Genomic DNA, 57,671 nt, shown 5'->3' on the forward strand with positions numbered 1-57,671 from the left:
TTCCTATACAGGACAGTATTTAAAAGAAAAACTAAGTAAAAAAGGTTCCTAACGGAACCTTTTTTTTTATAATTTTAATCCAAACAATATGGATACACAACCGCTTTCGGATTGTAATTGAGCATCTTCCTTCCGAATAAAATCTAACGATATAATTAGTGTTTTAGCCTCGTCCAATTCAAAATCAAAGTAATCGCTGAAATTACTTTCCTCATTATCAAAAATCAAATTCAGATCTGAATCTGTAATTCGAAAATGAATGGTAGGCAGGTTATTTTCACCAGCAACGACGATTCTGTATTTTTGACCGCTAAAAAAAGCTTTGTGCAATTCAACCTCTTCCTCCTGATGAAGCACCACTCCATTGTAATTGCCATCGTGCAGATAGCCTGCCAATTTTGGTTTACATTGCTCTTTTGCAAAATCGCGGCACTGGGAGAACCCAAAGTTTAAGGAAAATAAAAGTGCGAAAAAGGGAAACAGTAAATAATACTTCATATTAGAAATGCTGAATGTTTAAGTCTTCAATTACTTTATACTAATTCACTAAATAATCTCTCATATCACCAATTTTTGCAACTAATTGTACAAAAACCAATTGATCAACAGAATCAATTAAGCCAGTACCATCTTGCATTTCAGAAGTTTCCATGCTCATTTCAAATAACTTTTCGAGTTGCAATATGTCTAAATAAATAGGTTTAACAATTGGGTCGGATTGATTTTCTCGTAAAACCATCTTAATACTTTCTAAAGACAATTTTTGATCTAAGATTTGCTTTATTAACTCCTGATGAGATTCCTCATTTGGATCAACACTTTGTGTTGCTAGATACATACTTTCCACCCATCCGCCAATTAACATCAATGCAGCCAATGAATACCTATCCTGCTCGCGCAATTGTTGGCTCGACTCCATATATATCTCCGAAATAATATCAATAATTAACTCCTTATTGGTTACATTACTTTCCAACAAACGAATTTTATCTTGTCCAACAGTTTTAAGCACCCCTAAAGATTCAGCCAGATTTCTTGATACATTCATGTATTCAATTGAGATTTGGAATTGCTCATTTAAACTGGCATAACTTAAATCGGCACAATATACACCTAGTGCGATCGCTCTTGATGGACTTGTTGAATACCCTGGTAAATTATCCTTTGCATTCATCAAATCTTCCCTGAAACGAACTCCTGAATTTTTTATCAACAATGAAATTTCGATTGGGCTAGGTAATACAAAGAATATTTTCTTCATTTTTTCCGAATTCTCTTGCATCAATTGGTGCTCCAACATTTCGGATTCGGATACCTGCTCCTTATTTTTAGATGAAAATAAATTGCATGAATTAAACAGTAGTAAAATACAAAAACTCCAAATTATTTTTCTCATTGAACCTAGTCTGTAGATTAACATCTTTTTTTCAACAAACTTAAATTACAATTTTTCAAGAATATAATAGCCTTTTTTCTTAATAATTTCACAACATTATGAACTAAAGAAAAAATATCATTTCCTATCGACACCATGCAATCCTCCTACACAGCCACTTACAACTAGTTGCAATACTCAGGTATCTTTTTATTTTCCCCCAATAAAAATTTACTTTCAATCATATAACTACCAGCCCTTTATTGATAAGTGACCATAGAATAGGAACTTGTGTTTTTTTAGCAAATAAGTCCAGAAAAGATTCTTGTCATTTCAACCATAACTATTAAAATCACAATTATTAAACGGTTGACTTTAATGAGGGAATTAAAACGAATAAAAATTATTAGTTTTGCAGGGAATAAATCAATATTTTAATGAGCAATATTAGTAAAAAAGATTTACGCAACTCCATAATTGCAGGACTTGGCTCTGTGGAGGATAAAGTGATACTCGATTCAATCAATCAATTGCGAGAAGAAGGTAAGCCTGAAGATGTAAACATTCTGCTGGATTTAATGGTCTCTACTACCTCGAATGAGATACAAACCACCATTCATCAATTTCTTGCAGACCTAAAAAGTCAGGAAGCTGAAAAATTTATAGTTGAAGCAATCCGGAACGACAAATACCTTGCAATAAGAAAGAATCTAGTTTCAGTTTGCTGGGAAAGCAGTGTTAATTTCTCCAATAGTATTTCCACTTTCGTTGATTTACTGATTGAAGCAGATTTTGAAACTTCTTTTGAAGCTTTTACGGTGATTGAGAATTTGAGTGAGAAGATTTCGGATGAAATAAAGCCCATTGAACAGGCAAAACTTAAGAATGCTATTGCGGCAGCATCTCTGGAAAAAAAGGGAATGCTTCATGAAGCAATTCATTTAATCGATCAGTTATAATAAGAAAAAAGCCGCTTAAAAAGCGGCTTTTATTTTCTATATTAAAACGTCCTTTTCATTACTCGAAAAGTACTTCATAAACTGAGCTCTTTCATACAAACCAGGATTTTGTATGCTGCCATAGTTAAGGCTACCACGGAATTCATCAACAGTTTTAAAATTCTTTCTGGTCATCCAACTACTTATATCTTCCAATATTTTAGTAATTTGATCGAATCCATGTTCGTATACAGTAGAACAAATCTGTACCGTTTTAGCACCTGCCAATAGTTGCTTTATTGCAGCCTCGCCATTATGAATTCCTGTTGAAGCAGAAATATCAAGCCCTTTAATTTTATCGGATAACATTCCAACAAAACGAAGAGATTTGCGAATATCACTAGCCGAGCTTAGAACTTCGGCACTAGTAATTTTCATTTTCTCAATATCAATATCTGGTTCATAAAATCTATTAAATAAGACCAAAGCATCTGCTCCATCGGCATTTAAACGATTTGCAACAGAAAATAGGTTGGTGAAATAAATTCCAACTTTCATAGAAATAGGGATATTCACTTCCTTTTTCACTGCATTAAATATGTTGTAATATAAATTTTCGTATTGAGACGAACTCATGTTTCTATCATTTGGAACGATAAACACATTTAGCTCAATAGCATCTGCACCAGCTTTTTCAATTTCTTTCGCAAAGGAGGTCCAATCTGATGAAGATGTGCAATTAATACTCGCAATAACTGGAATAGAAACAGCCGCTTTAGCCTCCTTGATTAGAGTCAAATAATTCGAAACGGAATTCCCTTTTATATAAGTCTGAATATAATCTTCGGCTTCAGGATAATTTACATTTGAAGTATCTTTGCCAATCAAATGTTTTGTTTCATTGCTTATTTGCTCTTCGAACAGAGATTTTAAAACAACTGCACCAGCACCTTTTTCCTCAATTATTTTAATTTTTCTTACCGAATTTGTAAGTCCGGAACTGCTAACAATTAAAGGATTCTTTAATTGCAAACCCATATAGGTAGTTTCAAGATTAATCATGCTACTTTGATTTTTAATATTTTCAATCGTTGTTGAACAAATATAGTAAATTCACCAGAGAAATCTGCATCCTCAGGTCTGTCTTAAATGATAAAACTATTCTAAAATTAATATCTCGAACCGAAGATATTACTTCCAACCCTTATCATGGTACTTCCCTCGTCTATTGCCAGCATATAATCGCCCGACATTCCCATTGATATTTCTTTAAATTCATCGTTATTTAGAAACTGATCTGCTTTTAACTTCGTAAAAACAGCCTTTAAATTACCGAACTCTTTTCGAATAATAGCTTCCTCATCAGTATAGGTAGCCATTCCCATAACGCCTACAATCTGAATTGATTTTAACGCTTTAAAATCTTCTGAATCGAGTAGTATTTTTGCCTCGGCTAAATTAAGTCCAAATTTGGTTTCTTCCGAAGCGATATGAAACTGCAACAAGCAATTAATTACTCTGCTATTCTTTTCTGCCTGTTTATTAATTTCTTTTAACAGCTTAAGGCTGTCAACAGCATGAATTAGCTGCACAAAGGGTGCAATATACTTTACTTTATTTGTTTGAAGATGACCAATAAAATGCCATTGGATATCCTTTGGAAGTTCATTATATTTTTGAGCTAGCTCCTGTGGTTTATTTTCCCCAAAAATACGATATCCGCCATTGTAGGCTTCCTGAATATCGCTCATTGGTTTGGTTTTAGAAACAGCTACTAATTGTACTTTCGCAGGAATTTTTTCGAGAATTGCATTTATATTTTGAGATATGCTCATACCAAATTGCAGATTTTAAATTTACGATTCAAAATTACAATTTTTATATATTTTCAGGTAGTATTTAGACTTTAATTATTTTCAGATAAAATAAAGCCTACGCCATGCACATTTTCAATTTTTATAGAAGTATCTAATTTTAAATGCTTTCTTAATTTAGTGATAAAAACATCCAGACTTCTTCCCATAAAATAATCATTCTCTCCCCAAACATTTACTAAGATATCTTCTCTTCGTAATACATTGTTTTTACTTTGCAGTAATAAGTACAAAACGTCACCTTCTTTTTGGGTGATACGAGTAATTTTCCCATTTAAGGTCAAAGTAAGATTTGCATGGTCGTAAACAAATTTACCAACATTAAATACTTGTTCTTTAGGTTCCGAATTTATAGTTACCCGTTTTAAAACTGCATTAATTCTTCGTACCAACTCATCTTCATCAAATGGTTTGGTAATGTAATCGTCTCCCCCTAAGTCAAAGCCTTTTAATTTATCTTCTTTCAAAGATTTTGCGGTTAAAAAGATAATGGGAATGTTTTGATTTATTTTTCGAATTTTCTTAGCCAGAGTAAAACCATCCATCTTAGGCATCATGCAATCCAATAAACAAAGGTCGAAGTTAGAATTAGAAAAGGTCTCAAATCCTTTTTCCCCATCGCGGGCCAAAGAAACTGAAAAACCCTCCATAACAAGAAACTCATTTAGAACCATTCCTAAATTAGAATCATCTTCAACAAGTAATATATTTTTTACACTCGACTTGGTCATAAAATAATTTTAAATTAATGGAAGAACAATAGTAAAGGTACTGCCAAACTTTCTTTTACTCAAAACATTTATGCTTCCCTTGTGAGCATCAATAATCATTTTTGAATACGACAAGCCGATTCCAAATCCTTTTACATCATGTAAATCACCTGTAGGAGCTCTATAATATCTGTCAAAAACATGTTTCTGCTCCTCTTTGGTCATGCCAATTCCCTTATCGGATATGGCTATATATAGTTGCCCGTTTGCATTTTTAGTCTCCACCCTTATATCCGGCTTAGATTCTGAATACTTAACGGCATTATCCAATAAGTTAAGCAATACATTTTGAAGTAAGTCTCTATCGCCACAAACCATATCATTCGCAGCTGATAAAGAATAGGTAATCTTCCCTTTTCTTTCGCTTAGTTGTACCGAAAGACAATCTGCACATTCTTCCAATAAACTATGAATAGGCAATTCATCTTCATTCAACTTTAACTCGCCCCTTTCCATACACGCCAATTTCAACAGCTGATCTACCTGACTCTTTAAACGATTATTCTCCGAGAAAATCATATTTGAATAATGCAGTATCTGTTCCGAATTGCCATGTACCTTCTCTCGCTTTAACATGCCGCTAGCTAAAGAAATAGTTGCCATTGGAGTTTTAAACTCATGAGCAATATTATTAATCAGATCGGTGGTTCTACCTAATATTTTTTTGTCGTTAATTAATGATAAAACAGTAATTCCGAAAAATGTACACAAAATTAAAATAAGAATTAAGGAGGTTATAAACATACTTCCCATACTATCCATCAGGTTTTTCTCCCTTTTTTGGAAATAGACATTTAGAATTGCTTTGTCGTGGCTCAATGCTTTACGAAGACTATAATAAAAACATTTGCTTTTAGGCTGTTCGTCGGCAGTACTTAATACCTCAATGGTGTATGGCGATTGTATTTGGTAATTTTTAAATTGCTGATGAATAATCGAATCCAGTTTGCTCACCTCCATCTTTAAACGTTCGCTATCTAAAGCATCATACTCCGATTTAGACATGAATTTCCGCATCTTTTCGCAACTCTCCTGATTTTTTGTAAATTCATCAACAGACTCGTGCAATGCCAAACCAACCCGATGGTTGAATTGTTCTTCATTTAAACTTCTTGCCCGATTGATCCATCGAATTTGAATCAGCAAAAGAAGTAGCAGAACAATTATCGAAATGGCAATAAATATCTGAATTCTATAGGGTTTTATTTTCTGTAATATTTTATTAATAGATAAATTCATGTACAAATGCTTTCTGTAACTTCTTTATTTCATGATGGTTTTGACAGCTCAAATTTAATTGAATTTTTAATTAATAAGAATGCTTTAACAATTCATTAACAAGAGACAAAAAGATCTTTTACGTTCTTTATATTCCAATTCAGAATTAAAGACTAAAACGAATTAATTAACATTTTAAATTTAAAAGCATGAAAAAGTTATTATTTGGACTTCTATTTGTATTTGCAATAAGCTTGGCAAGTGTTGCCAGCCAACCAACTACTCTACTTGTAGATAATGAAATTTCGATGACTCAGGATTTGCCACAAGATCAGGAGAAAAAAGTTGAGAAGAAAAAATGTGATAAAGACTGTACAAAAGAAGCTAAGGCAGACAAAAAAGCTTGTTGCACAAAAGAAGCTAAAGCAAAAAAAGATTGCAAAAAAGACTGTGAAAAAACTGCTTGTACTAAAGAAGCTAAAAAATGTGATGCGAATTGCAAAAAAGAATGTTGCAAAAAATCATAACTACAACATTACTATTTGTTAACCCTTCAATTTAATTGAAGGGTTTTTTTATGCAGTTTGGTACAATTTATGCTACTTTTATTCTGTAATTTACAAGAATTAAAACTGCATTGAGATGAAAAATTTACTTTTATTAGTGATTGGCCTTATTAGTTTTTCTGGAGTGTTTTCTCAGAATGTAGAACGATACATGCAATATCATGACAATGGAAGAAATCTAATTTTGCAAGGCGAATATGAAAAAGCTATTCTATACCTAGACACCGCTATTACTATAATGCCATACTATTCGACCATTTTTCAGGATCGTGGGTATGCAAAAATGCAACTAAAAAAATACGAGGAAGCAATTCTTGATTTTGAGCATGTGTTAGATAAAAAACCATACCTATCCGAAGTACACCTGCAAAGAGGAATGGCGCTTTACCATTTACATCGTTTAAACGAAGCTGAATACGACCTTTTAGAAGTCCTTAACAGCAATCCGAATAAAAGTAGAGAGGTAATTATTTATTTGGACAACATACAAAAAGAACGGGAAATAATTGCACAACAGAACTACAACGAAATGTTGCAATCTATTCGATACAGAGCAGAAAATGAACGAATAAATCGCGCCCGACATCGCGAAGAAGTGATTTGGAACACAGTTGTTCCATTAGCCTTTTGGACAACGGTTTTTTTAACCTGGTAAATCAGCCTTCTATTTTTAGTTGATTTTCTTTTGAATGAATGAGATCGATTTTCCCATAAAACGTGCTTTGTTATAACTTGGCAAATTGGCATTTTCCATTTTCAATCGAACTTTTTCGATACTATCCACCGAACCAACTAAGGTTAGTACATCTCCTAATCGAAGTCGTGTATATCCGGTAGAAATTAAGGTATTATCATTCCGTTTGGTAGCCAATATTATAACATCGGTTGGTATTTGAATATCCCGCAAGGAAGTACCGTGTAATTCTTCATTTTGCATTTCAACATCAACAGTATCCTGATCTTTTTCCAAACCAAGCAATAAAGTGGTAGCAATAGGCGATCGCACCAAATGCTCCATTAAACTAACCATTACCGTGGCAGGCTCAACAATTAAGGCTCCTAGTTCATGAAATTTGTTTACGTAACTTCTTTCATTTACCCGAACCACCATATCGCGTGTTCCAAAATGCTCATAAGCCAACTCACAAACCTTAAGGTTATCGTCATCTTGATTCATTAATACGATAGCATCCGCTTTATCCACTTCGAGCCTTTTTAATTCAGCAAGACTTAATTCTTTTGCAAGTACAACATCTACTCCTTGGTACAATAAACTTGCTCTTTCCTCACTCCGAGTTACCAATTTAACGATCCAATCGTGTTCGGTTAACTGCCGTGCCAAAGCTAGCGACTGACCTTCCAATCCGAAAATAACGGCCTTTTGTATTTTGCTTTCGTGAAGCAATTCCTTCTTTTTATGACTCTCGCCAACCATTAAAATAAACCATTTAAACAGTGGAGGACCACAAATCTCATTTAAAACAATAACTCCTATTAATATAGCACCAAACTGAGCTCCCCAATCGGGATATTTAGCCGCAACTACAGAAACCAGACCAATTGCAACCCCAGCTTGAGTAACATAGGGCATCCATGAAAACCGGTTCACTTTAAAAGGATCGCCACCTAAAGTACCACCAATAAATGCCCCAATTGCCATACTAATTAGTCTTATACTAAAAAACAGCAAGGCAATGCCCCATGTTTGAGCCAAAACATCTAAAGAAACAGATGCTCCGGTAAGTGTATAAAAAACAATATAGACAGTAGGGACAACCAATTCGATAATTTTAACGAATTCTCTTCGATAGCTTCCAAAATTGACCACAACAAAGCTTCCAATAATACAGATTAACAATGGTTCGATATAAACATGAAAACCAAGCAAAATTTGACTTTGTACATCAACAAAATGAGCCAGCAAATAAATACAATATCCCAAGGCAACTAAAAGAGTGGCTTTAAGCAAAGTAGGTATTCCACGTGCTAAAAGCCAATTCATGGTCTGCCCTAATACAAAACCAATTAAAAGAGAACAACACAATTCGCCAATTAGAATTACAACAAGCCAAATATTAAATGGCACTTTGGTAATTAAGGCGCCTGCAACAGCAAAACAAATTGTAAACAAAATAATTACTAAAACATCTTTTATTACAGTAACACCAATAGCCGTTTGGGTAAAAGGTCCTTTCGCCCTCATCTCATTAATTACCGCAATTGCCGATGCTGGTGACCGGGTAATAAAAATGGTTCCTATTAGTAAGGATATGGCGAGTTTTATTTGCCAGTCGAGCGCTGCCATAAACGATAATCGATTCGATAAAAAGTAGATGGCAACAACGCTTAAACCAAAGGTGAAGAAAAGCTGGCTAAAAGTCATCCATTTAATACTTCTCATTCTTCCTTTCAGTTCCTTAAGATAAAGTTCGGCTCCTGCAGAGAATGCAATAAAAGCTAGGCACATTTCATTAATGAAATTTAATTGTGTTATCGCTTTTCGCGGAATAAAGTTCAGAATAAATGGACCGGAAAGTATCCCTATAAAAAGAAGACCTGTAATTACAGGCAGTTTAAGCTTTGGAAAGTGCAAAGATATTCTATTTGCAGCAATGGCAACAATCACAAAACCAACAATTAAAGCTAATATTTCTAAATAGTAATTCATTCAGTCAGATTAAGATTTGTTTCAGAGGCACATTTACTTCTACATTCGCTTATTAATAGTAATAATAAAGTTTGGATAAAATTCATACTCAAGACCAACTTCGCATTATTTTTTTTATCCTAAGAATAAAGTAAAATATAGGTTTTAAGATAAGGAAATATATCTTTCGATACAACGAAGCTTGCTACTTAAGCCCTTATTTGTACAAGTAATTTCGCAGAAAACACCCTTCTAAAATTCCAATTAAAAATAATATTGCATTCGGATTCCGGTGCTTTCCAATTCCAATTTTAGTTGTTCATATCCGAACACAAACTGTCCGATTCCTAAGCCAATTAAGACTAGCTAAAAATAATAAAATTAAACTTACCCCCTAAATTACAACACCTTACAATTAATGGCACAAATACTGATATATTATCCTCGTAATTACTCTCTGAAATGCTAAAGATCATAATTTGAATATCATGTAAAACACCTTATAAATTCGTTTCCCATGAAAAAATATAGTTTTATATACCTCCTGCTATTTTTAAGCATGCCATTAATTTCTTGTTCGCTAAGCATGGCATCGCCCTATGAGCTTCCAGAAATAGAAGCAATTTTTATGGAAACCAAAGCCTTGTGCTCTGAAGATAATGGTATGTTATGGGGAAGAACTTTGGATGTTCCCATTCTTTTAGTAGATAAAGAAAATGGCATCATCTACTCCAACAGACCTAGCGAAAAACTAGGTTTAACCTCCTATCGTGAAATATACACAGGCATTCTTCCTGATTTTATAGCTGTAGTAAAAGGACCTGTAAAAATTGAAAATCAAATTTGGGCAGTAATTCCGCTTCCATTGCCTAGCGATAAAACAGAAAGACAATGCATTCTACTTCATGAAGCATTTCATTGCCTGCAACCCGAAATGGATTTAAAACCCGAACCTTATAGCAATCAGCATTTGGACGAAATGGAAGCCCGTTTTTGGTTAAAGTTAGAGTGGAAAGCCCTTGAGTTAGCATTAAAAAATGAAGGAGAAAACAAAAGACAGGCAATTACCGACGCCATTTGTTTTAGATTTTACCGAAGAGCTTTGTACAGCAAATGTACTGGATGCGAGAATCGCTTTGAAATTCATGAAGGATTGGCGGAATATACTGCGCAAAAAATATGCAGAACAGATAGTGATTTAAAATTATACCTTCAAGATAAATTACATGAAATTTGGCAAAGCACCTCTTTCGTGAACTGTTTCGCTTACTTTTCGGGACCGGTTTATGCGTACCTATTAGATGGCACGGAGACAAATTGGAGGTTAAATTTAGGCGCCAGTGATGATATTGCCATACTCGTGCAATCGGCTTATGATATTGCTTTGCCATTTGACATTTACATGGAAGCCGAAGAAAGATCGGTACTTTATAACGGGGCACAAATAATGGGGGAAGAATTAGACCGCGAAATGGCTTTCAACAAATAGCAGGAATTATAGTATCGAGAAACAGCAAATTGGATAGCGATTCGTGCTACCCAATTTGCTATTTACATTGGTTCCTGATTTACGTACCTTTAACTAGTAAAAAACTAGAGCTATGAATATATTACTAGAACAAGGTTGGAGCGAAATAGACAGTAGATTGGTGAAAAACTATGTTCTTCCCAATTTTATCGAAGCTGTAAATTTTATTAATTTAGTGGCCCTGGAGGCTGAAAATATAAATCACCACCCAGATATAAAACTGTACAACTATAAAAATGTACGGCTTATTTTAACCACAAAATCAAAAGGTAAAATCACCAAAAAAGACATTCTGCTTGCAAAAAGCATCGATAATGTGTTTGAATCGATGAAAGTATTTTAAGTGATTACAATACCAGTATTATAAGTTCCCAAAATCTGCATTCCTCTCGTGTAAGTTTCTATATTGTCGAGAGCATCGCGAAATTGTCGAGGGCCCTGAAACTCCAAATCGACATGAAAAAAGTATTGCCAATTGACACCAGGAATTGGCAATGATTGAATTTTTGAGAGGTTGATATTCTGCTTGGCGAAACATTCTAAAATATACGATAAGCTTCCTGGTTTATGACTCGTACTAAAATATAGCGAGGCCTTATTATATCCACCATTAGGAACTAAATCCTTCTTTCTTTTTAAAATAAAAAATCGGGTTTGATTGTCTTTAATGCTTTCAATTTCTTCTGCAAGAATTTCTAAGCCATACAATTCGGCAGGATAATCGCCGGCAATAGCCCCTACTCCCTTCAACTGATTATCTCTTACATTTTTTGCACTAAGAGCGGTATCCTCCATTTCTACTAATTTAATATGGGGATAATTCCGAAAGAAATCGCGACACTGATGAATTGCCATTGGATGAGAATGAACCTCTTTTAAATCTTCGATTTTTTGCCCCGGCAAAGCCATTAAATTTTGCTTAATTCTTAAGAATATTTCTCCCTCGATTACCAGCCCCGAATCCTGAAGGAGTCCGTAATTTTGCAGGATACTGCCCGCTATTGAGTTTTCAATCGCCATAATACCGCCATCGCTAACCGATTCATCTTGAATTAAGCCTACCAATGTGGCGAAATTGCCAGCAGGAATAATCTCAACATCTTCCCCATAATAGGCATTTGCAGCCAAATGGTGAAAGCATCCTTCCACTCCTTGAATTACAATTTTTCTTTTGTTCATGCTTATAGTTAGATTTTAAATCAAAAAAAAAGCCCGATTAAATAAGGACTCTTTATGAATAGTTTACGATTTTATTTCCTTAGAATCCTGCACTTCTCGTGGTTAAAGAAGAAAAAAATAAAAAACCAAATCGTAAAAAACACTGTTCTTATATAGTCAAAAAAAAAGAGCCCTTATAGAGGCTCATCATCATTTAATAGTACGTGAAAGTCCTCCTCTAACAACAGCTGCTAAAAAAGAAAAATCGCTCGATATGCATATTATTATCCATAGTTTTTGTACTAATTCTTTTCAAAGGTAAAAAAATATTCCATACTACCTTACAATTATCCAACTCATGCAAACACAAAGCCCAAACAGAAGGCTAACTACTTTCCAAAGCCATTTTTAAAAGTTTTTACCCCTCCTAATTTTATCCTACCTTTAATTTTAACAGATCAATAACAAAGCAACCTGCACTTTCTCCTTCAATAGTAGTATATTTAATACCTGAATGTCTTAATATCCAAAAAATGAAATTACCAATACGTCTTATTCTATTTGCATCGCTTCTTTTTTCGTCGCAATTAGCTGTTACACAGGAAATAAAAACTTACAATTTTGATGAGTTAGAACCAATCTTTCATTTCCAAAACGATACCACTTACGTGATTAATTTTTGGGCCATGTGGTGCAAACCTTGCGTTGAAGAGCTTCCCGAATTTGAAGATATCCGTAAAGATTACGCCAATAAAAAGGTGAAAGTAATATTGGTTAGTCTTGATTTTGGGAAAAATGTAAACGATCGATTAAACAGTTTTTTAGAACGAAAAGATATAAATGCGGAGGTAGTAATTCTCGACGATCCGGATGCTGACAAGTGGATTGGGAAGGTAGACGAAAAATGGGATGGTGCCTTACCGGCTACTATTATCTATAAAAAAGAAAAGAAAATAGTTTTTACCCGTCAGGTATCGTACGACGAACTTTCGGGTACCATAGATAAATTAAATAATCAAACGAATTAAAGTTTATAGTTATGAAGAAGATATTGATTTTAGGTCTTTTTGTATTGGCCACAATTGGAATTCAGGCGCAAGGCTACCAAGTTGGTGATGATGCGAAAGATTTCAAATTAAAAAATGTAGATGGAAAACTAGTTTCGCTTGCCGATTATAAGGATGCAAAAGGTTTTATTGTAATTTTTACTTGTAACCATTGTCCGTATTCGGTAGCCTACGAAGATCGGATTATCGAAATTGATAAAAAATACAAAACAAAAGGATATCCTGTAATAGCTATCAATCCAAATGATCCCGAATTATATGAAAGCGATTCTTTTGAGAATATGATTCAACGATCGAAAGAGAAAGGATTTACTTTTCCTTATTTAATAGACGAAACTCAGGACATTTATAAAGCATTCGGAGCAAGCAAAACGCCTCATGTTTTTATTTTAAGTAATGCAAAAGGAAAATATACGGTAGAATATATTGGAGCAATCGATAATAACTACAAAGATGCAAGCGCAGTTACCAGTACTTATGTTGAAACTGCTGTTGACGCTTTACTGGCGAATAAAAAACCAGCCGTAACAGCTACAAAAGCAATTGGATGCAGCATTAAATCCAAATAAGTAAAGTCTAAATAATAAGGAGTTACAAGGGGGTGTCCGAAAAGTTCAATTTTATTGTCATTCTGAGCTTGTCGAAGAATCTTTAACATTGAATAACAGATGTTTCGACTTCGCTCAACATGACGTCTCTAAGTAAAGCTTTACTTTTCGGACATCCTCTTCTTGTTTTCGGAAAGCTAAGGTTTCAACACTTATTGCTGATTTATCTGCGCAAGCAGTTTAAAAAACATTTCGCCCAGCCTTAAAAATAAACCTGGCATTCTCTATTTCATCTCCTCCCAATCGCCATCAAAAAGAATGGTATTTAAAGGCCGTCGCAGGCGCTTCCCCGATTCCATTTCTCGAATATTATCGGGCAATTGCGCAGGATCGCCCAAATAACCAACAGCAATCATCGTTACCACATCAAATTGATCTGGAATTTCGAACATTTCCCGTGCTTTTTCGACATGAAAGCCCGCCATTTGATGCAAGTACAAACCCATGCCAGTTGCTTGTGCCGACATATTACCAATGGCTAAACCCAAATCGTGACGAGCATGCCAATTTTCTTTTTGATTCTGTGCAAACTTTTTGGAAGCCAAGGTGAGAATAATCATGGGTGCAGTTTTTACCCACATTTTATTAAACTCTACCAAACAAGACAAAAGCTGTTCGTAGCGTTCAGGATACTCTTTTACAGCATAAATAAAACGCCAGGGTTGCTCATTAAAACAGGAAGCGGCGAAGGATGCTGCCTCGAATAAGCTCTGAACCTTTTCGGGCTCAATCTCTTTATTGGAAAAAGCTCGGGGACTCCATCGCTTATCGACTAACTCGTGAATTTTGTGGCTCATGTTATAGGTTGTTTTGTGAATATTAAGTGATATATAGTAACAAAACAGGAAGATACAATGCAAGCTAACTTGGCTATCTCTTCCTTTTTTTGCCTTGATACAGCAGAAGATTATTTTCTTTAAAGATACTTTTTGAAATTAAATTGGTCTTGCTTGTTTGGGAAGCTCAACGCTTTTGAAGGTAATACTATTTTAACAAAAATTAAGGACTTGCTTGTATTTTATTGTCTATATTTGAGCCTAATTTATAATCAATGAACCACTTATAAAATAATTATATGAAGGCAAGTGTCTATCTATTGATTCCTCTGTTACTATTTATGCTGCTTGTAGATATTTACACCTATCGTGGTATAAAACCTCTGATTGCCAAAATAAAATACAGCCTGGCAAAACAAGCATTAAGCATCGTATTTTGGGGGATTTCGGCCTTGGTTTTTGCTGGTTTTACCCTCTTTATGTTCGGAATTAAGCATGTGCAACAAGCCGAAACTTATATCTATGTTGGATATTTGGTTGCTGGGTTTTCCTTGTTCTACATTCCGAAATTTGTATTTATACTTTTCGTTCTATTAAAAGATATACTAGGGGCGATTGCAGGAATCATGAATTGGTTCGGGGAGAGAAAGAAAAAGAGTGTATCACAATTTAATTCAACGAAAAAAATGGAGAGATCCGAATTTTTATACCAAATGGGATTGGTGTTAGCAGCAATTCCGTTTGCATCTATCCTATATGGAGTTACCAAAGGAAAATTTAACTACCGGGTAATGCGGGAAAAGATCCATTTCGACCACCTTCCCCAATCGTTTAAAGGACTAAAAATTGTTCAAATATCGGACATTCACCTGGGAAGTTTCAATAAAAACTTTGAGCAAATTGCCAAAGCAGTAAATCTGATAAATGAACAAGAACCAGACTTGATTTTATTCACCGGCGATTTGGTAAATAACTTTGCGGAAGAAACAGAAGGCTGGGCTCCGGTACTATCCAAAATGAATGCCAAAATTGGAAAATACTCGATACTAGGAAACCACGATTATGGAGATTATTCGTATTGGAAATTTGCTGCCGACAAAGCTGAAAATTTGCAAGCAATTAAAAATTTTCATAATGAGATGGGCTTTCAGTTGCTTTTAAACGAATCGGAAACAATTACAATTAATGGAGAACAAATAGCCTTGGTTGGTGTCGAAAATTGGGGAAAACCACCATTTCCACAACATGGCGATTTACAAAAAGCAACAAAAGAATCGGCGAATATTCCCTTCAAAATTTTAATGAGTCACGACCCTTCGCATTGGGACGAGCAGGTTTTGAATACGGATATAGCTCTTACCTTTTCGGGACATACCCACGGCATGCAATTCGGCCTAGAGCGCGCAGGTATTAAATGGAGTCCGGTACAATACAAATACCCACGCTGGGGCGGATTGTACCAAGAAAAGAAGCAATACCTATACGTAAATCGTGGTTTTGGTTACATTGGTTTCCCAGGGCGAATTGGTATGCCACCGGAAATTACATTGGTAGAACTGGCTTAAAAAAAACCTCGGTTAAAACAATATACAATAAGGATGCGCGCTGGCGTGTCCTTTTTTTTTATTCGATACTGGTATTGCTGCAAATACAAGCTAAGAAGTCTCCTCCCCCCTAGGGCGTCTCTGTTGTTTAGAGGAAATATTTTCACCCTGCTTTCCCAAGCAAGAGTTTATTTATAAACCTAAGCCCCCTCTGTCCTTCGAACATTTCCCCTTAAAAAGGAAGAATTCTATACTTTCACTTTTGCATGTATTTTCAAATTGAATTTTTCCCTTGAAAGGGTACCCTTACACAGTGAAGATCGGGAACGCAATTTGAAATAATATTGTGAACAAAGTGCCGACAGACAAAAAGGTGTTAATTCATATTATTATTCATTGTATAGATCTTATTGCTCTTGATTTTTTTTTAAGCAACAAGATGTTTGTAAAGACTAGCTTGTGGTAAGGAGACGTGGACCTCAAATGTTTTTTCTACCCAAGGATACTTCGCGTCATTAAAATAGCGTGTGTATTTTGTGGTGCTATTGATATCCTCGAAAATATCTTTCGGTAAAACTGTCTGTAAGTAGAATAAGCTCTCGACAATATGCAAAGACATTTCTCAGCCTAAAATAAGTTTCCCTCAATAGAAAATGGTCATTTCGACTCTCGAATAATCGCCCAATAATTTGTAAAAGCCTATTTGACCGTAAAAATGATCTCTCGACGAAATGTAAAGCCATTTTTGATGCTCAAATTAACTCTCGACAATATGTAAAAGCATTTTTGGTTCTAGAATGACCTCTCGTGGCTTGAAAATTAACTTTTTGTTGCTCGAATAATCTCTCGACGAAATGCAAAGTCGTTTTTGGCGCTCGAATAAGCTCTCGACGAAATGTAAAGCCATTTTTGACGCTCAAATTAACTCTCGACAATATGTAAAAGCATTTTTGGTGCTAGAATGACCTCTCGCGGTTTGAAAATTAACTTTTTGTTGCTCGAATAAGCTCTCGACGAAATGTAATGGCATTTTTGGCACCAAAATAAGCTCTCGACAATATGTAATGCCGTTTTTGGCGCTCCAATAAGCTCTCGCCGAAATGTAATCCTCTATATTTATAGTAATACTACCCATGTAAAATAATCATCCTGATTCTTTTGATTGGATATTATTGTTTTGTAGATTCGTTCATTGAATATAATAAGTGTTCATTACTGCCCTATATGGGTCGGTAAACACACTTTTTTAAATAGTAAAAACGAAATAAAGCCCATAGCACTTACTAACTAGTTGTACAGCATTAAGGCAGACCGAATCCACAGAAATATGAGAATTTTAACGACCATATTATTATTAGGAATTTTTTTGACTACGAATGCTCAGAAAACGATTACCTATGAAAAGCTCCAAGATGAATTAATAAATTCTTCTGTACCTGATATCATTTCGATTTATTCATATCACTTGGAACAAAAAGCGGAATTATATTTGATTGATTTGGTTAAGGACAGCATATTGTCAGAACCTCCATTATATAACTCAGAGACTAAAAAGCAACTGACCGCTGAAATTGTAACGATTCCAGAAATAAGAAAACGGATTGTTGATTCTTTAAACTCAAATGGATTCTTGGACATTTTGTATTTAAGAACTGATACTGTTTATACTAATATTAGGACTCCAAATGATTATTTTGTAATTGACAAACCTTTGATTGTTGTTGAAATCTTGCATGGATATGATAGTGGGATTATGCAGTCATATATAAAAGTAGATGATAAGGAGCAAGTTGATAAATTACTTGCAATAATCAATGATATTTTGAGTAAGAAACAGCGGAAAGTATTTAAGCAATACCGTGAAAACATAAAAAATCTGGAAAATTGAAGATTGAAAGAAAACGATTAAAAATATCGGGATTAGTACTGATTATTATTTCAACAGGATTGCTAATTAGAGAATTGATACAGTATGACAAACTTCCTGGAATGGATGACCCAATTAGTCAGGTCGCAGATTTTTTTAAGTATAAGGAAAATGCCGTTACGAATGGAATCATATGGACTGGATTAATAATTTTAGGATTAATTATATATTTGAAAAATAGAAGGAAATAGAGAATAACGCTGTACAACAATGTATAAAAAACATAAGTGGCTCAGTGGTTTACGGAACTTTGGAGCATTTAATGAGCTCCGCCAAATCTGCGATTTGACGGTTTGTTTAAAAACTCTAAATTTGTGTCTAATCGCAAATTTGTCTAAGTGCAACTTGACAGGTAAGAGCTTCGAAATCACTTACGTTTCATATGCCAACGTTGTAAACCATATTTAGCACCAGCTACATTAACTAATGAATTTGTGAAAGAATGAAGTTTGAGAAAAACATATTTATCAAATTATTAAGTTGGTTTTGGGTTTTCATATTAATCCAAAGCTTAAATATGGCAGAATTAAGTGCTCAGACGAATATTGAACTAGAAATGAAAATTTACGGTGTAAACAAGGTTCAATTGAAACATATTGACTCGTATAAATTAATTGCATCTATCAAGAATAAAGGAACTAGACCGATTGAACTAAATAATACAATAATTAACTCTGGGTATTTCTTTGAAAATGGGGTCTGTTGGGAATTACAGAAGCAATAATGATATTTTTATTCCATACGATTCATTACATACCTTCAAGATAGTTGATGTAAATTATTTTGGTATTTCATTTGATCATGGTTCTACTATAGTAGATACTCTTCATCAATATGAGTTTCATCCTTTTGAAGTATATACACCAAATGAATCAGGAGTATTTAGAGTTCGGTTGATATACAAATGTTTAGATTCTCCTGATAAATATTCTAATTGGTTCTACATTTATGGTTATAAGAGGAAGAGGGAATGGAAAAATCAAGTAGACTCAATTAGTAGAAAAATACAGTTTACAACAACTAAGCGTTCGTGTGGCAGGAACTGCCCAATAGGTACGGGGCGTTGACGTAACCGATGACATTATTGCTACTTTATGGGGAATGGTGTAAGTGAAAACCTTTTTAGAAAGGGAATTTAATATGGAAAGATTTTTAAATGCAGTAATTTCAAAAAATAATATAAAGTTGTAGATCCGTCTATAGCTTTTTTTGTGTTTTAGATTTAGAATAGTTGACAATGGCACATAGCTATGGCGTTAGCTTGTGTAGGTTTTGAGTTCGAAATCTTAGATTCCTTAAAGGTGATACATATCGCCAACGCAATAGCCTCAGATTACAAATCTGAGGAAGCAAGCAACGCACATCTTCATTAAGAATAAACTAATCTTATTTGCATGAATTACTGCTAATAATAGATTTAAATCTGACTCAGATAAGAACTTGTTTTCTGTCTGGAAATTTTAAAAGCAATATCGATTTTTATGTATCCTTAAAACCGCTATATTTAACATTTAATTGAGCAGTTTGTTGATTTTTTAGACAAACTGCCGTTAGCGGTAAGTAACAAAAACTACACTGTAGTAAATTATAAGATTAATATCAATGAAGCAAAGAAGAATGAAGTTAGTAGTATTTATGTGTTGTATGTTAGGAGGATTTTTCCTTTCATGTTCACATAATAGTCAGAATAATTTAAGCTTAGATAAAGAATTAAATAAGTTATTAATTACTAAAGATTATTTTAACTTAAAGAATCGACTTGAAAAATCAGAAGGTAATTTATCGAAAGACAGATTCTTATATTATCAAGCTCATTGTCTTGATGTTTTTAATAATAGTGAGTTGTCTCAGGAAAGTATTAACCTATTGTTAAATGAGTATAAGAGTAGGCTTAATGATACTATAATGGCTGATTTATTAGAAATACAATCAAGGAATTATGGTCGAATGTTTCAATATAAAAAAGTGATTGAAGTTAGCCACAAACTATTAGACGAATATCCTGAATTATTAGATAGTGCGAAGACTAAAAACTATAAAGAAAATATAGAACTTTATGGTAAGGTTGCTGATATAGAACCAACAATTATTCATAAGGAAGGAAATGTGAAAATTAAATCATCACGAAATACAGCTTTAAATTATGTTACAGTACCTGTGAAAAGTGGTGGTATAAGTAAAGACTTCTTATTTGATACTGGTGCTGAAATGTCATGTGTTTCTATGTCAAAAGCTAAACAAATGGGAATGACTATTTATGAAACTGATATTACTGTTGAAACGTCATCATTTGAAGTTAAGGCCAACCTTGCCGTTGCGGATAGTTTATATATAGGCGATATTTTATTTGAGCGTGTTCTTCTTTTAGTAGTTCCAATTATGAATATTCCTGAGTTAGATTTTCTTATTAGTGGTATTATTGGCGTTCCTGAAATGCGCTTAATGGAGGAGGTTCATATTAAAAAAGATGGAAGTATATTTATTCCAAAAACAGAGCAAGAATTTACATCGCAAAATATGTTTTATGAGGGTCTGTCAGGGGAGTATCCTATTGTTAGGCTAAACTCGGGAACGGATACTTTAAATATGGCTTTGGATTACGGAGCTAATCAATCATATTTATCTCAAAAATATCTAAAGGAACACAAACAAGAAATCGAAAAAAAATGCGAATCTAATGAAACTTCAGATTATGGACTAGGAGGGAAAAAGAAATTAAGAAGTTATATAATAAAGGATTTACCATATGAAATTGGAAATAAGAAAAGTGTTTTATCAAGTATACTCGTTAAAGATTCCCCTACACATAAAGATGAATTTGACGGATTAATAGGACAAGATATATTCTTACCTTTTGAACAAATAAAAATTAATTTTAAAAGTATGTATTTGGTAGTCGAATAAATACCAGCCACTAACAACTAAGCCTTCGAGTAGCAACAACTGCCCAATAGGTACGGGGCGTTGACGTAACCGATGACAGAATTCTGACTCTTATGGGGAATGGTGTAAGTGAAAACCTTTTTAGAAAGGGAATTTAATATGGAAAGATTTTTAAATGCAGTAATTTCAAAGAATAATAGAAAGTTGTAGATCCGTCTACAGCTTTTTTTGTGTTTTAGATTTAGAATAGTTGACAATGGCACATAGCTATGGCAGTAGCTTGTGTAGGTTTTGAGTTCGAAATCTTAGATTCCTTAAAGGTGATACATATCGCCAACGCAATAGCCTCAGATTACAAATCTGAGGAAGCAACCAACGTACATTTTCATTAAGAACAAACTAATCTTATTTGCATGAATTACTGCTAATAATAGAGTTAAATCTGACTCAGATAAGAACTTATTTTCGGTCAGAAAATAAACATACTTTCAATTTTTATGTATCCTAAAAACCGCTATATTTAACATTTAATTGAGCAGTTTGTTGAGTTTTTAGACAAACTGCCGTTAGCGGCAACCCTTAATAACAATATATAAAGAAAGAAATATGTATAAAACTATTTTATTTTTTATTATTCTAATGACTTCAATCCAACTTTCAGCTCAAAATAGTAAAGTAGAAGTCACAACAAGACATGGCAAAGTATGCCTAATAGTTAAATCTGTTGTTCTCTCTACTCAAGGAGACGTTTTAAATATCATATCGCCAAATTATATAGATAGTAAAAATGTTATCAACATAATCCAGACTGTTAATGAATGTAGAAGTATTCAAGAAAATTCATCAAGCTCAAGGAGTACCCATCAGGGAATCGAAAACATAGAATCAGGAGAGTATTCTTATGACATACGTGGTAGAGTTGTTAGAATGGGTTCTTATGATATTTCATATGACATACATGATAGAATTGATAGAGTTGGCTCTTATGATATTTCATACGATATAAATGGTAAAATTGATAGAGTAGGTAATTTAGATATTTCATATGACATACGTGACCGGATAGATAAAATAGGTTCTACTGATATCTCATATGATATTCACGGTAGAATTGATGAAGTAGGCTCAATTGATATTACATATGACATATATGAACGAATAGACAAAATAGGTTCTACTGATATCTCATATGATATTCACAATAGAGTAGATGAAGTAGGCTCAATTGATATTTCATATGACACACATGACCGAATAGATAAAATAGGTTCTACTGATATTTCATATGATATACACGATAGAGTTGAAAGAGTAGGTAATTTAGGTATTTCATATGACATACATGGTAGAATAAAAGAGATTAAATAAATTTTGAACATTTCTAAATAAAATACCAAATAAATGGGAAAATATGGCAAGTTAGTTGGGATATAAAACCTGAAAAAAACAAGATTATGCCTTTAAACAATTCTTCTCTCGTTGAGAAACAAAATATAGACGACAATAGGTTCCCTCTCTATCCAACACAAAATATGTGGAATTTCTTACTTCTTGATAAAATAAACGGCAACATTTGGCAAGTTCGTTGGTCAACAAAATCAGAAGAAGGAGAAATTATATCAATTCGGGAAGTAATTTAGTTTATGAAAAAAAACGAACGCACAATGCGTGGTCATAAAACATTGGGGCTTATGTGGTTATTCAAACATTCTACCACGCATCAAGTTCGGTGTAACTGGACAGGTAAGTAGCCCGCAATCCCCAACAATTCATACCGCCGAACGTTATTGGCAATTAAAATAATGACAACTGCTTTATAAAATACAAAAATGAAAATTGGAATAGTACAATTAGAACCAGCAAAAGGAAATATTGAAAGAAATATTGAGATACATATAGATTGGATAAAAAAAGGGATTAATCATCATACAGCCTTGATTGTTTTTCCTGAGTTATCCTTGACTGGATATGAACCAGAATTAGCTAGCTCTCTTGCTACTAACCAAAACGATAAGAGGCTAGATTGTTTTCAAAAGTTAAGCGACGAAAATAACATTGCTATTGGAGTTGGATTACCAACAAGAAATTTGGATGAGTTAAATATTAGTATGATAATATTTCAACCTTTGAAAGATAGAATAACATACTCGAAACAGTATTTATATCCAACGGAAGTGTCAATTTTTACAGCCAGATTTAATCCAATAGTTCTTGAGTGTGAAACTGAAATTGTTGCACCTGCTATATGCTACGAGTTATCAAATAAGGAACATTATGAATTTGCAGCCGAAAATAATGCTACTGTATATATGGCAAGCGTTTTGAATTCTGTAAACGGTGTAGATTCAGACTTAAAAAAATTGAGTGACATTGCTAGAAATTATAAAATGGTGACTTTTATGGCTAATTTCATTGGAGAATCAGGTGGATACAAATGTGCTGGAAAGTCAACGATTTGGAATGATAACGGGGAAATGATTAAACAATTAGGGGACAAAGAAGAAGGATTAATTATTTATGATACAAAAACTAGAGAAGTATTAACTACCACTAGTCGAGTAGACAGATGACAGTCTATTGACCGCCGCTCTGCCTTTCACACCACCAGATACTTCGCAGGCGCCGCATAAACCAAGCGGGTCTTCCCGATAAAAATCGGGAAAGGCTGTATACGATCCCGAATGATCGGGATTAAGTTATGGGAATTGAAAATCGACGCAGTCAAATAAAGAAACACGTCTAACAGGCGTGATTTGTTTGTAAATGTCGAGCATCGATTCATAACCTCGTTTCTTCAACCTTTCAAGTGTAATGGTCGTTCTCAAAATTGGACTTTATTCACAAACACAACATTTCTGGCGTTCATGAAGGCTTCGCCGTAAAGCAATTGCTCCGCCTCCCCTGTCATAAAATATCAAATAGTAGCCTAAACGTTTTCACTATCGCAATCTCCATCTTTTATTTGCTGACAGTTACTGCCAAACATGATATAATAAATTTGTTGCGTATCCCAAGGTCAATATTTTGAGAAGGAATTAGAACAAAACAGGAAACAAACTCAACAAACACTTGTAAAGAGATATTATTCGATAATATCTATATTAGCAGTCGCAAATTTACAATTTCACTAAAAACTTGCATAATAACTTCAATTTAGGAATTAAATACTATTACATTAATGAACAAACGGCAAATCGAGGCAACGGCATACCAATACTCTTTAATAGTAATTCTTTTAATAGCAATAGCTTACCGAGGCGGCAGAGATTTTATATTTCAGAAAAATGAGGTGGAAGTTACTGTAGGCATAGAAGATCTGCAAAAAATTTACCCCAACGCTTCCTATTATACTGAAAAAGGACATGGTGCCTATGATATTTATGGTAAAAATAAAATAGGAATAGCACTTCTCTCCTCCGATTACTCTCAACAATTTGGTTACGGTGGTATCGTTCCGCTATTAATAGGTGTTAATGATAGCTTGACGATTACCAAAATTATTTTAATGCCGAATAAGGAGACCGGTGATTACATTGAAGCCATATATGGTAAGGATTTTATTGGCAAGTGGCAGGGAGTAAAACTCGAAGATGCGATGCAGTTTGATGTTGATGTTGTTTCGGGAGCTACTCTTACTAGTAAGGCTGTAATTGCCGGCGTTAAGCATACTGCATCAATAGTAATGGGATCTGATGCTTCGCTTATTAAAGAAAGTAGCCTTTGGACAAGAGTTAAGGACATTCTATTTTTGAGTATCATGGTGCTATCGCTAGTGATGGCTTTCAAAAAAGGAACTGCAAAGTACCGTACTATTTATCTGTTATTGGTTTTGGTTATTATGGGATTAATCCTTAACAATGCAATCTCTGTTAGATCGCTAAGCGGATGGTTGCAGGATGGTTTTGTGTGGCGAGCCAATTGGCAAAGTAGCGTGGTATTTATTTTGGCAGTAAGCATCTCTTTTATTGGCAAGCGCAAACTTTACTGCAACTACCTCTGCCCTATGGGAGCTTTGCAAGAGCTAACAAACCGTTTCACCCCGTTCAAAAAAAGAAATTTACCAACAACACTAAAGGGGATAACTGCAAAAGAGATGTATCTAACACTTATTGCGGGTGCTTTGCTATTAGGTTTCACTCCCGAACTATCCTACCTAGAGCCTTTTGCATTTTTCTCGTTTCGAATAGCAGGCATCGGACTTATCCTCTTTGGCTTAGTAGTGGTTCTGCTATCACTATTTTTTAACAAGCCTTGGTGTTCGGTCTGTCCTACAGGATGTTTAATGGATACTATATCCTATAAAAAAGCTAAAGATATTGACTTTTAAAACTATAAATTTATGCAAAAGAGTAAATTTTTAAACCTTGTTCTTGCCCTTGCCGTATTGGTGCTTACAATTCTTTTAACCACCAAAGAAAACGGTTCCAACAAGCACAAAACAACGCCAGCCGTTAAAATAGAGAACGCTCAGTTGGCAGTATTAGATTCTGCATGGTTTCCCTTCAATAAAAAGTCATTGGGCGTTCGAAAAGAATTGTACCCCCAACCCGCTTTGGTAATAGGAACCTATGATAAAGAAGGAAAACCTAATATGATGACTGCTGCGTGGGTAGGTGTGTGCAACTCAGATCCATTTAGCATATCGGTTTCTATGCGTCCGGCTACCTATTCGTATGGTAATGTGATGGAATCAAAATCGTTCACTGTAAATATTCCCTCTTCTAAATTGGCTAAGTATGTAGATTATGTAGGCCGTTTTTCTGGAAAAGATGTAGATAAATTTAAAGAGACTGGACTAACTCCTGTTAAAGGCGAGTTTGTAAATGCCCCTTTCGTAAAAGAGTTTCCTATTGTAATAGAATGTGAACTTACCGAATATCACGATCTTGGTTCGCACCGACAGTTTATTGGGAAAGTGATAGATGTAAAAGCGGATGAGGCAATTTTAGATGCTGAAGGTCATGTAAATGAAAAATTACTGAACCCTCTGATTTACGCAGGAGGGAATTATTATGAAACCGGACGTTTAATAGCGAAAACTGGCGAGGCTTTGAAAGATATTGATGGCGAACCATTTGTTGCTAATTATAGCGAGAGATATGAGAATGAAACATTGGAGGTAATCCACAATCGCAAGAGTGTACGCCACTTTACGAATCGGCCTGTTTCAAAAGAACAGATTGAAACCTTGCTTAAAGCAGGTATGGCCGCTCCGACAGCCGTTAACCGACAGCCTTGGGTATTCTATGTTGTTACCAAACGTGAAACCCTTGATGCGCTGAGCGAACAGTTGCCTTATGCTAAGATGTTGTCTCAAACACAAGTAGCCATTGTGGTGTGTGGCGATATGGAGAAGGCTGGAAATTTAAAAGATGAAGGCTATTGGGTACATGATTGTGCTGCCGCCACAGAGAATATACTTCTTGCTGCTGAAAGTATTGGCTTAGGTGCCGTATGGACTGCCTCCTACCCTTACGACGACAGAACAAAAGCGGTGAAAAAGGAGTTAAACCTGCCAGAGAAACATATCCCATTAAACGTTATCCCAGTAGGATATCCTACGGGCGAAGACGTGCCCAAAAACAAGTGGAAAGCAGAAAATGTAATTTGGCAATAAAAAAAGTAACGCTTGTGGCTAGATGTATAAAGTATTAATTAATGGCAAATAGAGAGTTTGTGCAAGAGGCTTGTATTAAGTTTTTTACTGACAATAAAATACGGTATTACATACGTATTTGGTACAATTTTAAAATCTTAATCCCTCATAACAATCAAACAACTAAGACAATACGCCTATTTAATACTCTAAAATAAGCACATAATGATATTCTCCGTTTTTTGTTTGGTGCTTAGCTCGAAAAATTAAAAATATTCTTAAATAAAAAAGCAGTAAAAAGTAAATTGAATCTACTTATACTGCTTTTTTAATTTAAGTTGTAGTTAACCCGATTCAAAAGAATTTATCGAATATTTCAACTCATCTTTATAACGGGAACCTCTAATAGTCTCTCCTCAAAAATACAATTATTCATTTTTAAGAAGCAATATTTAATATTCTGTATCAATAACTTACAAAATATGTCCAGTGGCAGCATCAATAACGATACTTAAACCATCTTCAGAAATAAATTCATATGCCGGAACCAAAGAACTGGTACCTGAATTTAATTTATAACCCAAACATTCTTCCACTTGTGTAATTTTCAATACATCACCTTTGTAAGAAGAAGCCATTGCATCTGCAGCTACATTTATTGCTTCATTTGCACTTAAAACATTAACAGCACTTTTTACTGATGATTTTGTAATTGTTGACCAATGATATTGAGTAGTGGCAATGTTATTATCTGTAACTAATAAAGATATGTAATCTGTTAGCTCATTACCTCTCACTGACAGTGAATTAACAACTCGTTTAAAACGTACTTGATATCCAATTACCGCTTCGTCTGCAGATAAACGAACTACTTCATCAAATTCTACTTGACTGAATCCACTTTGAGAAGAAACCCAGTTCTGAGCTTTTTCTACCGCATTTTGTTGAGAAATACTACAGCCTTCTAATTCACCAAATTCTTTCGACACCTCTGAAACCATTTGATCTGTAGAAGCACTATAGGTATAATTAACTGGTAAACTTGAGCTTTTAGTAATTTTACTAATTGCATTCGAAACCAACACTTTACCATTCGCTAAAGAATAAAAGCTACTACCTGTTTTTGGAGAATTGCCTGATACTGCAGAATACTCTATAATATTACTTCCTGAACGGGAATAACAACACCATCTGTCACTAAGATTACTTTGAGTATTGTTTGATTCATACCAAGCCTGTAAGTAAGTCTTTCCATTACCCAACTTAGCTGTAAAGTCCTTAGCAACTTCATTATCGATATTGTCATACGAATAGTTAGTATACCCCATAATGTTTTCAGTTCTACCTGAAAATTTATTTTTCCAAGCTTTGTCTTTCATTGTTAAACAAGTTGCAACAATAAGATTTTCTACCGAAACAGAAGTTAAACTACTAACACTTAATCCATTATCAGAAGTAGCAATATAGCCTGAATTTCCATGACCTGTATGGTATAATGTCTTAATACTTCTACCCATATAGTCTTTAAGTTGACTTGTAGATACATTTACATTCTTAAGTACCTGAGTGTAATTTAAACGAGTCAATCCACTTGCAAAATCATCCATATCAGACTGGTCCAAACCATCATTAACAGCTGTCAGGATAAAGTCTTTAGTTCCAGTACTACTCCCTGTTTGCGCAGTGTAAGTGTAGTCATACTTTTCGCTCCAACTATTATTGATATTTAACCAAAGTCGCACATATACCGTTCCACTTTGAGGAATGTTTTTAATTGTATGACTTTTTGCAGAGATATTACCACTACTGTAAATATCCTCTTGACCTGCAGTAGTTCCAACATATAGGCGGTAAGAATCTGCAGCATGAGTCCAACTAAACAAAACTGAACTTTCTGATAAAGTAGAACCATTTGCTGGAGTAATTTCGTTTGATGCTCCCCCCACGTTCATGGTGTATGTATAATCATTATACGCCCAACGATAATTGTAGTAATACCATAAACGAAGATAGACAACACCATTACTTGGTAAATTATCAACAGTATATTTTTTTGTCTGAAAATAATTCGAATTTGTAAAAATATCATCACCTCCAGCAGTTGTTCCTAAATCAATCCAATAATAACCACCTGGATGATTCCAAGAAAAAGTTACAGAACTTGATGTTAAAGTGGAACCACTTGCAGGAGAAATTGAGGCCTTTAAATTACCTGATTCCGCATCGGCAGTTCGAGCTGGAATCTCAATACTGTCTTTGTCCTGTAAATCATCCTTTTCACAACTCACAATTGTGCTAATTACAAATAAACCTAGTAATAGGTTTACAATGTTTCTTGTTAATAAATTCTTCATTTGCTTTATTTTTTAAGTTAATATTAATTCGCTTTAAAATTGAGTTAATACACATTAACATCTATTTAAAACGAGTTCCAACTATTGGAATTACAATACTACGAAAGTTTTTCACTATAATCTAATTTTTAATTAGATAGAGACTATTATATAAACATATCAATTATTATATATGACATATTTATTTCACAGAAAAACAGAATGTTAGCAAATTAAAACTGCCTCTTATTTTATCTATATAATACTTAGTGTTTACTACAAATGATTCATTAAACAAACACTGCATTCGATTTCATAAAAGCACATGCATTCTTACTGTTCGATCAGAAATAGATATTCGAACTGCAAATATTTCAGTTAGGCTGATACTACTTGCTTCAGTTGAGCTATATTTTACAATATTTTCATTTAAAAGTGCTTGAAGACTGATTTAATATTCTAAAAAAATGTTAAATCATCTATTTACAAAAAAAAACGTATTGTACTCTATTGTATTGTGTATCAACATTAAAAATTATACACCTATAATCATAACTACTTGTTTGACAGGATGTTTAATTAAAATTAAACTTCATATATTTGTTAAGTAACACTTGAACAAATATTACTATCTAAATATTAAAATTCATTTATATTATTATCATTCCCAGTTAAAAATTGAAAACCTTACAGAATAAGAAGAACTCTGATAGAACTACAAAAAACCACAATAAATGCTACGTGAACTACATTCTTGCATGCGTTAAGATTTCGATACCGTTTATGACCTATAATTTTCCCGAATAATGAGCTTTCATCGGGCATAAATACCGCTAATAGCAAATAATTAAGTTGATAACAGACTGCATATGAAAATACAAGTGATAGTCTAAGGACTGAGAATAACAAATTTCAGAATTACCATCCTCGTATTAAAGCAACTATCAATAAGTAGAAAAGAACTAATCCCAAATTACATCAAAATAAATTGGTGTTTAAATAAGAAACTGTAACAAAAATTAATTTATCGAAACCAAAACTCTAATTCTCTCCTATTATATTAGTTTATTGAAAGACATAAGCATCTCGATATTAATGAATAACAAAAAGCCATAAAAAGAAGAAAACCTTCCTTTTTATGGCTTTTGTAATTTAAAAGACTTTTTTAGCAGCCTCGAGCTTTGCCTTATAATTTCTAAATTACAAGACTTATATAACGAAGAGTCTTTGCTATTAAGTAAAATTTCGTTCCCATCTTAAAAAGAACTCAAATTAAAAGAAATCAAGAAATCGGCAAACATATTTTCTGTTTGATCCTCATAACCAACCCGAATTCCCAAATTAAAAGGTGCCGAAAAACGAAGTAGGTGTAAATCGGTACTTAACTCCGCTCCCACTGAAGTGTAGTCATCCTTATAGTTATTAAAATTATTATTCTTATCCATAAACCTTCCTTTTTGATAGCCAAAATCCACAAAAGCATTCAACTTTACCCGCTTAAAATAAGCCAATGGTCCTATATTCCAATCCGGATAAAACAATGGCAATGCATAATCAAGTCCGGTGGTAATAATATCTTCCCCATAAATATCCGACATCCCTCGTGGACTCTTAATCATATTAGAGAATCGTGAATTGTAACTGGAACGGTTTTGGTAGCCACCATACAATTTAATGCCATGATGCTTCACCAATCCGGGAAAATATAGATGCCCTTCGGTCGACCAGGTTTCACCCAATTTAGAATCGCCAAAAGGAGTATGACGATAGTTGAACTCTAACACCTGTGCCCATTGATATTGAACATCGCGAGGTGCTGATTTCGCAATATTATAAGCAAAAAGCTGATACTCCATAATTTCTTGCGTAAAATCGGTCACTCCAAAATCATACTCTCCCAGTCCCAGAGGATTTGTTTGAGTCGTTGCAAGAGCTGTGTATTTCATATCGGCAAGCTTAATTAAACTGTAGGTTAGTTTGGGAGTTATGCGCGTAGAATATTTCCCACTCGAAATATCAAAAGGAAATTTGACACTGTTCTCCCACTCCCACTGATTTAGGGAACGATGAACTAAAATTGTATCGACTTGAACCGGAGCAATTCGATCGGCAAGACTTGCAAACTGCGTTTCCTTTTTCCCTACCGTTAGCTTCGAGTCGAAGATAGGAAACATTCCCTGATAGGAAAGATTCACATAAAACTGTCCGTTTTCATATCCTTCCTCTTTTTTATATCCAACTGTAGTCAGCAAGGTACTTAGTTTGTTTTGCGAGGCCACAGAAATTCCGACATCGAATTCCTGTTCCAATCCATCTATAAATGCGGGAGCCCAGGAATGAAAATTAAACAAATGAGCCAATTTTGAGTACTTCTTTACCTGAAAACGATCCAAATTTGTAGTGTCGGGAACCATTTTTTCGTCCAATTGCTCCGATAAACTTTCCGCTAATGGGAATACCGTGTAATTGCCATCCCATTCTTTCCAATTATCAGCTTGACTGATAGTTTTTACCGGAACATATCCATCGGATGTGTAATTGGAATAATAAAGTTGATTTCCATTCACATGCGCATCGCGTGCTCCAAACCTCGACGAAGTAACCTGATAGATTTTTTTGTTTGATTTATCAAAAGCAAACACATTATCGATTCCTGTGAAACTTGCTGTGAAAAAGATATACGACTTGCTTAGCTCGATTTGCGACAGTTCGTTTTTTCCAAAAGCAAACAAAGACGTTCTTTTTTCGGAATTCAAATCGATGGAAACCAAATGTTTTCCCTTTCTATTTAATAAGATGTAAACAATCGTGTTCTTACTATCCCATTTTGGAGATAAGGCAAACTCTTCTTTCCCCAAAGAAATTCGCTGCACCACTTTCTTAGTTTCTCTATTAATTATCACCAGTTTGTTGTCGCCAACATTATCGGTTTCAACAGCCACAATCTGCTTTCCATCGTCCGAAAAAGCTGGTGCAAATAAGGCATTATCATTCTTAATTCTACTTCTTTGTTTCGTATTGGTATCGTAAATCACCAACACACTTTTATCGGCTTTTTCCCAACGCAAATGCTCCTTTCGTTCGCTCCAAATTAGCATGCCATTTTGATAATCGAAACCTGTATTAAAATCATATCCGGGCACGAAAATTTTCTCTTCTTTCCCCTCTTTACTGATTAATTCAAAATAAGCCGCATCGGCTAAGCCTTCTTTTAATACAATTACTTCGCCCGATTCGTTGAGGTGAGGAAAACGCTTATTGGTATATATTTTCTCGCGATTTGCCAGCGGTTCAAAATTGGTAAGCTTCAATTCTGCATCTTGAACGCTCCACTCCCACTGCAATTGTTTCATGGTATCGTAATACAACATTAGCTTGCCATCGGCTCGGGTATTTTTCTCTTTTACCTCTGTCCAATTAATAGGCTCTACTTTTACACCTTTTGCAAGTATTTCTTTTTGCTTTTCGGATAATGAATTAAATACGGCATCGCGATTCTCCTTCATTCCCTTATTGAGTCCTTTGCTAAAAGGGCTAATTCCTAATGGATTTCTCGCCACCTGATTTAAGGTATTATTCCACAGCAGATCGCCATAATTTACTCTTCCCTTTCCTACCAAATAATAACCTAATTTGTAACGATCGGTGGCATAATCCTGATACGATCCATTAATGGCCTTATCGTAAGAATAGTTGCCTTTTTCTACTAATTGAGCTCTTAATTCCTGCTCGAAAAATGGCAATCGTCCACGCCCCGATTCACTTAATGCTGTTTCGGAACAAACCGCATCTCCCTCTAAGAACCAAGCAGGTAAATACAATCCCACCGACACTGCCGTGGCTTGCTGTCCGAATACATAGTTCAAGAAACGAGTAAATCCCTGCTCTAACTTATCGAGTTGCAATACGTGGCGATATTCGTGCATAACCACCTGATCGATCCATAGTTGCGCATCATTATCGGGCGATGATGTGTTATAAATTTCCACCCGTTTGGGTGCCCAAGCCACCATGCCATTACTTGTAGCGCTTTGGGTATGCACAACTACTGAAAATTTCTTAGGTTTATGATTGAGATCTTTTCCACTTTTTTGAAGTAAATCCTGAAAAATAGCGGCCATGTATTTGGCCTTTTCTTCGTAATCGGCAGGAAATATAATTTGAAATTCGTTGGTGTTAATTTGTTTCCATCTAATGGAAGCCGGATCTTGTCCATCACTAAAGTATTGTGCATTAGCGAACTTGTAAGTCGTTATCAGAAAGAAGAAAACAAAACATATTCTAACAAATCTCATCATATCAAAAGCGTAATAATATTAATTGTATCTTTAAAATAGTAAGCAAAAAATTTTATAATATTGGAGCCATAAGTTTACTATTTTCAACCAATCATCAAAACCATAACGATTCGATAAAATACGGTTAAAACAATGCCAGTGCACAAATGAATCTGGAATAAATAATAATTTTCTGAATCACTAAAATTACTTATTTTTAATTAAATATAAACTTTCCTATGAATATCGATCAATACAAAATCTCAAAGAAAATAAATTTAGCACAAACAACTACTTTCAAGGAAATTGAAGATGCGAAAGAAAAACTAAAGCAGGTTCGCAGAAAAATCAGCGAATTGCAGGATACAATGTATGCACATGGCAAATACAATATGCTTATTTGTTTGCAAGGTATGGACACCTCTGGTAAGGATAGTTTGGTAAGGGAAGTTTTTAAAGACGTAAACGCTCGAGGCGTAGTTGTGCACAGTTTTAAGGCGCCTACCTCGGCCGAATTAAAACATGATTTTTTGTGGAGACATTATGTAGCTCTTCCTATGCGAGGAAAAATTTGTGTTTTTAACCGTACTCATTACGAAAATGTTTTAGTTACCAGAGTACATCCCGAGTATATTTTGGGTGAAAATATTCCTTCGGTAACTGGTCTAGACGATTTAGACGATGCTTTTTATCACAAACGTATGGAACGCATTGTTAATTTCGAGGAGCATATTGCTGAAAGTGGTACTATCATTTTAAAATTCTTCCTGCATCTATCGAAAGATGAACAAAAGAGAAGATTGCTTAGAAGACTTCGTAAGAAAAATAAGAACTGGAAATTTTCTAAAGATGATTTAAACGAACGCAAATCGTGGGATGCCTATCAAGAATGTTACGAGGATGCAATTAATCGCACATCGAACGATTTTGCACCTTGGTACATTGTTCCTGCCGACGACAAAGCCACTTCGAGATTAATTGTTGCAGAAAGCATTCTTCAAAGCTTGAAAAAGTACAAAGATATGGTGGAACCAACTCTCGACGAAGAAACTCTATCGCATTTAGACGAATTTGAAAGACAACTAAAAAACGATTAAAAAAAGCTCTCGATGAATCTCTCCGGATTCATCGAGATTTTTTATTTTGTATTCTTCCTCCAACAAAAATTCCACTTCGAAAAGCTTGTCCTCTATAATAAATGAAAATGCCTCACTCCTTACAATTGATATTCAGCTTACTTCCATCGTTTTCGAAGCATTTTTCTTTGTCATTACCTGCATGAATAGCCTTATTTGATTTGCATAATTCAAATTCTATGCAGACCTTTGCCATTCTAAATATGCAGAACTATTAGGTTGTTGCAAACACAAAGTTATGAGTGAAATAATTATTAAAACTCCGGAGCAAATTGAAGGAATTCGAAAAAGTGCTCAATTAGCCGGGAATACCCTAAAATACATTAGCGATTTCGTTAAAGAAGGAGTTAGTACAGAATATTTAAACCAACTAATTGAAGAATACATCCGAAATAATGGCGCCATTCCTGCTCCTTTAAATTACCATGGTTTTCCTAAAGCCTGTTGTATTTCTTTAAATAATGTTATCTGTCACGGTATTCCTGATGACAATACCATTCTTAAAAATGGCGATATTTTGAATGTGGATGTAACCACTATTTTGGATGGTTACTATGGAGACACCAGTACTATGTTTACTATTGGTGAAGTTTCGAACGAAGCAGCTAAATTGGTTGAAGACACCGAGGATGCCTTATATTTGGGAATTGAACAGGTGAAACCAGGCAATTACTTTGGCAATATTGGATTCATGATTGGAAGATTTGCAAAAGGAAAAAAATATAGTGTTGTTTATGAATTTTGCGGTCATGGTGTTGGCATTGACTTTCACGAAGCTCCGCAAGTAGAACATATTTCTCCTCGAAATTCAGGTCCAAAGATGAAAGCAGGCATGATTTTCACCATCGAACCAATGATTAATCTTGGTAAACCAAGAGCAATTGTTGATGAAAAAGATGGTTGGACAGCCCGCACTATTGATAAAAAATTGTCGGCTCAATTCGAACATACTATTTTGGTAACCGAAGATGGTTACGAAATTCTTTCGGATGTTGGAGAATACGATATTTTTAAATAGATTTTAAAAAATTAACCTATAGTTCGCAAAGAACTCTTAAAAAAAATAAACCGCTTCACTTTGGAGCGGTTCTTTTTTTGCTTTTTAAACCGCCGAATAAATTGTAATTTCGATCCATTATTTTAAATCATACCAATGAAAAATGTAGCTGTAATATTAGCCGGAGGAAGCGGAAAACGAATGGGTGGATCGGTACCTAAACAATTCCTAATTCTGGGCAAGAAACCAATTATTCAGCTTTCTATCGAAGCGTTTGAAAATCATTCTGAAATAGATGAAATATGCATTATTATTCATGCCGATTTTATACCGGAACTTGAAGGTATTGTAAAAGAAAATGGCTTTAGAAAAGTAAGACATATTTTAACTGGTGGTAAAGAGAGAAGCGATTCGAGTATAGCAGCAATTCGTGCCTACCAAAAAGAACCAAATGTAAACTTAATCTTCCACGATGCGGTTCGCCCATTTGTGAGCAAGGATATTATTTCAAATGTAATTTCTCATCTTGAAAAAGGGAAATCGGTTGCCGTAGCAATTCCAACCGTCGATACGATTTTTCAAATTGATGAAAATGACCGAATTGTATCTGTTCCTCAAAGAAACCTATTAAGAAGAGCACAAACACCACAAGCTTTTTCATACAAAGTGATTAAAAAAGCCTACGACATTGCCCTAAAAGATCCTAATTTTGTTGCTACCGATGATTGTGGTGTGGTATTAAAATATCTTCCCACTGAAGCCATATTCACCGTAGAAGGAGAAGAAACCAATATCAAAATTACTTTCGAGGGAGATTTAGTTTTGGGGGAGGAGATTTTGAAAGGGAAATAGATATAGCACCCATCTCTACTCCTCCTTTAAAAATCCTCGAATGTGACAAATAAATAATATTCTTAACACTCTTACTTGTAATTTATTATTTTTAAAATCTTCACTATTCCATAGGCATAGCTTACTTTTGCGCTAAATATTATCTTTAACTGATACCTTTACCACCTTTCCAGTTCTCATTTCACAAACCTATATCTATAATTAGGTACAAAAAATTATAATCGAAACTCCCAAGCAGCAAAATTAACGAGCCCCAATATCTCGCTCAAATTTGGTACCAATTTAATAGATCGGTCCTATTTCTATTCATTATTCGCAACAATATGTTACAAAAAACAAATTTTTGAAACAAATTTTTCACCAAAACGCTTTATTGTATTTCTTCAGAAATAAGAACTAGTGGTCTTGCAGATGTTATCAGCAGAATTTAGTAGAGACCAAGATATTTAAATGATAAAAAATGCAATCTACATTACTTATAGAGATGATTCAAATAATAAAATTACTTTTGAACAGAATTTGGTTTACAGACATAATTTCGAGTTCCAAAAATTTCCAACTCTTAAATAGAATATTACCTTAAAAAATTAAAAATGAAAATACTATTCGATGTTTTAAACATTTATTATATTCCACAATATTACCCTATCTGGTTAGAATTACAAAAGAGAGGACATGAATGTTCTTTTGTAGTCTATTCCAAAAAAAATGATGAAACACAATTAAAAGAAATGCTTTCTCAATTAAGTATTGATTTTACCTGGGTATTTGATCAAGACGCAGCAAAAGATTACTATCTAATACAAAAACCAGACTGGATATTTTTTGGCAATGAATTCCCATATCTGAACGAAATACATCAAGCTTCAAAAACGGTACAATTAGGACATGGAATTGGCCCTAAACCAAGCTATTACAACAAATCAAACACTCCTATGACTGTTCGATTTGTAGAAGGCGATTTGCGAATTAAGAAACTAAAAGAAATGTATCCAAATGATACATTTATTCAAACTGGATTTAGCAAATTGGATCCAATTTTTAATAATATGGAAAAAGGGTTAAATCTAGAAGAATTAGGCTTGGATCCTAAAAAGAAAACCATACTTTACGCTCCAACTTTTAACCCCACATCTATAGGTTGTTTTCCCAATAATTGGCCTAAAGAGTTCTCTGAATATAATATTTTAGTTAAAGTTCACTCGTTAACATTATCACGAGAAAGGTATAAAAAAGACCAAGATAGAATTACTGCTTGGGCGAAATATTCCAACGTATATGTTGCTGCTATTAAAGAATTTTCACTAGTACCATTTTTAAAAACTGCTGATATTTTGGTTAGTGAAGCATCCTCCACTTTATTTGAATTTGCCGCACTAAATAAACCCGTTGTCATCTGTGATTTCTACGACTTAAAGTGGTCCTACAAAGGATTATTCAAATATCGATTTAAAAAACGTTTTGGAGAATCGGTAATTTATGACCAATTGGGGGCTCATGCATCTAAATTTAAAGACCTAAAAAATATTATAAAACAAGAGCTTCATTTCCCCTCGAAATATGAAAATAGCAGGCACGAATACAATAGAGACCATGTTGGACCAACCGATGGGAATGCATCACAAAGGATTGCCGACTATTTAGAAAAAGAACTTTAAAAAGATGAGGCTGTTTAAATAAACAGCCTCATCTTTTTTTATTTCTTTATTAATTTTAATGTATCCTTTAATATGGTTGAGCTTACACTCTCGGTGTAACTAAAATATTCCATTTCACATGTTACTGGTGGATATTTCCCCCGCCAATCATCTCCAACCGAAATAGCATCAATACTATGCTCATCCACCACTTTTTGCTTATCCTTATCGTTCTGAGGAATAACTTCATCAACATATTTAATCGATGAAATTATTTTAGCTCTCTCCTCATAAGGAATAACCGGCTTTTGTCCTTTCGTTTTAAGAATCAACTCATCTGTTGAAACCCCAACGATTAAATAATCACACAGTTCTTTCGACTTTTGCAATATGTTCAGATGCCCGTAATGGAAAAGATCAAAACAACCAGAAGTATACATTCTTCGGTACTTTTTCTCCCTTCCAAAATCATCCAATACATTTTTAATTTCATCTCTAATAGTATTGAACAAACCAGCCTCAACCTTATTACAATTAACAGTTATATCTACTGGCTTAGGCCAGGATTTATCTGTAAACACTTGTGAGTTATAATTAACAGCATTCTCATATCGTGGGATAACATGAAAATGAACCTCTGGATCAACCATCATTAACATTAAATAGTTAATCTTCTGATTCCCAAAAGTTCTATTAATTCCAATCTCAATTTCCTTTGTTACAACAGATAATTCAAGCATTGCTTCCGAAGAAATTGAATGAAAACTAGTTTCCTCTTCTTTACAAATTAAAACCATGGCCCCTAAGGTTACCTGTTCGGTCCTCAATAACAATAACCAATGTTTGTATTCTTTTATTAAAGATTGAGGGTAAGAAAATCTTGTCAAAGTATCTTTAAGCATTTTTTAATCTCCTTCTATTTTTCTTTTAGTCTTAACACAGTAAGTTCCACAAAATGAAACTAATGAATAGTTCGTTTCAATAAACCTGATTTAGATATCCTAATAAAAAAACCAAGTTTATCCTTCAATAATTCTCCCTCATCAAGCGCACAAGCTAGATCTATGTTAAAAGGAATTTTCTTTGCTGGTATTCTAACCTCTACTAATCCCGAAAACTGACTTAAACTAGTAGAATATGGATTACTATAAGTTCCAAAATTATTACTGAAGGTAAGATAAGTTTTATAGGGTATTTCTCCAATAAAACCAGCCACACCAAAATGCACTGCTTTAAAACGGTTATTCTCAACTCCCGCCAGCTCTTTATCTTCTCCATTAGTAAATAATGGCGAACCTATCGATCTCCCATAATGCGTCCATCCAGATCGATACTCCCCGTGATTAAAATAATTATCTACACCTCTATAATGAACCCCATCAATATCGCCATGTAAAGCACCAGACTGATCGGTTGTATGATAAAATTCAACAATTGCAGCTTGAAATAATGATTTGTCCTTATTTTTTCTCTCATAATATAATCCAAACAAACCATCCGGTGAATTTTCTGATTTTCGTCCTGAACCATCTTCAAAAATGGTCTGATAAAATGAATTCAAACTAAAACTCTTCGCATTGAAATAAACATCGAAACGATAACTGCCTATATGGTTTCCTATTCGATAGGCATCATTTTCGTAGGCACCATCATCATCTCCTGTACCTCTAAACACCTTAAAATATTTATGCAACGAACCCGAAATATCCCCATTTACAGGATGCGTACCAGACCACAAAGCATAATGTTCTATTCCACCACTTACACTAATTTTGGAATCTTTAAATAACCTTACATATAAATTTTTGTGATGAATTCTTGTATTATCGATATATCGATCATCAGTAGTTATTCCATCAGACAATAAACCTTTAATAGCGATATATCCGTTTGTATAAGGTACATTCGTATAATCTGGTACACTTAATTCATACTGAGGATATGCCCTAGAATTATTAGAATATAACAAATCACCATTGGTTGATGACAAACCATCGTATTTTTGACCGTGACTTTTTTGCCCTAAATAAAAATTGATGAATTTCCAACGAATACCAGCATATAATTGATTCACAATCAATTTTGATTCATTTCCGACATAACCAAGCCCAGAAGCTTTCCACATAAAATCAAATGATTCATTTTGATCTTCTTCTATATCCATACCTAGTGAGAGATCTGTCATTACAAATCCATGCTCTGGAATGATACCGTTTTTATTAGAGTGAAGCCAGAATGGAAGGCTATTATTCGCTCCAACAGCTGAAGAAACACCAACTTCGTAATTTGTTTTCTTCTGAGAAAAAACAATTCCACTTATAAACATTAGAACGATTAAAAGACTTCCTCTTATTTTCATTATTCCAAAAAATTAAAATTTCAAGTGGACAAAGATAGGGATTATAATTTGTGCAATTCATAAAAATATGCGATTTATCAGTTGTTTCAAATGATAAAACTTCCGTTAGAATAGACTGAGTTCTCAATAAAATTCTCATCCCAATTTTTATGAAAAACGGATTAATTATTGACAAAAAAAGATAGCTTTGTGATTGAAATTAACCTTATCTTATAAAAAAGTTTTTTTATTTTTTTTTAAAAAGCGTAAACAATAACCAACAAACAAGGAAAAAGCAACTTCTTGTATTGTTTTAAATAATCAACACATGAAACTTAGTGCAGTTCTACCATTATGTATTCGAGGTAGCTATAATATTGATGACCTTGGTCGCACAGAAATTCTTTTCAAAAGCCTCTCTGCTTTCGCAGAACCAAATCTTTTTAACGAATTTTTGATTGTATGTCCAGATAACGAAGTAGAAATTATTAAGGAAAAATGCCTAAAATGGGAAAAACTTAATATCCGCGTAGTCTCTGAAGAGGAATTGATACCCGAATTAAAAGCATATCCACACGTTCGTGGATGGAGAAAGCAACAAATGGTTAAGTTAGCAGCACCCCGAATGCTTGATTGTGATTTCTTTGTAACTTTTGATGCAGATATTATTTGTTTAAAACCTATTACAAAAGATATGCTATTACCTAATGGTAAAGCATTACTGCAATATGAAATGCGCTCCCGACATCCTAAATGGTGGAGATCTTCTTCCAAAATACTTAATACTAATGCTAAGTTTGGTGATACTAAAAAAGGAATGTCTGTAACACCTGCGATACTTTCAAGTAAACTTTGTAATTTAACTGGTGAAGAGATTGAAAAGGGATGGAAAAACAATGGAACCTGGGTTGATCGACTATGTCAGTTACACAATCCTAACTTACTTTCAAATTGGACTCCTTATAGATTTCTTCGCTCCAGATGGACAGAATATTCACTTTACTATCTTTCCTCTCAAAAAAATGGACAACTTGATAACTATCATATAACGTGTGGAACATCAGAACACCCTCAGATGTTATTCTCTCATAGTACTAATCCTATTGAAGAATGGGATATCAAATTAAGCTTCTCTCAAAATGATCCGGGACTATTTTGTGTTGTTGGAAGTAAAAGACGACTAGAAAATGAAATGGTTTGGGATCTTGTCAGTCCTTTTATTCCATACAAATAGCAAACAAAAACATCGCGAAATACCTATATGTTAAAAGGATGTGTAAATTAATTTACACATCCTTTTAACATACTTTTCAAATTAAATATTTGATTTAAATACTTTAGCTTAGCATCAGCAACACAATTATTGAAATTCTATTTCCTAAGTTTTTTCTTCAATGCTAATTTTCTATTAATTTTTATTTTGTGTTCTTGGTCAAGCCGAATCAGTAAATGAACAGCCTCATCTTCATCTTGTTGATTTAATCTGGCATACTCTCTAGCTACTATTTCCAATTCATCCTCTCCGGCCCAAATCTGAGAAAAATTCTTTAAGCCCTTTAGGTAATCCATTTTCTCAAATTTTAGACGATTAATATCCACAATTGAGAAATCATAGTTCCCATCTTCTTTTTTTGAGATTAGAATATTACCCCGTGAATAATCTAAATGATGAATTCCATTTCTGTGCAATTTCTCAAAAGTAAAAACGGCAAACTGTTTAAGGATATTTTCTTTATCGGGAAAATCAAATCCAATTAAATCTCGAATGGTAAAATCATACTCATGATGAATTGACACATAATAGCTTCTATTAAACAATCCATTCTTTATAACTTCAACAACTGCAACAGGTTCTGGCGTATTTGCTCCTCTGTGCAATATTTCCAGTCCATATTCGTAAGAATGCTTAGCCTTTGATCCACGAAGCCATGCATAAGCTATTTTATTAATCAAATGAGGAATTTTAAAGGATTTTACATTCAATTTAACCCCCTCTATTTCGATTACTTTTATCTCATTTCGCCCCTTATAAACAGATATCCCAATTTCTTCAAATTGATCTGGCAATTCATTCAAAAAGCCTTTTAACTTCTTATACTTAGGATTAATAAATATTCTCATTCAAACAATTTTTTACAAATGCCATTACTATTTTTCGCATCGAATCTGCTCCTATTTCATTAAATGGAACTTTTTCCGGCTTATAAAATTCAAATCCGGAGATATCATCCTTAGCATCAATACCTATAAACGAATTTATTTTACAGATGTAGGCTAAATCAAGAGTGAAAACAGAGAGTCCGCCAAAAATATATTCGTTCGGCGAAGACATAAAGTAGGTCATTTCATCGACTTCTAAATTTAGCTCCTCTTTTAGCTCTCTGCAAAGTGCCTGTTCTGCTGTTTCCATCACATCTACAAATCCTCCTGGCAAATCGAGCATACCTTTTTGAGGCTGAAAAGCCCTTCGGGTAAGAAGCAGTTCTCCCTTTTCATTAACAATGAGAGCGGCAACTGCTGCCGAAGCATTAATGTATAAGTGAAATTCGCAGTTTGCACATAAAAATGAATTGTCGGACTCAAATTTAAATGCAGAACTTCCACATTTCGGACAGTACTTTATCACTTTTTGTGGAATTGTAGGGCTCATTTTTATTTTTTTTTAATGAACAGCAAATCTACTTGAATGAAAATTGTCTCGCAATATTCAAACGCATTTTTTATAGGAATATTAGCATTGCACTTATTTGGACTGACAAAAAATAAGCTGGCGAATATTCATTAACTGTTTGATATATTTAAAAAGTTACTACTTTTAAAACCAAGCAATTTACAAATGGGACGAGCCAACCTCGTTTTCTATAATTACATTTTATATTGGGGTTTATCTTTTTCTTGTTTCAATAAGTCGCTATTACTGATTAAAAAAGATATTCAGGCCGCCCATTTTTTCAGTTGCTTTTAAATCAAAAATGAATTTCTAACCCAACAACCATATCACCAAAAAGGCAAATTTCACTTAAAATTTGCCTTTTTATTAATAACCAGCTACTCGACTATCGGCATGTCTTTCCGTATCGGCAATTCCAATATACGCTCCCGATTCCGAAACAAATATATTCGCCATCATCCCAATTTTGCTCTGAATTTTAATAACATGACCTACCTCTTCGAGTTTACCTTTTACTTCTGGAGAAAGAGCCTTGCTTTCTGCGTAAACCTCATCGGGTAACCATTGCGAATGAACACGAGGAGCATCAACGCTTTGCTGTGGATTCATCTCAAAATCTATTCTATTAATAATATTTTGGAATACCGAAGTTATAATTGTAGAACCTCCCGGAGATCCAAGCACCATAAAAAGAGTACCATTTTTCTCTACAATTGTTGGAGTCATGCTACTCAGCATTCTTTTTTTAGGTTTGATTGCATTCGCCTCGCCACCAACCAGTCCGAATTGATTTGGGACACCTGGTTTACAGCTAAAATCATCCATTTCATTGTTGAGAAAAAATCCACCTCCTTCCACCACCACTTTACTTCCGTAATTGCCATTTAATGTGGTCGTAATTGCAACGGCATTTCCCTCCTGATCAGCAATAGAGAAATGAGTGGTTTCAAAACTTTCAATTACTGCCACACTTCCGGCCTTAACATCCTGCGAATTCGATTTTTCATCCATTTCAATAGTGGCAAATCGATTCTCTAAGTATTCCCCATCTACCAATCGATCAACAGGAATCGGATAAAAATCTGGATCACCAAGCCATGTAGCCCTATCGGCATAAACTCTTCTCTCCAACTCTACCATTAAATGGATATGCTCAAAAGATCCGAAGCTCCATTCATTCATTTTATGCATCTCGGCCCCTTTTAATAGCTGTAACAATGCAATTCCTCCGCTTGATGGTGGTGGCATGGAAACAATTTTGTGTTCACGATATTCGCCTATTAGTGGCTTCCGCCAGATAGCTTGATAATCTTGTAAATCTTTCGCATTGATAATTCCACCATATTTTTCCATTTCCGAAACAATCAAATTCGCTGTTTCGCCTTCGTAAAATCCATTTCGCCCCTTCGTTTTTATTGCCAATAAGCTTCGTGCTAAAGCTAAATTACTCAACGTATCTCCTTCGCGAAAAGGACGTTCTCTTACATATGGATTGTTACTTTTATTCTTGTTTTGCGCACTAATTTGATCGCGATAATCGTTTAGTTTATTCGCTTCTAACTCACTTAATACAACTCCATTTCTAGCCAATTTTATGGCAGGTACTAACAATGCTTCCCACTTCATACTTCCATATTTCTCATGAAGTTTTACCATTCCATCTACCGTACCTGGAACGCCAACCGCCAAATGCCCTTTCTGACTCCAATCAGAATTTACATTCCCTTCCCTGTCGCAATACATCTGCTCAAATGCCGCGCGGGGAGCTACTTCTCTAAAATCAAGCGAATTGTACTCCCCTTTTGAAGTTCGAATAAGAGCAAAACCTCCTCCAGCAATATTTCCGGCTCGTGGATAAACTACTGCCAAAGCAAACTGAACAGCAACTGCCGCATCGAAAGCATTTCCTCCTTTTTGTAATATTTCATTCCCAACTTCGGAAGCTAAATAATGAGCGCTTACCACCACTCCATTTTTATAGGATTTCGATTGATCCGAAATAGCACATGAAAATACGAGAAGAAATAGGACGAAAAAGACGGCGATTTTTTTTATTATTTGCATGTTATGTTTCCTTTATGGTTCAGATCTCTAAAGATAAATCGGATTTAAACATTCTCAGCCATTTACTACAAAAAAAAAAGGTGTTGCAATTACAACACCTCACCTTCTATTCGTTCCAAATTTTACTTTCGTGATCGATATACCATGTCCTCCCAGTCTTTCCTTTTGCGTACATTAAGAATTGTAGTTTGGTTACTTCTATCTGAACCGAAACATTTGAATTTAATTCCTTTCGATAAGCTCCTTTTTCATTATAACTCTGCTTCTGTTGCTTATATAATCTAATCAACTCCATTTTCAAAGCATAATCCTCATCCTTAACAAACGCATCAACTCCAAATCCAGCAGTTTTAGTTGAAAACTGAACATATCCCCAAGTTTCGGGCTGATGCATAGCAACTTCCCCTTGTGGAGACCATACCCAATTATGTTCTGGATAAGTCTTGCCTGTTTCAGGATTGATACATTTTGAATACTTCCCTTTCTCAGCAATCACATCCCAGTTTACACGAGAAAAATTAACTCGCCACTGCTCTCCATTTTTAGGTTTACGTTGCTCTGGCGCACATTCCCTTAAAACATCCCAAGGAAAAGCAATTTCCAAGGTCCATTTGTCATCCTTATCCGAGGCATCGTTTAGGGTTCCATATATGGCTACTGCCGATTTTAAACCTTTTATGTCCCATGCATTTATAGCAGGTGCACCATCGCGATACGGTCTTGCAATCATCAAATCCCAAATGGTATTTAAGGCATTCATTTCAAACTCATAATACCTATGATTATCTCCCTGAGGATCAATAAACACCTCAAAATCATTATCGTAAAAGATAACTGTATCTCTTTGCTTTAATTTTCCCCAAATATGAGGCTCTATAAGCTCAGCCGCCACATAAAAATACTCCTCATCCCAAGCCATTTTTACACGTGTATTATAGGTAGGCAAGGGCTTTTTATCTCCTTCTATATCCACAAAATAATCAGACCACTTAACTCCTCCCCACTCTGCGTCGTCTATTACTCCATCAATATGAACGGAATTTGACGTTTTATAGCACACATAGGCTTTTGGATGCTCTTGGGCTTTCCCAAACGAAAAAATAGACAGCAACAAAATTGAAAGTAATATCGTTCTCATGAAATTGAATTTATTAAGGTTTGTCTTAAAAAATGGCTCCTGGTTAGAACTCAAATCTAAGGATAATTTTCATGATTAGAATTCGAACTTTGTAACATTTACGGGAGTTTAAAATGAAATACTTCTACACTATCAATACTAATCTGGTTTAGTAGCATGAAAAAAAAATCATTTATTCCTACTTTTGAATAAAGCTAAAAACACGACTCATGTTAGAATTATTTTACAAACGACGAAGTATTCGTAAATTTACGGATACACCAATTGAAGCTGAAAAATTAGAACGCATATTGCAAGCTGCCTTATTGGCTCCTTCCTCAAAAAGCGTTTATCCTTGTGAATTTATACTGGTTGACAAGAAAGAAATTAACGAAAAGCTTTCGACTTGCAAACCTCACGGAGCTAGTTTTCTTAGAAATACTGCTTATTCGATAATTGTTGCAGGCGATACCAATAAAAGTGATGTTTGGATAGAAGATTGTGCCATTGCTGCCACTTTTATTCAGTTGCAAGCAGAACAAGAAGGCTTGGGAACCTGTTGGATTCAAATAAGGAAACGAGAATACAATGAGGAACAATCCGCAACATCCTACATTCGCAAAATTTTAAAAATGCCAACAAATCTGCAGGTATTAGCGATAATTGCAGTAGGTTATAAAGATGGAGAAAAGACAGGGAGAGACGAAACTCATCTCAAAAAAGAAAAAATTCACCGAAACCAATTCTAAAACACTACTAATGAGGATCGGACTGATCCTCATTTTTATTATGCTTTCGATTATTCCTATTACATTTTAAAAAAAATACCTTATATTCCCTATTGAAACATTCAAACAATAGCCTTTCAACTATGCAGTCATGTTTCCAACCAAAATAAACCACATGAAGTTGAGTAAATATATATTTCTCTTAATCGTCGGACTTATCTTTACCATCCCTTCGTGCACACACGAAAAGGAAGATATTCTTACCCAAAAAGAAAGAATGTGGTTGAAGGCGCATCCGAATATTCGCGTGGCAGTAAGTACCACGTTTCCTCCCTTTCAATTTACTGATGTGGAAAATAATTCGACTGGTGTTTCGGTTGATATTTTAAGCCTATTAGAACAAAATATAGATTATAAATTCAAGAAAGTATATTACGATAACTGGAAAAAAATACTGGATGCAGGAAAAGCGAAAGAAATTGATGTACTTATAGAGATTCAAGAAACTGTTGAGAGAAGAGAATATTTTAATTTCACCAAAGCATTTATCAGTATTCCTCATGTAATTATCATGAGAAAAAATGGGCCCGACCAAATATCTATCGACGAGTTGGAAAACCTAAAGATTGGGATTGTAGATAACTATGCCGTTCACGAACACCTAAAAAACCTATATCCCGAGCTAAACCTTTACCCACTTCCCAACGATAGAGCCTGCCTAATATCCTTATCGAACCAAAAAATAGATGCAGTAATAACGCAACAAGCTTATGCGATTTATGAAATCCATAAGGAAATGATCTCTAACCTTCAAATTGTTGGAGATATTGAATATGACAATGAATTGGGCTTTGCAATCAGAAAAGATTGGACGATATTATCTCGAATAATCGACAAGGGACTTTCTCGAATAACTACTAAAGAACAAGATAAAATTCTTAATAAATGGGTTCCTATTCAAGCAAGTCCATTTTGGCAATCAAAAATATTTATAAGCATCTTAATTCTTGTATTTCTTAGTTTTATTCTGGTTTTAGTAATTATCTACTTTTGGAACAAATCGTTAAGAAAAAGTGTAGCTACAAAAACCCTGCAACTAAGGAGGGCAAAAGAACAGGCAGAGAAAAGCAATCTCTTAAAGTCCTCTTTTTTAGCTAACATGTCGCACGAAATAAGAACACCTTTAAATGCTATTCAAGGATTTACAGAACTACTCACCAATGAAAATCTAAACAGTCAGCAGAAGGAAAAATATGCCAACATAATCAACACCAACTGTAAATCGCTCACCAATTTAATCGATGAGATTCTCGATTTATCTAAAATAGAATCGGGACTTGCTACTATTAAAAATCAAGATTTCGAGCTTATAAGTTGCATACAAGACGTAATTGATGCCAATTCTACAAGTATTTTGGAAAAGCCAAATCTTAAAATTGAATTCTCCAATCAGCTAAATGTCAAGAATTTAACTATTCATACCGATCCATTTCGTTTAAAACAGATTTTAAACAATCTATTAAGCAACGCAATTAAATTCTCTACTCATGGTAAAATCACCATTAAAGTAAGCTACAAAAACAGCTCTCAATTATTATTTTCCGTTCAAGATGATGGAATTGGAATTGATAAACTTGCAATTCCTTTAATTTTTGATCGATTTACGAAAATTGAGAAAGATTCTACAATCTTGTATCGAGGTTCGGGATTAGGACTAAGCATCTGCAAAAAGCTGCTCCAATTAATGAATGGAGAAATTTGGGTAAAATCAACCATTGGTGTTGGATCAAGCTTCTATTTCACCCTTCCCGTTTCGCAACAGACTGTACTTGATAAATAATTCTACGCGCATTCAAAAACGCATTTATTTTTCACTACTCTATCGGTACTAAAAGTCACCAGCAGCTAATTATTGATTTTCTGAAATTCTAAAAATCAATAATTCACCACTAATAACTTTACTTAAGTCTGATGCTTATTTCAAAACCCGGCTTTAACTTCCACTTATTTACTATGTCGTTCTACCAATAAACTCACCACCTCTTCTAACTTGTAATCTTTTGCTGCCAAAAGTACCAGATAGTGAAACATCAAATCAGCAGCCTCTCCCATAAACAATTCCTTGTTATCATCCTTAGCCTCAATCACTAATTCAACAGCCTCTTCGCCCACTTTCTGAGCAATTTTATTAATTCCCTTTTGAAATAAACTAGCTGTATATGATTTTTCCGACAAATTCTTTTTTCTTTCAGCAATTACTTGTTGCAACTGTAGCAAGAAATCGATAGAAGATGCTTTGTTCTCTTCTGCCCAACAGGTATCGGTTCCTTTATGACAAACCGGACCCGCTGGAGCCACTTTCACCAATAACGTATCATTATCACAATCTAAACTTAAATCTTTAAGCTCCAGAAAATTCCCACTTTCTTCTCCTTTGGTCCAAAGTCTTTGCTTACTGCGACTAAAAAAAGTCACCTTTCCAGTCGCTATTGTTTTCTCGTATGATTCCTTATTCATATATCCCAGCATCAACACTTTTTGTGTTTTTACATCCTGAATAATTGCAGGCACAAGCCCCTCTCCTTTTTCGAAATCAATTTGGTTTGTTAGATCTTTAAAATTCATCTTATTCTAATATAATTCGTTAAATTCTTACTGGTATATTTTTACTTTTTAAATAGTTCTTCAAACTAGGAATTTCTATCTCCTTAAAATGAAAAACACTGGCCGCTAAAGCCGCATCCGCCTTTCCTTCGATAAATGTATCTGCAAAATGTTCCCTATTTCCCGCTCCTCCCGAAGCTATTATGGGAATATTTACCATTTCGGATAGCTTCGCCAATGTCTCGTTCGCAAATCCATTCTTAGTGCCATCATGATTCATCGAGGTAAATAATATTTCACCTGCACCCAATCTTTCTGCCTCTAAAATCCAATCGAATAGATCGATTCCCGTTGCAAGTCTTCCGCCATTTAAATAGACTTCCCATTTGCCAGCCGCAAAACGGGCATCTACTGCAACAACAACACACTGACTTCCAAAACGAGAAGCCAGTTCGGATATTAAATTTGGATTTCGAACGGCAGACGAATTTATAGACACCTTATCAGCACCCGCATTCAGCAATACGCCAACATCTTCGGGAGTAGAAATTCCTCCTCCTACCGTAAAAGGTATATTTAGCTCTTTTGCTACTTTCTGCACCAATTCAACAAGCGTTTTCCTTTTTTCATGCGTAGCGGTAATATCCAGAAAAACTAATTCGTCGGCTCCTTGCTCTGCGTAATATGCAGCTAACTCAACCGCATCACCCGCATCTCTTAAATCGACAAAATTTACTCCTTTCACCGTCCTTCCGTCCTTTACATCCAAGCATGGTATTATTCGTTTCGACAGCATACTTTAAAGAATAAATTCGTTTACTAATTCGTTCATATCAATTCGTTTTTCGTATATCGCTTTACCGATAATCACTCCCCAACAACCAATTTCATTTAAAATGCGGACGTCTTCAATATTACCTACGCCACCACTTGCAACCAAATTTAAGTTCGGAAACTCTTTCATTACCTTCTGATACAGCTCAACTGCCGGCCCTTGTAGCATTCCATCTTTCGAAATATCCGTACAGATAACAGTTTTTACTCCTTTTTTCTGATAATTCTCCAAAAATTGAAACAAATGATAATCTGAATCTTCTTTCCAACCCGAAATAGAGACCATTTCGTTTCGAACATCGGCTCCCAAAATCATTTTTTCAGCACCATATTTCTCCATCCATTGTTCAAATAATTTTGGATTCGAAACAGCAATACTTCCACCCGTAACCTGATTTGCCCCCGACTGAAAAGCCAACTCTATATCCTCATCGGATTTAATTCCTCCGCCAAAATCAATTTTTAGATTTGTTCCCAAAGCAACTCTTTTTAAGACCTCAGAATTACAAATATGTCCTGATTTTGCTCCTTCTAAATCGACCAAGTGCAGACGAGTAATTCCTAATTCTTCAAAACCTTTAGCTACCTGTAATGGATCTTCGCTATATACTTTCTCGGTATCGTAATCGCCTTTGGTTAATCTCACACACCTTCCTTTTATGGTATCGATGGCTGGTATTATTTTTATTCTAGTCATTTATTTTAGATATAAAACATGAGATCTGAAATGTGAAATTAATGCACATCATCCCGTCTTCTCATCATTAATTCCCTTACAGATTTATAAAATTTTTGAGTATTTGAACTCCAACGGCTCCCGATTTTTCGGGATGAAACTGACAGGCATAAAAATTATTTTTCTGAAGCGATGCGCTAAAATCTAAAATGTAGTTACACGATGCAAGCGTATCTTCGGAAACCGGAACATAGTATGAATGTACAAAATAAGCGAATTCCATTGCAACTACTCCTTTAAATAAAGCCCCATTCAATTTCTCCAACTGATTCCATCCCATATGCGGCACCTTTCGTTCATTAGTAAAGCGTTTTACTTCTAGAGGAAAAATACCCAATCCTTTGGTGTTACTTTCTTCGGAACTTTCACACATCAACTGCATTCCCAGACAAATACCCAGGACAGGCTGTGTTAATTGAGGAATCAATAGATCCAAACCATTCTTACGAAGCGAATTCATGGCCCAAGCAGCTTCGCCAACTCCAGGAAATATCACTTTATCGGCATTACGAATTACTTCTTCTTCCTTCGAAACTATCGGAGTAATTCCCAAACGTTCTAAGGCATATTTTACAGACTGAATATTTCCTGCATCATAATCGATAATTACAATTTTCTGATCTTTCATTCTATTTTAGATCTGAGATGTGAGAAATGAAATTTAAGACAAAATCACTTCCCTTACACATTTATTTATACTTTTAAAGCATCCCTTTAGTCGATGGCAACTGTAAACTATTGGCATCTCGGCGAATCGCCATACGAATCGCTCTCGCCAAAGCCTTAAAAATACCTTCTATTTTATGATGTTCATTTTGTCCTTCGGCCTTGATATTTAAATTACAAGCGGCTCCGTCTGAAAAAGATTTAAAGAAATGAAAGAACATTTCCGTTGGCATTCCTCCAATCATCTCCCGACTAAATTCAGCCTCCCAAACCAACCAGTTTCTTCCTCCAAAATCAATAGCAACCTGTGCCAAACAATCATCCATTGGCAAACAAAAGCCATAACGATCTAAGCCTAACTTATTCCCAAGCGCTTGCTTAAATGCTTCTCCTAAGGCAATTGCAGTATCTTCAATGGTATGATGTTCATCTACCTCTAAATCTCCTTTAACAGTCACGCTCAAATTAACTCCGGAGTGCCTGGCAATCTGATCCAACATGTGATCGAAAAATCCGATTCCAGTATCAAATGTTCCTTTTCCTTCTCCATCCAAGTCTAAAGAAATCTTAATTTTCGTTTCATTCGTATTCCTCTCGATTATTGCAGTCCGCTCGCTTAGTCGCAAAAACTCGTAAATTTTCTCCCACGATTGGGTGCGCAATTCAATACAAGCTTCTAAATCCTTTTTTGATTCCGACAGCTCTTCATCGCCAATATTCCCACTTGATGAAATAAAAATAGCTTTCGCTTTCAGGTTCTTCGCCAACTCAACATCCGTCCAACGATCACCTATCACAAATGAGTTTTCCAAATCATATTCCTCCGAAAAATACTTAGTCAACAAAGCCGTACCTGGTTTTCTTGTTGGCGCATTTTCATGCGGAAATGTTTTATCAATACATACATCAGTAAATGTGATTCCTTCGCTCAAAAATGCTTGAACCATTTTATTCTGTGCAGGCCAAAAAGTATCCTCGGGATAGGAATCGGTGCCCAAACCATCCTGATTGGTAACCATTACCAACTCAAAATCAAGTTGCTTTACAATTTTTGCCAATCCATTAAAAACACCAGGATAATACTCCAGCTTCTCCAAACTATCTACCTGAAAATCTACCGGAGGCTCCAGAATCAATGTTCCATCTCTATCGATAAACAGAACTTTCTTTTTCGTAGTGATATCCTTCATGATTTCAGATCGAATTTTGTTAATGAATTTCTCAAAATCGTATTTTCCTGATTCGTTCCAATACTAATACGAACACAATTCCCTAAACTTTTAATTTTTGATCGATCTCGAATTATAATTTCATCGGCAAGTAAAAAATCATACAATCCTCTGGCATTATTCACTCGTATTAAAATAAAGTTTGCATCGGTAGGATAAACCTTCTCTACAAAAGATAAATCGCTTAAAAAAACCATCAACTTATCTCGTTCTTCAATAATATTTTTCACCTGGTCTTTATACGAATCCTCTGATTTTAACAACTCCAAAGCTTTGGTTTGCGTCAAACAATTCACGTTATAGGGAGGTTTAATGCGATTCAAAATACGAATAACTTCTTTCGATGCCAGACCAATTCCTAAACGAATTCCTGCCATTCCCCATGCTTTCGACAATGTTTGAAGAATTACCAAATTAGGATATTTGTCCAACTTATCAATCAAGCTCTTACCAGGAGCAAAATCGACATAGGCTTCATCAACAATAACAATTCCTTGAAAATCGCCCAACAACCTCACCAACTTGCTTTCTGACAGCAAGTTAGCTGTTGGATTATTCGGCGAACATAAAAATAATAGTTTCGATTTCTCATCAGCAGCGACAAGAACCGCATCCACGTCAGGCTGAAAATCTGCCGTCAGAGGCACTCCTCTATTTTCAATAGCATTAATTCCCGCAGCAACTTCATACATTCCATAAGTTGGCGTACAAATAATTACATTATCAATGTTTGGCTCGCAAAATGCTCTAAACAAAAGATCAATCACCTCATCACTTCCGTTTCCCAAGAGCAAATTTTCAGGATGTACACCTTTTAATTCTCCTAAGCGCAACTTTAATTCTTTTTGCATCGGATCTGGATAACGATTCACTCCATTTTCATTTGGATTCTCATTGGCATCTAAAAAAACTGATCCTTTGCCCGAAAATTCATCTCTTGCAGAAGAATAGGGTATCAATTTTTTCACGTTCTCACGAACTAAACCGCTCAAACTAAAGCTTGTTTTAATTTTTGCTCCCATCATGCTTTCCTTTTTATCTTGTTCATACGAACGGTTACTGCGTTTGAGTGAGCATCTAATTGTTCCGCTTTCGCCATGGTTTCGATTACCGGCCCCAAGTTCAGCAAACCTTTCTCACTTATTTTTTGAAAACTAATACTCTTCATAAAAGAGTCAAGACTAACACCGGAATATGCTTTCGCAAACCCATTTGTAGGTAAGGTATGATTGGTTCCTGAAGCATAATCACCTGCACTTTCGGGAGTATAATTCCCTAAAAAAACCGAACCTGCATTAGTAATTCCATCCTTTAATGAATCTTCCTCTTTTACCGATAAAATTAAATGTTCAGGAGCATAAAAATTACTAATCTCAAGCGCTTCTTCCTGCGTCTTCACCAAAATAATTTTGGAATTCTCCAGTGCTTTCGTCGCAACATCTCTTCTCGAAAGCACTTTTAATTGTTTAGCCAGCTCCTGCTCTACAGTTTTAATTAACTGCTCACACCAAGTCACTAATATCACCTGACTATCGGCTCCATGCTCTGCCTGCGAGAGTAAATCTGCAGCAATAAATTCAGCCTCTGCACTTTCATCAGCCAAAACCATCACCTCCGAAGGTCCTGCTGGCATATCAATTGCTACTCCTATTCGATTCGCTCTTTGTTTTGCCGCAGTAACATACTGGTTTCCTGGTCCAAATATTTTATGAACTTTCGGTATCGATTCTGTTCCATAAGCCATCGCTCCAATTGCCTGAATTCCACCAACCTGAAAAATACGCTCGATTCCAACCAACTTACAGGCATATAGAATTGCTGGATTAATTTTTCCATCCTTCCCTGGAGGTGTACAAAGAACTATTTCTTTACAACCAGCCAACTTTGCAGGAATCCCCAACATCAAAACCGTTGAAAATAAAGGAGCACTACCTCCGGGAACATACAAACCAACCTTTTCAATAGCTGTGGATTTTCTCCAACAACACACGCCTTCACTGGTCTCAATAACATCAGACTTTTGAAATTGAGCCTCATGAAACGCTTTAATATTCTTAGCCGCGATTGCCAGAGCCTGTTTTAAATCATTTGGAATTAGATCTTCAGAAACCTCTATAGTCGCACGACTAACTTCTGTTTCCGTAATCTTAACCCCATCGTACTTTTGGGTATATTGAAACAATGCTTTATCGCCATCCCTTTTTACATCTCCAAAAACCAGATTTACGACCTCCTCTAACTCATCCACATTAAAAAGCGGACGACTCAAAACATCCTTCCAGGATTCTTTTATCGGGTATTTTATTACTTGCATTTTCGTAGGAATTAAACTTACAATACCATTTTCTGAATTGGAATAATCAATATTCCCTCAGCACCATTCAATTTCAATTGATCAATGACGCCCCAAAAATCATTCTCGTTTATTACGGAGTGAATAGAGCTCCATCCTTCTTGAGCCAAAGGCAATACTGTTGGACTTTTCATCCCTGGCAATACCTTAATAATATCCGCTACTTTATTATTAGGAGCATTCAGCAAGATATATTTGTTGTTTTTTGCTGCTAAAACAGACCGCATACGAAACAATAGTCGTTCCAATATTGCACTCTTCAAGTTGCTAATATTTTTATTCGCAACTAAACAAGCCTCCGAAACTAATACCTCTTCCACTTCCACCAAACCATTTTTAAACAAGGTACTACCAGAGCTTACTAAATCGCAAATCCCATCCGCTAAACCAATATTAGGAGCAATTTCAACAGAACCAGAAATTACGTGAATATCACACTTTAAATTATTGGCATCTAAAAATTGTTGTAAAGAATTTGGGTAGGATGTGGCTATTTTTTTCCCATTAAAATACTCTAAACCTGTATATTCTACGTCCTTTGGTAAAGCCATAGCCAACCTACATTTCGAGAATCCAAGTTTTTGCAGCACATCAAGCTCTTTTTGCTTTTCAATAACTACATTTTCTCCAACAATTGCAATGTCAGCAACACCATCTTGCACATACTGTGGAATATCCGAGTTCCTAAGGTACAACACTTCGAGTGGAAAATTGGAAGCATTGGCCTTCAACTGATCCTTTCCATTGTCAATAGAAATACCACACTCTTTCAAAATTTGTAATGAATCGTCCTGCAGTCTACCTGATTTTTGTACTGCAATAGTTAATTTTTCTCCCATGATTAAAATTTTTTGGTGCCTATTGGTATTCAGTTTTAGGCAAAAAAAAACGCCCAACTGTTACCAGTGGGCGTTTAAATGTTAGTTAAAATATCTTATAGAATACTGCACAACATCTTCAGCTCACCGATTGGTAAGTATAATGATGATGATGATGAATTGCAGTAAAAATCATTTCTTTTTTCTTTGATATGCCACAAAGATTAGCAAAATATTTTAAGCATCCAAATCCAACATAAAAAAAATGCGATAATATAAACTTTAAATAACACTCCTAAATCAACAAGACCTAATTAATCCAACTGCACTTTTACAACATTACCATACCTATATATAGGGACACCTTCTCCAAAATAACCTTTTTTACGAACACCACCCCCTTTCGGAATCGTTACAAATGTAAAAAAGCACTTTTTTTATTAAATACCCCCTATTTTATTGTTGGTGTTTTAAATTTTTTAATACTTTTACAGTGTTGGTGTGTCAAAAACAGGGGGTGATCATTTAAATAATGTTATTTTTTAAAACCATACCCCTATTTTAAATATCAAACTACAAAATAAACCATTATTACTAACTATTATAAAAAACCTAAATTTTTACCACATGCAAATACATCATTTAGATCTTCGAAGCATAACCACATTAGGTTTCGAAGAAAAAAAAGAGCAATCCCTTTCTTCAATTTTTCGACAACGGTCGAATTTACGCTTGGTCTAAACCCGAAACCCGAGATTCCTTAATCCGGGGAATCTCGGTGTTTCAATTAGGCGAGAATAAAAGAGTATGATTTGAGAAACTATTAAAACAATTAGCTCATGAAAAAGATCGAAGCAATTATCCGTAAGACAAAATTTGAAGACGTTAAAAAAGGCCTGCACAATGTTGGAATTGACTACCTGTCATTCTGGGATGTAAGAGGCGTAGGAAAATCAGTAGAAGAGAGAGTTTATCGGGGTGTTACCTACGACACCAGCAGCATTGAAAGAACTTTAGTTTCTTTTATTGTACGCGATAAATATGTTGACAGCTGTATTGTAAGCATTCGTGAAAATGCTTTCACCGGAGAAGTTGGCGACGGAAGAATCTTCGTTTACAATGTAGAGGATGCTTACCGCATCCGAACAGGAGATTCAGGAGATCGTTCCCTGTATGACGAAGAGTAAACCAAACACTAATTTTTCACCTTTTAATTTACCTATTATGGAAGAAACACTTACTTTAGATATTTTACAAACTAGCATTGCCGAAACAGCACATTCTCTGGATATTGTTTGGGTGTTAATAGCAACCGCACTTGTAATGTTTATGCAACCTGGGTTTGCTATGGCCGAGGTTGGTTTTACCCGATCAAAAAATACAGCCAATATCCTTATGAAAAATCTGGTTGATTTTGCCGTTGGATCCATCACATTTTTTCTGATCGGATACGCCCTAATGTTTGGTACCGATGTTGGAGGACTTATTGGGAAACTTCCTTTCATGGAAGATGTAAGACCAGATATCGACCTATCCTTTTTAATGTTTCAAACTGTTTTTGCCGCTACTGCCGCCACAATTGTATCGGGAGCAGTTGCTGAACGAACTGAATTTAAAGCATACATTTTATTTAGTATTGTAACCACAGCTATTGTATATCCTATATCAGGACACTGGATTTGGGGTGGTGGCTGGCTAAGCGAACTTGGTTTTCATGATTTTGCTGGATCCACCGTAGTTCATTCGGTTGGAGCATGGATGGGACTTGTCGGCGCTGCTATTATCGGACCACGAATCGGCAAATAC

General features: G+C 34.8%; 50 protein-coding genes (2 of these 50 only partly in view). 25 read left to right on the top strand and 25 right to left on the bottom strand.

Going from position 1 to position 57,671, the window contains the following annotated elements; all coding sequences use genetic code 11:
* Positions 1–52, top strand: the final stretch of a protein-coding gene (gene uvrA / locus BZG02_RS05905) for an excinuclease ABC subunit UvrA (protein ID WP_101260490.1). 2,753 nt of this gene lie to the left of the window's left edge; only the last 52 of its 2,805 coding nucleotides appear in the window; the start codon falls outside the window, past its left edge; it ends in the stop codon at positions 50–52.
* A gap of 14 nt (positions 53–66) precedes the next feature.
* On the opposite strand, the gene BZG02_RS05910 is transcribed toward uvrA, so the two are convergent.
* Together BZG02_RS05910 and BZG02_RS05915 are read right to left on the bottom strand one after the other, a co-directional pair.
* The gene (locus tag BZG02_RS05910; RefSeq protein WP_101260491.1) at positions 67–498 is read right to left on the bottom strand and encodes a hypothetical protein; all 432 of its coding nucleotides are present in this window, start codon (positions 496–498) and stop codon (positions 67–69) included.
* 40 nt (positions 499–538) lie between these two features.
* Complete coding sequence (locus BZG02_RS05915) at positions 539–1,396, bottom strand: hypothetical protein (protein WP_101260492.1); 858 nt, start codon at positions 1,394–1,396, stop codon at positions 539–541.
* Positions 1,397–1,812: 416 nt separating this feature from the next.
* On the opposite strand from BZG02_RS05915, the gene BZG02_RS05920 reads away from it, so the two are divergent.
* Positions 1,813–2,334 (top strand): hypothetical protein, encoded by a 522-nt coding sequence (locus tag BZG02_RS05920; protein ID WP_101260493.1) that lies wholly within the window; start codon positions 1,813–1,815, stop codon positions 2,332–2,334.
* Between the two features lie 36 nt (positions 2,335–2,370).
* Here BZG02_RS05920 and BZG02_RS05925 read toward each other — a convergent pair whose 3' ends face one another.
* The 4 genes from BZG02_RS05925 to BZG02_RS05940 all read right to left on the bottom strand — a co-directional run bounded on the left by BZG02_RS05925 (position 2,371) and on the right by BZG02_RS05940 (position 6,196).
* Entirely contained in the window at positions 2,371–3,375 is a 1,005-nt protein-coding gene (locus BZG02_RS05925) for a dihydroorotate dehydrogenase-like protein (protein ID WP_101260494.1), read from the bottom strand.
* A gap of 107 nt (positions 3,376–3,482) precedes the next feature.
* Positions 3,483–4,148, bottom strand: a complete 666-nt coding sequence (locus tag BZG02_RS05930; RefSeq protein ID WP_101260495.1) for a YggS family pyridoxal phosphate-dependent enzyme — start codon at positions 4,146–4,148, stop codon at positions 3,483–3,485.
* A gap of 71 nt (positions 4,149–4,219) precedes the next feature.
* The gene (locus BZG02_RS05935) at positions 4,220–4,918 is read right to left on the bottom strand and encodes a response regulator transcription factor (RefSeq protein ID WP_101260496.1); all 699 of its coding nucleotides are present in this window, start codon (positions 4,916–4,918) and stop codon (positions 4,220–4,222) included.
* Between the two features lie 9 nt (positions 4,919–4,927).
* Positions 4,928–6,196 (bottom strand): sensor histidine kinase, encoded by a 1,269-nt coding sequence (locus tag BZG02_RS05940; protein ID WP_101260497.1) that lies wholly within the window; start codon positions 6,194–6,196, stop codon positions 4,928–4,930.
* Positions 6,197–6,384: 188 nt separating this feature from the next.
* Between BZG02_RS05940 and BZG02_RS05945 the strand changes: the two genes are divergently transcribed.
* On the top strand, positions 6,385–6,702 hold the full coding sequence (locus BZG02_RS05945) for a hypothetical protein (RefSeq protein ID WP_101260498.1): 318 nt from the start codon (positions 6,385–6,387) through the stop codon (positions 6,700–6,702).
* Positions 6,703–6,817: 115 nt separating this feature from the next.
* Positions 6,818–7,396: a tetratricopeptide repeat protein gene (locus BZG02_RS05950; protein ID WP_101260499.1), complete on the top strand. Its 579-nt coding sequence runs from the start codon at positions 6,818–6,820 to the stop codon at positions 7,394–7,396.
* Positions 7,397–7,411: 15 nt separating this feature from the next.
* On the opposite strand, the gene BZG02_RS05955 is transcribed toward BZG02_RS05950, so the two are convergent.
* Positions 7,412–9,409: a monovalent cation:proton antiporter family protein gene (locus BZG02_RS05955; protein WP_101260500.1), complete on the bottom strand. Its 1,998-nt coding sequence runs from the start codon at positions 9,407–9,409 to the stop codon at positions 7,412–7,414.
* Between the two features lie 496 nt (positions 9,410–9,905).
* On the opposite strand from BZG02_RS05955, the gene BZG02_RS05960 reads away from it, so the two are divergent.
* Together BZG02_RS05960 and BZG02_RS05965 are read left to right on the top strand one after the other, a co-directional pair.
* Positions 9,906–10,877: a hypothetical protein gene (locus BZG02_RS05960; protein WP_143470423.1), complete on the top strand. Its 972-nt coding sequence runs from the start codon at positions 9,906–9,908 to the stop codon at positions 10,875–10,877.
* A 112-nt stretch (positions 10,878–10,989) separates the two neighbouring features.
* A complete protein-coding gene (locus tag BZG02_RS05965; RefSeq protein WP_101260502.1) occupies positions 10,990–11,259 on the top strand; it encodes a 4a-hydroxytetrahydrobiopterin dehydratase in 270 nt (89 codons plus the stop codon).
* Here the strand turns inward: BZG02_RS05965 and BZG02_RS05970 are convergent.
* Positions 11,256–12,095, bottom strand: coding sequence for a prephenate dehydratase (locus tag BZG02_RS05970; RefSeq protein WP_101260503.1), 840 nt, complete (start codon positions 12,093–12,095; stop codon positions 11,256–11,258). The two genes, BZG02_RS05965 and BZG02_RS05970, sit on opposite strands and share 4 nt — an antisense overlap.
* Positions 12,096–12,607: 512 nt before the next feature.
* On the opposite strand from BZG02_RS05970, the gene BZG02_RS05975 reads away from it, so the two are divergent.
* Both BZG02_RS05975 and BZG02_RS05980 read left to right on the top strand, forming a co-directional pair.
* On the top strand, positions 12,608–13,102 hold the full coding sequence (locus BZG02_RS05975) for a TlpA disulfide reductase family protein (RefSeq protein ID WP_101260504.1): 495 nt from the start codon (positions 12,608–12,610) through the stop codon (positions 13,100–13,102).
* An 11-nt stretch (positions 13,103–13,113) separates the two neighbouring features.
* Positions 13,114–13,710 carry a thioredoxin family protein gene (locus tag BZG02_RS05980; protein ID WP_101260505.1) on the top strand — a complete coding sequence of 199 codons (597 nt, stop codon included), beginning with the start codon at positions 13,114–13,116 and terminating at the stop codon, positions 13,708–13,710.
* Between the two features lie 263 nt (positions 13,711–13,973).
* Here the strand turns inward: BZG02_RS05980 and BZG02_RS05985 are convergent, their stop codons facing one another.
* Positions 13,974–14,546, bottom strand: a complete 573-nt coding sequence (locus BZG02_RS05985; protein ID WP_101260506.1) for a nitroreductase family protein — start codon at positions 14,544–14,546, stop codon at positions 13,974–13,976.
* Between the two features lie 278 nt (positions 14,547–14,824).
* Between BZG02_RS05985 and BZG02_RS05990 the strand changes: the two genes are divergently transcribed.
* The 8 genes from BZG02_RS05990 to BZG02_RS20985 all read left to right on the top strand — a co-directional run bounded on the left by BZG02_RS05990 (position 14,825) and on the right by BZG02_RS20985 (position 26,496).
* Positions 14,825–16,090 carry a metallophosphoesterase gene (locus tag BZG02_RS05990; RefSeq protein WP_101260507.1) on the top strand — a complete coding sequence of 422 codons (1,266 nt, stop codon included), beginning with the start codon at positions 14,825–14,827 and terminating at the stop codon, positions 16,088–16,090.
* 1,306 nt (positions 16,091–17,396) lie between these two features.
* Positions 17,397–17,957 carry a hypothetical protein gene (locus BZG02_RS06000; RefSeq protein ID WP_101260509.1) on the top strand — a complete coding sequence of 187 codons (561 nt, stop codon included), beginning with the start codon at positions 17,397–17,399 and terminating at the stop codon, positions 17,955–17,957.
* Positions 17,954–18,187, top strand: coding sequence for a hypothetical protein (locus tag BZG02_RS06005; protein WP_101260510.1), 234 nt, complete (start codon positions 17,954–17,956; stop codon positions 18,185–18,187). Before BZG02_RS06000 ends, BZG02_RS06005 begins: the two co-directional genes overlap by 4 nt.
* A gap of 1,411 nt (positions 18,188–19,598) precedes the next feature.
* Complete coding sequence (locus BZG02_RS06020; protein WP_101260513.1) at positions 19,599–20,900, top strand: retropepsin-like aspartic protease; 1,302 nt, start codon at positions 19,599–19,601, stop codon at positions 20,898–20,900.
* Positions 20,901–21,485: 585 nt separating this feature from the next.
* Positions 21,486–22,247, top strand: coding sequence for a hypothetical protein (locus BZG02_RS06025; RefSeq protein WP_101260514.1), 762 nt, complete (start codon positions 21,486–21,488; stop codon positions 22,245–22,247).
* A gap of 461 nt (positions 22,248–22,708) precedes the next feature.
* Complete coding sequence (locus tag BZG02_RS06035) at positions 22,709–23,449, top strand: carbon-nitrogen hydrolase family protein (RefSeq protein ID WP_101260516.1); 741 nt, start codon at positions 22,709–22,711, stop codon at positions 23,447–23,449.
* A gap of 608 nt (positions 23,450–24,057) precedes the next feature.
* Positions 24,058–25,206 (top strand): FMN-binding protein, encoded by a 1,149-nt coding sequence (locus BZG02_RS06040; RefSeq protein WP_101260517.1) that lies wholly within the window; start codon positions 24,058–24,060, stop codon positions 25,204–25,206.
* A 12-nt stretch (positions 25,207–25,218) separates the two neighbouring features.
* Positions 25,219–26,496: a flavin reductase gene (locus BZG02_RS20985; RefSeq protein ID WP_218972154.1), complete on the top strand. Its 1,278-nt coding sequence runs from the start codon at positions 25,219–25,221 to the stop codon at positions 26,494–26,496.
* 452 nt (positions 26,497–26,948) lie between these two features.
* Here BZG02_RS20985 and BZG02_RS06050 read toward each other — a convergent pair whose 3' ends face one another.
* Positions 26,949–28,829: a hypothetical protein gene (locus BZG02_RS06050; RefSeq protein ID WP_101260518.1), complete on the bottom strand. Its 1,881-nt coding sequence runs from the start codon at positions 28,827–28,829 to the stop codon at positions 26,949–26,951.
* 1,235 nt (positions 28,830–30,064) lie between these two features.
* Entirely contained in the window at positions 30,065–33,106 is a 3,042-nt protein-coding gene (locus tag BZG02_RS06055; protein ID WP_101260519.1) for a hypothetical protein, read from the bottom strand.
* A gap of 218 nt (positions 33,107–33,324) precedes the next feature.
* On the opposite strand from BZG02_RS06055, the gene BZG02_RS06060 reads away from it, so the two are divergent.
* From BZG02_RS06060 to BZG02_RS06075, 4 genes are all read left to right on the top strand, one after another.
* The gene (locus BZG02_RS06060) at positions 33,325–34,182 is read left to right on the top strand and encodes a PPK2 family polyphosphate kinase (RefSeq protein ID WP_101260520.1); all 858 of its coding nucleotides are present in this window, start codon (positions 33,325–33,327) and stop codon (positions 34,180–34,182) included.
* Positions 34,183–34,459: 277 nt separating this feature from the next.
* On the top strand, positions 34,460–35,239 hold the full coding sequence (gene map / locus BZG02_RS06065; RefSeq protein WP_101260521.1) for a type I methionyl aminopeptidase: 780 nt from the start codon (positions 34,460–34,462) through the stop codon (positions 35,237–35,239).
* Positions 35,240–35,374: 135 nt separating this feature from the next.
* Positions 35,375–36,070 (top strand): IspD/TarI family cytidylyltransferase, encoded by a 696-nt coding sequence (locus BZG02_RS06070; protein ID WP_101260522.1) that lies wholly within the window; start codon positions 35,375–35,377, stop codon positions 36,068–36,070.
* Positions 36,071–36,663: 593 nt separating this feature from the next.
* Entirely contained in the window at positions 36,664–37,728 is a 1,065-nt protein-coding gene (locus BZG02_RS06075) for a CDP-glycerol glycerophosphotransferase family protein (RefSeq protein WP_101260523.1), read from the top strand.
* A 38-nt stretch (positions 37,729–37,766) separates the two neighbouring features.
* Here the strand turns inward: BZG02_RS06075 and BZG02_RS20990 are convergent, their stop codons facing one another.
* Together BZG02_RS20990 and BZG02_RS06085 are read right to left on the bottom strand one after the other, a co-directional pair.
* Positions 37,767–38,609 carry an adenylyltransferase/cytidyltransferase family protein gene (locus BZG02_RS20990; protein WP_342746948.1) on the bottom strand — a complete coding sequence of 281 codons (843 nt, stop codon included), beginning with the start codon at positions 38,607–38,609 and terminating at the stop codon, positions 37,767–37,769.
* 59 nt (positions 38,610–38,668) lie between these two features.
* Positions 38,669–40,066 carry a capsule assembly Wzi family protein gene (locus BZG02_RS06085; RefSeq protein ID WP_101260524.1) on the bottom strand — a complete coding sequence of 466 codons (1,398 nt, stop codon included), beginning with the start codon at positions 40,064–40,066 and terminating at the stop codon, positions 38,669–38,671.
* Positions 40,067–40,373: 307 nt separating this feature from the next.
* On the opposite strand from BZG02_RS06085, the gene BZG02_RS06090 reads away from it, so the two are divergent.
* Positions 40,374–41,279 (top strand): DUF6492 family protein, encoded by a 906-nt coding sequence (locus tag BZG02_RS06090; RefSeq protein ID WP_101260525.1) that lies wholly within the window; start codon positions 40,374–40,376, stop codon positions 41,277–41,279.
* 137 nt (positions 41,280–41,416) lie between these two features.
* Here BZG02_RS06090 and BZG02_RS06095 read toward each other — a convergent pair whose 3' ends face one another.
* From BZG02_RS06095 to BZG02_RS06110, 4 genes are all read right to left on the bottom strand, one after another.
* Complete coding sequence (locus tag BZG02_RS06095; protein ID WP_101260526.1) at positions 41,417–42,166, bottom strand: hypothetical protein; 750 nt, start codon at positions 42,164–42,166, stop codon at positions 41,417–41,419.
* Complete coding sequence (locus tag BZG02_RS06100) at positions 42,150–42,695, bottom strand: NUDIX hydrolase (RefSeq protein WP_101260527.1); 546 nt, start codon at positions 42,693–42,695, stop codon at positions 42,150–42,152. The genes BZG02_RS06095 and BZG02_RS06100 overlap by 17 nt, the downstream gene beginning before the upstream one ends.
* A 387-nt stretch (positions 42,696–43,082) precedes the next feature.
* Positions 43,083–44,780 (bottom strand): gamma-glutamyltransferase, encoded by a 1,698-nt coding sequence (ggt, locus tag BZG02_RS06105; protein ID WP_101260528.1) that lies wholly within the window; start codon positions 44,778–44,780, stop codon positions 43,083–43,085.
* A gap of 106 nt (positions 44,781–44,886) precedes the next feature.
* Complete coding sequence (locus BZG02_RS06110) at positions 44,887–45,918, bottom strand: carbohydrate-binding family 9-like protein (RefSeq protein ID WP_101260529.1); 1,032 nt, start codon at positions 45,916–45,918, stop codon at positions 44,887–44,889.
* A gap of 209 nt (positions 45,919–46,127) precedes the next feature.
* Here BZG02_RS06110 and BZG02_RS06115 point away from each other — a divergent pair, with 209 nt between their 5' ends.
* Together BZG02_RS06115 and BZG02_RS06120 are read left to right on the top strand one after the other, a co-directional pair.
* On the top strand, positions 46,128–46,646 hold the full coding sequence (locus tag BZG02_RS06115) for a nitroreductase family protein (RefSeq protein WP_101260530.1): 519 nt from the start codon (positions 46,128–46,130) through the stop codon (positions 46,644–46,646).
* Positions 46,647–46,800: 154 nt separating this feature from the next.
* Positions 46,801–48,465: an ATP-binding protein gene (locus BZG02_RS06120; protein WP_180335646.1), complete on the top strand. Its 1,665-nt coding sequence runs from the start codon at positions 46,801–46,803 to the stop codon at positions 48,463–48,465.
* A gap of 164 nt (positions 48,466–48,629) precedes the next feature.
* Here BZG02_RS06120 and hisIE read toward each other — a convergent pair whose 3' ends face one another.
* The 8 genes from hisIE to hisG form a co-directional block, all read right to left on the bottom strand.
* Positions 48,630–49,250 carry a bifunctional phosphoribosyl-AMP cyclohydrolase/phosphoribosyl-ATP diphosphatase HisIE gene (gene hisIE, locus BZG02_RS06125; protein WP_101260532.1) on the bottom strand — a complete coding sequence of 207 codons (621 nt, stop codon included), beginning with the start codon at positions 49,248–49,250 and terminating at the stop codon, positions 48,630–48,632.
* A 19-nt stretch (positions 49,251–49,269) separates the two neighbouring features.
* Entirely contained in the window at positions 49,270–50,025 is a 756-nt protein-coding gene (gene hisF / locus BZG02_RS06130) for an imidazole glycerol phosphate synthase subunit HisF (RefSeq protein WP_101260533.1), read from the bottom strand.
* Positions 50,026–50,028: 3 nt separating this feature from the next.
* Positions 50,029–50,760: a 1-(5-phosphoribosyl)-5-[(5-phosphoribosylamino)methylideneamino]imidazole-4-carboxamide isomerase gene (hisA, locus tag BZG02_RS06135; protein WP_218972156.1), complete on the bottom strand. Its 732-nt coding sequence runs from the start codon at positions 50,758–50,760 to the stop codon at positions 50,029–50,031.
* A gap of 76 nt (positions 50,761–50,836) precedes the next feature.
* Positions 50,837–51,427 (bottom strand): imidazole glycerol phosphate synthase subunit HisH, encoded by a 591-nt coding sequence (hisH, locus tag BZG02_RS06140; protein WP_101260534.1) that lies wholly within the window; start codon positions 51,425–51,427, stop codon positions 50,837–50,839.
* Between the two features lie 73 nt (positions 51,428–51,500).
* Positions 51,501–52,655, bottom strand: a complete 1,155-nt coding sequence (gene hisB / locus BZG02_RS06145; RefSeq protein ID WP_101260535.1) for a bifunctional histidinol-phosphatase/imidazoleglycerol-phosphate dehydratase HisB — start codon at positions 52,653–52,655, stop codon at positions 51,501–51,503.
* Positions 52,652–53,719 (bottom strand): histidinol-phosphate transaminase, encoded by a 1,068-nt coding sequence (gene hisC / locus BZG02_RS06150; protein ID WP_245868058.1) that lies wholly within the window; start codon positions 53,717–53,719, stop codon positions 52,652–52,654. Before hisC ends, hisB begins: the two co-directional genes overlap by 4 nt.
* Complete coding sequence (gene hisD, locus BZG02_RS06155) at positions 53,716–55,008, bottom strand: histidinol dehydrogenase (RefSeq protein WP_101260536.1); 1,293 nt, start codon at positions 55,006–55,008, stop codon at positions 53,716–53,718. Before hisD ends, hisC begins: the two co-directional genes overlap by 4 nt.
* Positions 55,009–55,025: 17 nt before the next feature.
* Positions 55,026–55,886, bottom strand: coding sequence for an ATP phosphoribosyltransferase (gene hisG, locus BZG02_RS06160; RefSeq protein WP_101260537.1), 861 nt, complete (start codon positions 55,884–55,886; stop codon positions 55,026–55,028).
* Between the two features lie 818 nt (positions 55,887–56,704).
* Between hisG and BZG02_RS06165 the strand changes: the two genes are divergently transcribed.
* Complete coding sequence (locus tag BZG02_RS06165; protein WP_101260538.1) at positions 56,705–57,052, top strand: P-II family nitrogen regulator; 348 nt, start codon at positions 56,705–56,707, stop codon at positions 57,050–57,052.
* A gap of 37 nt (positions 57,053–57,089) precedes the next feature.
* On the top strand, positions 57,090–57,671 hold the 5' end (the start) of the coding sequence (locus BZG02_RS06170; RefSeq protein WP_218972157.1) for an ammonium transporter. The gene runs 660 nt beyond the window's last position; the window shows 582 of its 1,242 coding nt (coding positions 1–582); the start codon lies at positions 57,090–57,092; its stop codon lies beyond the right edge, outside the window.

Source organism: Labilibaculum filiforme (genome assembly GCF_002843315.1).
Taxonomy (GTDB): Bacteria; Bacteroidota; Bacteroidia; order Bacteroidales; family Marinifilaceae; genus Labilibaculum; species Labilibaculum filiforme.

Excerpts from the sequence above, each read along its gene's own strand:
- BZG02_RS05910 (WP_101260491.1), bottom strand. The coding sequence starts at position 498 with ATGAAGTATTATTTACTGTTTCCCTTTTTCGCACTTTTATTTTCCTTA.
- BZG02_RS05915 (WP_101260492.1), bottom strand. The coding sequence starts at position 1,396 with ATGAGAAAAATAATTTGGAGTTTTTGTATTTTACTACTGTTTAATTCA.
- BZG02_RS05920 (WP_101260493.1), top strand. The coding sequence starts at position 1,813 with ATGAGCAATATTAGTAAAAAAGATTTACGCAACTCCATAATTGCAGGA.
- BZG02_RS05925 (WP_101260494.1), bottom strand. The coding sequence starts at position 3,375 with ATGATTAATCTTGAAACTACCTATATGGGTTTGCAATTAAAGAATCCT.
- BZG02_RS05930 (WP_101260495.1), bottom strand. The coding sequence starts at position 4,148 with ATGAGCATATCTCAAAATATAAATGCAATTCTCGAAAAAATTCCTGCG.
- BZG02_RS05935 (WP_101260496.1), bottom strand. The coding sequence starts at position 4,918 with ATGACCAAGTCGAGTGTAAAAAATATATTACTTGTTGAAGATGATTCT.
- BZG02_RS05940 (WP_101260497.1), bottom strand. The coding sequence starts at position 6,196 with ATGAATTTATCTATTAATAAAATATTACAGAAAATAAAACCCTATAGA.
- BZG02_RS05945 (WP_101260498.1), top strand. The coding sequence starts at position 6,385 with ATGAAAAAGTTATTATTTGGACTTCTATTTGTATTTGCAATAAGCTTG.
- BZG02_RS05950 (WP_101260499.1), top strand. The coding sequence starts at position 6,818 with ATGAAAAATTTACTTTTATTAGTGATTGGCCTTATTAGTTTTTCTGGA.
- BZG02_RS05955 (WP_101260500.1), bottom strand. The coding sequence starts at position 9,409 with ATGAATTACTATTTAGAAATATTAGCTTTAATTGTTGGTTTTGTGATT.
- BZG02_RS05960 (WP_143470423.1), top strand. The coding sequence starts at position 9,906 with ATGAAAAAATATAGTTTTATATACCTCCTGCTATTTTTAAGCATGCCA.
- BZG02_RS05965 (WP_101260502.1), top strand. The coding sequence starts at position 10,990 with ATGAATATATTACTAGAACAAGGTTGGAGCGAAATAGACAGTAGATTG.
- BZG02_RS05970 (WP_101260503.1), bottom strand. The coding sequence starts at position 12,095 with ATGAACAAAAGAAAAATTGTAATTCAAGGAGTGGAAGGATGCTTTCAC.
- BZG02_RS05975 (WP_101260504.1), top strand. The coding sequence starts at position 12,608 with ATGAAATTACCAATACGTCTTATTCTATTTGCATCGCTTCTTTTTTCG.
- BZG02_RS05980 (WP_101260505.1), top strand. The coding sequence starts at position 13,114 with ATGAAGAAGATATTGATTTTAGGTCTTTTTGTATTGGCCACAATTGGA.
- BZG02_RS05985 (WP_101260506.1), bottom strand. The coding sequence starts at position 14,546 with ATGAGCCACAAAATTCACGAGTTAGTCGATAAGCGATGGAGTCCCCGA.
- BZG02_RS05990 (WP_101260507.1), top strand. The coding sequence starts at position 14,825 with ATGAAGGCAAGTGTCTATCTATTGATTCCTCTGTTACTATTTATGCTG.
- BZG02_RS06000 (WP_101260509.1), top strand. The coding sequence starts at position 17,397 with ATGAGAATTTTAACGACCATATTATTATTAGGAATTTTTTTGACTACG.
- BZG02_RS06020 (WP_101260513.1), top strand. The coding sequence starts at position 19,599 with ATGAAGCAAAGAAGAATGAAGTTAGTAGTATTTATGTGTTGTATGTTA.
- BZG02_RS06025 (WP_101260514.1), top strand. The coding sequence starts at position 21,486 with ATGTATAAAACTATTTTATTTTTTATTATTCTAATGACTTCAATCCAA.
- BZG02_RS06035 (WP_101260516.1), top strand. The coding sequence starts at position 22,709 with ATGAAAATTGGAATAGTACAATTAGAACCAGCAAAAGGAAATATTGAA.
- BZG02_RS06040 (WP_101260517.1), top strand. The coding sequence starts at position 24,058 with ATGAACAAACGGCAAATCGAGGCAACGGCATACCAATACTCTTTAATA.
- BZG02_RS20985 (WP_218972154.1), top strand. The coding sequence starts at position 25,219 with ATGCAAAAGAGTAAATTTTTAAACCTTGTTCTTGCCCTTGCCGTATTG.
- BZG02_RS06050 (WP_101260518.1), bottom strand. The coding sequence starts at position 28,829 with ATGAAGAATTTATTAACAAGAAACATTGTAAACCTATTACTAGGTTTA.
- BZG02_RS06055 (WP_101260519.1), bottom strand. The coding sequence starts at position 33,106 with ATGATGAGATTTGTTAGAATATGTTTTGTTTTCTTCTTTCTGATAACG.
- BZG02_RS06060 (WP_101260520.1), top strand. The coding sequence starts at position 33,325 with ATGAATATCGATCAATACAAAATCTCAAAGAAAATAAATTTAGCACAA.
- map (WP_101260521.1), top strand. The coding sequence starts at position 34,460 with ATGAGTGAAATAATTATTAAAACTCCGGAGCAAATTGAAGGAATTCGA.
- BZG02_RS06070 (WP_101260522.1), top strand. The coding sequence starts at position 35,375 with ATGAAAAATGTAGCTGTAATATTAGCCGGAGGAAGCGGAAAACGAATG.
- BZG02_RS06075 (WP_101260523.1), top strand. The coding sequence starts at position 36,664 with ATGAAAATACTATTCGATGTTTTAAACATTTATTATATTCCACAATAT.
- BZG02_RS20990 (WP_342746948.1), bottom strand. The coding sequence starts at position 38,609 with ATGCTTAAAGATACTTTGACAAGATTTTCTTACCCTCAATCTTTAATA.
- BZG02_RS06085 (WP_101260524.1), bottom strand. The coding sequence starts at position 40,066 with ATGAAAATAAGAGGAAGTCTTTTAATCGTTCTAATGTTTATAAGTGGA.
- BZG02_RS06090 (WP_101260525.1), top strand. The coding sequence starts at position 40,374 with ATGAAACTTAGTGCAGTTCTACCATTATGTATTCGAGGTAGCTATAAT.
- BZG02_RS06095 (WP_101260526.1), bottom strand. The coding sequence starts at position 42,166 with ATGAGAATATTTATTAATCCTAAGTATAAGAAGTTAAAAGGCTTTTTG.
- BZG02_RS06100 (WP_101260527.1), bottom strand. The coding sequence starts at position 42,695 with ATGAGCCCTACAATTCCACAAAAAGTGATAAAGTACTGTCCGAAATGT.
- ggt (WP_101260528.1), bottom strand. The coding sequence starts at position 44,780 with ATGCAAATAATAAAAAAAATCGCCGTCTTTTTCGTCCTATTTCTTCTC.
- BZG02_RS06110 (WP_101260529.1), bottom strand. The coding sequence starts at position 45,918 with ATGAGAACGATATTACTTTCAATTTTGTTGCTGTCTATTTTTTCGTTT.
- BZG02_RS06115 (WP_101260530.1), top strand. The coding sequence starts at position 46,128 with ATGTTAGAATTATTTTACAAACGACGAAGTATTCGTAAATTTACGGAT.
- BZG02_RS06120 (WP_180335646.1), top strand. The coding sequence starts at position 46,801 with ATGAAGTTGAGTAAATATATATTTCTCTTAATCGTCGGACTTATCTTT.
- hisIE (WP_101260532.1), bottom strand. The coding sequence starts at position 49,250 with ATGAATTTTAAAGATCTAACAAACCAAATTGATTTCGAAAAAGGAGAG.
- hisF (WP_101260533.1), bottom strand. The coding sequence starts at position 50,025 with ATGCTGTCGAAACGAATAATACCATGCTTGGATGTAAAGGACGGAAGG.
- hisA (WP_218972156.1), bottom strand. The coding sequence starts at position 50,760 with ATGACTAGAATAAAAATAATACCAGCCATCGATACCATAAAAGGAAGG.
- hisH (WP_101260534.1), bottom strand. The coding sequence starts at position 51,427 with ATGAAAGATCAGAAAATTGTAATTATCGATTATGATGCAGGAAATATT.
- hisB (WP_101260535.1), bottom strand. The coding sequence starts at position 52,655 with ATGAAGGATATCACTACGAAAAAGAAAGTTCTGTTTATCGATAGAGAT.
- hisC (WP_245868058.1), bottom strand. The coding sequence starts at position 53,719 with ATGATGGGAGCAAAAATTAAAACAAGCTTTAGTTTGAGCGGTTTAGTT.
- hisD (WP_101260536.1), bottom strand. The coding sequence starts at position 55,008 with ATGCAAGTAATAAAATACCCGATAAAAGAATCCTGGAAGGATGTTTTG.
- hisG (WP_101260537.1), bottom strand. The coding sequence starts at position 55,886 with ATGGGAGAAAAATTAACTATTGCAGTACAAAAATCAGGTAGACTGCAG.
- BZG02_RS06165 (WP_101260538.1), top strand. The coding sequence starts at position 56,705 with ATGAAAAAGATCGAAGCAATTATCCGTAAGACAAAATTTGAAGACGTT.